Origin of the sequence: Flavobacterium sp. LAR06, assembly GCF_041946075.1 — a bacterium.
In the GTDB taxonomy this organism is placed as follows: Bacteria; Bacteroidota; Bacteroidia; order Flavobacteriales; family Flavobacteriaceae; genus Flavobacterium.
Map to the genome: position 1 here is coordinate 230687 of NZ_JAUTYT010000003.1, position 57671 is coordinate 288357.

Here is a 57671-nt window from a genome sequence, read left to right on the forward strand (position 1 = left end):
AATAAATGTTTTTAAGCACCGGTTTGTCTGCTCCCTGATAGGTTTTACTCAATTTTTGCATTGAGAAAATTACTTTCTTATCGTCTGACATTTTTTATGTTTTTTATTTTAATTATTTACTTTTTTATTTATCTAAAATATACTGCAATTAATATAATTACTTAAACTCTTCCTTTCAACGCATTAAAAACCCATGCATTAGCTAAGAAACCAACTCCAACAGCACCAAATCCCCAGCCTGAAACATCACTATATCTAAATACTCCAAGACCTATAAGCAAGAATCCCATAAGTACCATTATAAAAGTAGCCCAACCTAAAACGGTATTTTTATTCATTCCCATAATTATAATAATTATTTTTTATTGTGATTTATTTTTAGAAGTGCAAATATCGTGAATTTTCACGGCTTAATTAAATATTTTGTAAAGCATTTCTTTTAGCAGATCTGATTGTGGCAACGCATTAGCACCAACTCCTTTACTTTTAACATCTACATCACGCAAAGCACCTACAATCTGACTCACTTTTCGCATTGGGTAATTTTTCAGAGCTAAATCATATTCCTTCAAAAAATAAGGATTTACACCAATTGCGGAAGCTACATTTTTTGGATTTTTATCTTTTAGCCCGTGATATTTTAATAACTGTACAAAAAATCCAAAAACCAATCCGGTTGTCATTACTAATGGGTATTCTTTAGGATTATGAGCAAAGTTTTCTGCAATTTTATACGCTTTCAACTGATTGCGTTCTCCAATTGCTTTTCGAAGTTCAAACACATTATAATCCTTACTAAAACCAATATTTTCCTCAATATGTTGTGGCGTAATCGTGGTTCCCTGAGGCAAAATAATCTGCAGTTTTTCTAATTCATTGTTTATTTTGCTTAAATCAGTTCCTAAAAACTCGACTAACATTGCATTCGCTTTTGGGTCGATTGTGTATTTTTTTCCGGCAAGAATTCGTTTTATCCAATCGCCGACCTGATTCTCGTACAATTTTTTACTCTCGTAAACTATTCCGTTTTGTGCTAATAATTTGGTCACTTTTTTACGTTTGTCAAGTGTTTTGTATTTATAACAAAAAACCAAAACTGTTGTTTCCATTGGATTATTAACATAAGACTCAATTTTATCTATTGTCCTGGATAAATCCTGCGCTTCCTTTACAATAACAACCTGACGATCAGCCATCATAGGGTATCGTTTGGCTGTTGAAACAATATCTTCAACAGAAACATCTCTTCCATATAAAACTGTTTGATTGAATCCTTTTTCCTCTTCAGAAAGCACATTCTGCTCGATATACTCCGATAGCTTATCAATATAATAAGGCTCTTCACCCATTAAAAAATAAATCGGTTTGATATTTCCCGCTTTGATATCATTAACAATTTTTACAACTTCGTCCATTCAAATTCTTTGTTTCAGGTTTCAAGTTTCAGGTTCCGGTTTCAATAACTTGAAACTTTAAACTTGAAACCTGAAACTATTTTATATTTTTGCTTTATGTTAAAACTAAATTTTCCTTCCTATCCTTTTCGATTCAAAAATAGCGAAAATAAAGTGTCTATTTTTGATGAAATCAGAAAAAAATTTATCATTCTTACTCCAGAAGAATGGGTTCGTCAACATGTCGTTCATTATTTAATGAATGAAAAAAAATATCCTAAATCGCTAATAAACGTAGAGAAAGTTTTAACAGTCAATGGCTTAAGAAAAAGATATGATGTGGTAGTATTTAATTCCGATGGTTCTATACATATATTAGTAGAATGTAAAGCCCCCGAAGTAAAAATATCGCAGGCAACTTTTGATCAAATTGCGCGTTACAATATGACAATGCAGGCACGATTTTTGAAAGTCACAAACGGTCTGAATCATTTTTATTGTCAGATGGATTTTGAAAACGAAAAATATGAGTTTTTAAAATCACTACCCGATTACAAAGAAATTTATTAAATTATAACATCAATACTTTTGGATAAAATAGCAGTTGTCATTTTAAATTGGAACGGAATAAAATTGCTTGAACAATTTTTACCTTCAGTTATTCAATTTTCACCAGAAGCTACTATCTATGTAGCTGATAATGCTTCTACAGACGCTTCCGTAAATTTTGTCATTCAAAATTTCCCAACCATAAAAATCATCCAAAATAATGGTAATCATGGTTTTGCAAAAGGCTATAATGATGCTTTAAAAGAAGTAAATGCCGAAATATATGCTTTAGTTAATTCAGATATTGAAGTTACAGAGAATTGGTTAAAACCAATTATTGAAACTTTTGATAGCGAAAAGCAAACGGCTATAATTCAGCCTAAAATTCTTGATTTTAAAAACAAAGAATATTTTGAATATGCCGGTGCTGCAGGAGGATTTATAGATAAATATGGTTTTCCATTTTGTCGTGGGCGTATTTTCGACACCGTTGAAAAAGATAACGGACAATATGATGATACTATTGAATTGTTCTGGGCATCTGGGGCTTGTTTCTTTATCAGAAAAGAAGTGTATGATGAGTTGAAAGGCTTTGATGAAAGCTTCTTTGCACATCAGGAAGAAATAGATTTATGCTGGCGTGCTGCAAACGAAGGACACATTATTAAATACAACTCCAAATCAGTTGTATATCATGTTGGTGGCGCAACATTACAACAAGGAAATCCGAAAAAGACATTTTTGAATTTCAGAAATTCATTGTTAATGCTGGTTAAAAACCTGCCTAAAAAAGGATTGTTTTTTAGAATTTTCTTCCGAATGATTTTGGACGGAATTGCGGGCATCCGTTTTCTTACACAAGGAAAATTCAGTCATACTTTTGCAATTTTAAAAGCGCACTTCTCTTTTTATTGCATATCTTTAAAGTATCTACGAGAAAGAAAAGATTTTCAAATACAGCAATACTATAGCGTAAAAAGTATCGTTTACCTATATTACATAAAGAAATTGGTTGTTTTTAAAGAAATCTTTAACAGTAATCAAAATATTAAAAACTAAATTTGTAATCAACGTTTAATTAAATATAATACCTATGAGAAAAATAGTTATCGCACTATCAGTATTAATGGCCTTAACTTCGTGTGTATCGAAAAAGCAATATGCAGCATTAGAAGCTAAGAACAAAGAGACACAAGATTTGTTAAACTCTTGCACAGTGAAATTAAATACTTGTTTAGAAGAAAAAGCAGGATTGGCAGCTACAGCTGAAAGTTATAAAGCACATAATCAAGATTTGATCAACAGCTCAAAAGATTTAACTGTTTTAACAACAAAAGGAGCTGAAAATCTTGAAAAATCTTTAGAGAGTTTAAAAGAGAAAGATTTAAAAATCTCAAGACTTCAGGATGCTTTAACTAAAAAAGACAGTGTAACTTTAGCTTTAGTTACAAGTTTAAAAGGAGCAGTTGGAATCAACGATCCGGACATCGAAATCAATGTTGAAAAAGGAGTTGTATTTATTTCTATCGCAGATAAATTATTATTTAAAAGTGGTAGCTATGAAGTAAGTGATAAAGCAAAATCTGTTTTAGCAAAAGTGGCAAAAGTAGTTAACGACAAACCTGATTTCGAATGTATGGTTGAAGGTCATACTGATGATGTACCATACAAAAGCAATGGTATAATTCTTGACAACTGGGATTTAAGTGTTAAACGTTCTACATCTATTGTACGTGTTTTAACAAACGACCTTGGTGTTAATCCTGCAAAATTAATTGCTGCTGGTAGAAGTTCATACGTACCTTTAGTTGCAAATGATAGTGCTGAAAACAAAGCACGTAACAGAAGAACTCGTATTGTTGTTATGCCAAAAATTGATCAATTCTATGATATGATTGAAAAAGAAATGAAAAAACAAGCTAAATAATTTAGCGTTTTACATACTCTAAAAAACTAAAAAGCAGGTCTATCGACCTGCTTTTTTGTATTCTTAATTCTTCTATTTAAACAATTAAATGCAAATCAAGAACAACATTATTTTTAATTAACTAACTAAATTTTAACTGATAATAAAATTACTCAATAATTTTAAATTATTACGCAATTTCAGTATTTATTTACAAAATATCAATATCGCCTTTTCCTTCCCTTACAATTACTGGCTCGTGCTCGGATAAATCGATAATCGTAGACCCTACATTGTCACCATAACCACCATCAATTACCATATCAACAAGATTTTGCCATTTCTCAAAAATCAATTCAGGATCAGTTGTGTATTCAATTACATCATCTTCATCACGAATAGAAGTTGAAACTACTGGATTTCCTAATTGACGAACAATTTCCAAAATTATATTATTGTCAGGAACACGAATTCCGACAGTAGTTTTCTTTTTAAACTCTTTTGGCAAATTATTATTTCCAGGTAAAATGAACGTATATGGCCCTGGCAAAGCCCTTTTTAAAATCTTAAAAGTCGAAGTATCGATCTGTCTCACATAATCAGATAAATTACTTAGATCGTGGCAAATAAAAGAAAAATTTGCTTTTTCTAACTTTACCCCTTTAATCTTAGCAATTTTTTCTAAAGCACGTGAATTGGTAATATCACAACCTAAACCATAAACAGTGTCTGTCGGATAAATTACCAAACCTCCATTCTGAAGCACTTTTACCACTTTTGCGATTGCAGCTTCACTAGGTTTATCAGGATATATTTTTATGAATTCGGCCATTTATGTTTTTTGTTTAAAGTTAGTTTGTTTCAGGTTGCAAGTGTAATGTTCCTTAACCTCAAGGTTCCCAAAAATATTACGCAAAGTTCGCCATAAAAACTTTGCGAACGTAATAAAGACATTGCAAATAAAGCTAAAAATAATACTTTGCGTACTTTGCGGTAAAATTATGTTCAAAGCAGGAATCTAAACTTTTTAACCTATTATATCAAGCTTAGCAAATCTCAGCAAAAGCTTTTTAATTCCGCCAACTTCAAATTTAATTTCAGCCTTCTTATCAGGACCAAAACCTTCTAGATTAACTACTTCACCTTTCCCAAAACGTTCGTGCATTACAACATTTCCTATTGTTAATTTACTATCAAATAAATTTGGAGCTGATGAAGCAGGATTATTCCCTGCAACAGGTTTTAGTTTTCTGATATTTAAATCCGGTTTTGGCTCGTTATCCGTAATATGTTTTGGCGGCGTTCCTCCAATTGGTTTTGCCAGCCTAAGTTTTGATTTATCTACATCTCCAAAAATATCGCTATCAATCTGTGATTTATAACGATAATTACTTTCTGCAGGTGTTAAATATTCCAAATATTGCGGATCGATTTCTTCAATAAAACGCGACGGTTCACTATCTGTCAATTTTCCCCAACGGTAACGCGATTGTGCATAGGTCAAGTACGCCTGATGTTCTGCACGAGTTAAAGCTACGTAAAATAATCGACGTTCTTCTTCCAATTCACTTCTGGTACTCATACTCATAGCACTCGGGAATAAATCTTCTTCCATTCCCACCACAAAAACATGCGGGAATTCAAGCCCTTTTGCCAAGTGAATCGTCATCAAAGCCACACGATCTTCATCACTTGTATCTTTATCTAAATCCGTTGCTAGTGCCACATCTTCCATAAATTCAGAAAGTGCTCCTCTTGCACCGTCAATTTCTCTTTGCCCTTCCGTAAAATCTTTTATACCGTTTAAAAGTTCTTCGATATTCTGAATTTTAGCCATTCCCTCCGGAGTAGCATCTTTTTTCAATTCCTGAACTAAACCCGTTTTTTTTGCAACGTGATCTGTAAGATAAAAAGCATCCTGATTTTGATCAATAACCTGAAAACTCTGAATCATCGTCACAAAATCTTTCAGTTTATTCTTTGTCCCCGTATTGAGTTTTAAATCGATTTTATCAATATTTACCATCACCTCCCAAATCGAACGCTTGTAATGATTGGCTGCGATGGTTAATTTTTCTACAGTAGTATCCCCAATTCCACGTGCCGGGTAATTGATAACACGAATTAAGGCCTCTTCATCTTTTGGATTAATTACCAAACGTAAGTAGCACAAAACATCTTTAATTTCCTTACGTTGATAGAATGATAACCCACCATAAATTCGATACGGAATATCACGTTTTCTCAAAGCATCCTCCATTGCACGTGACTGCGCATTAGTACGATACAAAATTGCAAAAGCACCATTATTAAGCTGATTTTGCATTTTCTGTTCAAAAATGGTACTGGCTACAAAACGTCCTTCCTCTGCATCCGTTAAACTACGATGAACCTTAATTTTCGCACCAAAATCATTCGCCGTCCAAACTACTTTATCTAATTTGGTTTTATTATGTTCCATTACCGTATTTGCCGCTTCCACAATATTTCGGGTGGAACGGTAATTTTGTTCTAGACGAAACATTACAACACCTTCATAATCCTTCTGAAAATTCAGGATATTATTAATGTTTGCTCCACGGAAAGCATAAATACTCTGCGCATCATCTCCAACTACACAAATATTCTGAAATTTATCTGACAAAGCCCTAACGATCAAATACTGAGAGTGATTTGTATCCTGGTACTCATCAACCAAAATATAACGGAAACGATTCTGGTATTTCGCTAAAACTTCCGGGAAACGAGTCAACAACTCATTGGTTTTCAACAATAAATCATCAAAATCCATGGCACCGGCTTTAAAACAGCGATCTACATATTGCTGATAAATCTCACCTAATCTTGGTCTTTTTGCCATTGCATCGGCTTCGACCAATTCTGGATTATTGAAATAAGCTTTTACCGTAATTAAGCTGTTTTTATAACTTGAAATTCGGCCTAAAATCTGTTTTGGTTTATAAATATCACGATCCAGCTGCATTTCCTTAATAATCGAAGAAATAAGTCTGGCCGAATCTTGTGAATCGTAAATTGTAAAGTTGGAAGGATACCCCAAATGATCTGACTCTGAGCGCAGGATACGGGCAAAAATCGAGTGAAAAGTTCCCATCCACAGATTCTTAGCTTCAGTCGCTCCCACAATATCCGAAATCCTGTGTTTCATTTCGCGGGCCGCTTTATTCGTAAAAGTAAGCGACAAAATGTTGAATGCATCAACACCCTGCGCCATCAAATAAGCAATTCTAATCGTTAAAACACGGGTTTTTCCAGATCCTGCACCTGCAATAATAATCATTGGCCCATCTTTCTTTAAAACGGGTTGTCGTTGTGCTTCGTTGAGCTGGTCAATATATTTTTGCATGAATTTTTTCTCCTTATGATGCAAAAATAAGAATTATAAAATAAAGTTCCTAGGGTGCAAAAGAAAGGTTCTGAGGTTCTAAAATACTATCTCAAAGCTTCGGGACTATGTTTTTTTGAAGCACGGCAATAGACATTTTAATAAACATGGTTTCCCGCTTTCGGCTATATCTCTCCTCCCGATTGCCATCGGGATGCGAGGGTACTGCCTCTAGGTTCAAACAATTTACTTTTTTTTATACAAAGTTGCTGAGTTATTAAGTTCCTAAGACACTTAGGAAAACTTAGTATCTCAGAATCTTAGTAACTTAGAACCTTACTTAAAAAACACATCGTAAGCAAATCGGATTAAAGTACCGATCACCACAACCAAAAAGAAAATTCGAATAAAACCATTTCCTTTATTGATGGCTAGTTTAGCGCCCAACCAACCTCCAAGTCCATTGCTGACTGACATCGGAATGGCAATTGTCCATATGATTTTTCCTTTTATCATAAACAAACAAATCGAACCGAAATTAGTCGCCAGATTTACCATTTTAGCATTCGCTGAAGCATGTAAAAAATCAAAACCTAAAAGGGCGATAAAAGCCACTACGAAGAAACTTCCGGTTCCGGGACCAATAAATCCGTCGTAAAAACCAATAATTACACTGATCACAACCGCATAGATTATCTGAGTGGTAGCCGAATGATCTTTTGCAACATGTTGCCCAAAATTTTTCTTCGCGTAGGTATAAATAAACAATAAAGACAAAACTACTAATAGAAGCGGCTTCATGAAATCATTGCTGACTATTGTTAGTATAGTAGAGCCTAAAAATGCTGATGGAACGGCTAAACACATCATTATCAAAAGTAATTTCCATTGGATAACGACTTTTTTGAGGTATTGAAAAGCAGCAAAAGCAGTTCCGGTAAAGGCAGGTAATTTTAAAGTTCCAATAACGGTAGAAACGGGTAAATTGGGTAATAAGATCAAACCCATTGGAGTTTGAATTAACCCGCCACCACCAACAATGGCATCAATAAATCCTGCAGCAAAAGCAGCCAAACAAAGTAAAATTATAATATAGCTTTCCATTAATCTTGTGTTTCAGGTGGTTTTAAGAACCGTGCACAAAAGTAAACTTCCCTTTTGTTTATTACAATAGAATTAATATTGTTTTCTCAGCAAAAATTATATTTTTGTTGAAAATTTGAACCCCAATGGACTATACAAGAATTATAGAATTAGCAAGTTATACTTTACCAGCCATCGTTACCGGATTTGTGGCGTACAGCTTTTTTGAACTGCATATTAAAAACAACGATAAGAAACGTGCCTTTCTTTTAAACAGAGATTATCAAAAACAATCTTTACCAATACGTTTACAGGCTTATGAGCGTATGACGTTATATTTAGAACGTATCAACTTAACCAAATTATTGATTAGAATTGCTCCAATTTCAAACGAAAAACACGATTATGAAAACTTTGTAATCGACCAAATCGAACAAGAGTTTGAACACAACTTAACACAGCAAATTTATATGTCTGATGAATGTTGGACTATTATAACTACTGCTAAAAATTCAACGATACAAATTATTCGTAAAGCTGCCATGAGTGACAGAGTTGATAGCGCTGATAAATTAAGAGAGAAAATTTTAAATGATTTATTAGAAAAACAATCTCCTAGTAATGCTGCTTTGGGATATATTAAAAATGAAGTTTCGGAATTATGGTAAATAATTTTAGATTGTTGATTTTAGATTTTAGATTATTTGTAGCAATCTAAAATCTAAAATTACCTGTTGTCACTCATAACCTCAGATTTATTCTGAGCATATTCATAACCTTGTTCCCACCATTCTTTCATCACTTCCTTATTAAAGATTAGCGCATTATCTGTCAATTTCGTCGGGGTATAATATAAGTTAAGTTTCACATTCTTATTATTTGCTATAAGTTTTCCTATAGCAATATCGTGTTTTTCAACCTGATCCAGTGCAATTCGGAATAAATCAATCATTAGTGAAAATGGGTTTTTACCAATGACTGTTTTATCCATATTGACTTCGGTTTCTAAGATAATAACATCTATTTCTGTAGCGCCGCGATTGATCGCTTCCCGAATTGGCACCAAGCTTGAAAACCCACCATCACCATATTCGCAATTGTCTTTCTCCACCAAACTCATAAACGGAACATAGTTGCTCGAGATCCACGACCAATCACAAAACTCCTCATAGGTACAATCTTTCACTGATTTGTATTCTGATTCGTTTTTAGTAAAATTGGTTACGGTAATAACAACATCGTTATTTAGTTTTTTAAGCTTATTAAAATCGGATAGTGAAAAATTATTTCGGATGTACCTCTTCAATCCCTTACTTTCTCCAAAAGTTCTTTTTCCTCTAAAAAACTGACGCAACACATTGAAGTGATTAATCGTTACAATGTCAACTCCATCTTTATTTTTAACTACAAACGGGCAAATATTAAAAATACTTCCCATGGTAACATTCGTATAAACCGAGTGAATTTTTTTGATATGACCCAAAGCCAAATGCGGAATAAGCAAACTTCCTGTAGAAGTTCCCAAAAACAAATCGTATTCGTAATTTTTTTCTTCTATTAGATATTGCGCCACACCACCAGCAAATGCTCCTTTACTTCCTCCACCAGAAATAACCAATGCTCTCATAAATTTATTGTAGGTTTTGTTTTTTTTCAGAGAATAGAAAAAAGAATAAAGAGCAAAGATTTTCCTATCTGTATTAAATCTTTTCTCTTGCTTCTTTTCTCTATATTCTATTCTCTATATTCTATTCTCTATATTCTATTCTCTATATTCTATTCTCTATTCGCATCAATCTTTCCTCTTGCTTCTACTTCTCTATCTCTTTCAGCAAACGATTCAATTGAAACTGTTCATCGGGGGTCAAATTAGGCAAAATTCTTTCAAACGAAGCACGCATTTCTGAATTTTTTAATAAAAACCGAATTGTATCTCTTCCAAATTTTGAAAATTGCCACACATGGTGTGTTGTTGCTCCAACTAAATTACTCAAAACCTGATCGTTAATTATTTTAAATGCAATTAGCTTTTCAAGTGCATTTTGTCTAGTGGTGGCTTCATATTTTGTAGAAGAAAAGGAGATCAGTTCAGTAATCAAAGTTTCTGGATTCTTTGCATAATTCGGAGTTGACAAAGCCAATGAAAGCCACATTGTACGCAAGTTATAATCATTAAAACCAATCCAGTTTTTAGATTTTTCCAGATATTCTGAACGATGGTCCGGAAAATTTTTCCATAACCAATACAATGCAATTTCCTGCGTTTGGTAAGACTTATCATCAAGCAAAGTTTCATATTCAGCTCTAAAATCTTCAGGAATCTTACTCAAAGTTGTCGCAACATCTTGACGAACCTGAATATTATTGGTTTTTAAAGCAATTAATAAAAGTGCTTTTTTAGCCTCGTACTTTTCATTTTCCAATTGATCAACAATTGCCTGTTTTACGGAATAATAAACATCTGACTCTAGTGTTTTCTTAAAGAAAGCTTCTTTCTCTGCTAAAGGCATTTTCTTCAATTTATCAACTTCCGATCTAATCTGAATTGCTTTATTTTTACTAAGTAAAGCATTCGCAGTTGCTGTATCAAAAACAGTCGATTCTAACCATGTTTTTTGAAATTTATCTAGATCAAAATTGGAAACCTTTTTAATTTCGTCAAAGAAATTTTGCGTATTTACGGTTTGATAACCGTATTTTTTTAAATAACTTTTGATGATTTTTTTAAATGCTTTATCTCCAATCGATTCGTGCAAAACAAACAATGCCCATGCGCCTTTTTCATAAAAAGTAAGTGAACTTGCTTTAGCATTCAATACCGGAATTGTATCTGTTCTTGAGGCAAATTTGATCTGTTGTGCGGTATCGTATAATTTGAAGTAAAAATAATCGTCGCCGTAAATTTCTCTTTCAGCAAGAGCTGCATAATAAGTTGCAAAACCTTCCTGAAGCCAATGATGTTTACTACTTTCGGCTGTAATTAAATCTCCAAACCAATGATGAGCCAACTCATGCGCATCCACATTTGTATAATTTCGATCTTCAAAACCAATTGAATCTACAACATATCGCGTAGCAAAAAGCGTCGAAGTTGTATTTTCCATACCAGCGTAAAGAAAATCACGAACCGGAATTTGTCTGTAAATTTCCCAAGGATATTTCACTCCGATTTCTTTTTCCAAAAAATCAAAAATGCGCTTCGAATAACGATACGTTGGTTCAAAACGATTTACGTCTTTATTCTCCAGATAATATTCTAACGGAATTTTAGATTTAGCGGTCAATTCTTTTTTATCATATTTCCCAATTGCAAGCATTAATAAATAAGAACTCATTGGTTTTTCCATTTCGTACTGCCAATGATTCAAATTTCCGTTTGAAGATTTATCTTTCAAAATTCCATTTGAAACGACCTGATATTCTGCCTCATAATTTACTCCTAAACTGAAAATTACTTTTTCGTTAACATCATCAAAACTGGGAAACCAATTGCTAGTGTATCTTCCCTGCCCCTGTGTCCAAATTTGCACTTCTGAATTCTCAATAGTCACAAAATACAGGGCCTGTTTTGGCTTAACGACGTATTCAAAAGTTAAATGATTTTTTCCTTTTTGAAAATTGCCGATTATTTGCAATTCTTTACCTGTATTTACAGAATGAACCTCTCTATTGTCAATTTGTACTTTAGTAAATTCCATGTTTTTAGCATCGATTTTAATGGTATCAATCGGTTTCAAAACCTCAAATTGATAATCAACCGAGCCGGAAACCAATTTTTCTTTTGCATTTAAAGACAATTGTCCTGAAACGGATTTAAAATCGACAAATTTGGTTTGCTGTGCAAAAAGGAATGTGCTAAATAATAGAAGGATGTATTTCATTGAAATAAATTTGTAGGCGAAATTCCAAAGTTACAAAGGTTTCATCAACAAATCGAATGAAATTTGTAAGTTTACCACATAAAATAACAACAGCGTGTCAACACCAAAAAAAGCCTTATTCAATTGGAGCAGTGGAAAAGATTCTGCTCTTACTTTATATAAAATTCTACAAAATCCTGAATATAAAATCGAATTTTTATTGACCAGTGTCAATCAGCAATTTCAACGTATTTCAATGCATGGCGTTCGTGTTGAATTATTAGAAGCACAAGCAAAAAGCATTGGTTTACCTTTGGAAATTTTGCAAGTTCCGGAAATGCCAACTATGGAAGTCTACGAAAATGTTATGACTAAAACTTTGACAGAATTAAAGAGTCAAGGTATCACGCATTCTGTTTTTGGAGATATATTTTTGGAAGATTTACGTAAATACCGAGAAGATCAATTGGCAAAGATTGGTTTTGAAGGTGTTTTTCCGATTTGGAAAATTCCAACAAAAGAGTTGATTCAGGAATTTATTTCATTAGGATTTAAAACTATAGTAGTTTGTGTAAACGAAAGGTATTTAGATAAAAGTTTTGTTGGTCGAATAATCGATCAGGATTTTATTAATGATTTACCTGAAAATGTAGATGTTTGCGGAGAAAATGGCGAATTTCACACCTTTGCTTTTGATGGTCCAATTTTCTCAAAACCAATTGATTTTGAAATTGGAGAAATCGTTTATAGAAAATATGAAAAGCCTAAAAACGAAGATTCATCAGATACTGCTTGCGACACTAGTGCCAGCGATGCTTTTGATTATGGATTTTGGTATTGTGATTTGATTCCCAAATAAAACCAAAACCGCCACGAATTCACGAATTAAGCCTACATTTTGTGTATTAAAAATTCGTGAATTCGTGGCTTATTTTTTTTAAAAATTAATCTTCTGAATACATTTTTAAAAGATTAGTAACCGTGTTCCAATTTCGCATTGTTACTATAACATTCAGTTTTTTCTCAATGTATTTGCCTTCTAATCTTGTTTTTCCCGCGCCAACCGCATATTTAATAAAAATCCTGTTCCCGTCAATACTTGCTTCATCGGGTTTAAATTGGCTGATTTTTAAATCATTTATATTTTCCTTTTTTAGTTCCGTTGAAACAAAAGCAACATATAATTTTTTAGTGTCAATATCTTTTTCTTTTAGATACGGACTGTTTTTAAAACACAACTCCAAATCTCCCTTAGTAATTACAATCGTAGGAACTTCATGTCCAAAAACCTTGAAAATTTCCTGTTTAATCATAAAACCCACTTTCGAAGCGCTTTCTTCCTCAGAATCCACAAAAACATTTCCAGACTGCAGATAGGTTCGCACATTTGTAAAACCAATATTCTCCAGCATTGTTTTCAAAGCTTCCATTTTCATCATGTTATGGCCAGAAACGTTGATACCGCGTAAAAGTGCTAAATGTGTTGTCATTTCAAATAATTTTTATTCTTCAAAGATATTATTTTCTAAACTTCAATTTATCAGATTTTTAAATTTCCCAATTAAAATCTATCTTCGCTGTTTCAGAGATAAAAGAGTATAGAATAAAGAATATAGACAAAAATCTATTCTCTTTATTCTATACTCTATTTTCTAAAATCTAAGAAGTCTAAAAAAAATGTCTAACAATCTCCTTGAAACCCCAATAGAATACCTTAAAGGTGTTGGTCCCAGTCGTGGCCAGTTGCTTCGTAAGGAATTGGGCATTCATAAATACAGAGATTTGGTTAATTTTTTTCCGAATAGATACATTGACAGAACGCGATATTATAAGATAAACGAACTTCAAAACACAGGAGCCGAAGTTCAGATCATTGGTAAAATCATCAATATAAAAACGGTTGAATTTGCTAAAAACAAAAAGCGTTTGGTAGCCACTTTCGTGGATGATACAGGACAAATTGACCTGAATTGGTTTCAGGGACATAAATGGATCAGAGAGAGTTTAAAACTAAATGAAGTTTGTGTGATTTTCGGAAAATGTTCTGTGTACGGAAGTCAGTTTAGCATGGCGCATCCCGAAATTGAATTGTTAAGTGAGCATGAAAAAAGTTTGCGCTCTGCTATGCAGCCCGTTTATCCTTCTACCGAAACATTAGCCAATCGCGGAATTTCAAACCGAACGATTAATAAGCTAATGGAACAGCTTTTTATAGAAACACAGGCTTTATTTACTGAAACTTTTCCGCCCTATTTAATCGAAGAATTAAAGTTAATTCCAAAAAGAGCGGCTTTATTCAACATCCATTTCCCGAAAAGTGCTGATGCTTTAGCGAAAGCACAATTCCGCTTAAAATTTGAGGAATTGTTTTTTATTCAGCTTCAGTTAATCACTAAAAACCTGATTCGAAAACACAAAATAAAAGGGCATCCGTTCACCAAAGTGGGTGAACTTTTTAATGAATTTTATCAAAATCATTTACCATTTGAATTAACAAATGCTCAAAAAAGAGTAATTAAAGAGATTCGTTCAGACATGGGAAGCAATGCCCAAATGAACCGTTTATTACAGGGAGACGTTGGTTCCGGAAAAACAATTGTAGCTTTTATGAGCATGCTTTTGGCAATTGATAATGGTTTTCAGGCCTGTTTAATGGCTCCTACTGAAATTCTGGCGAATCAGCATTTTATTGGTTTATCAGAATTAGCTAAAACATTAGATCTTAATATTAAAATACTTACGGGTTCAACCAAAACTGCAGCCCGAAAAATCATTCACGAAGAGCTTGAAAATGGAACTCTGCATATTTTAATTGGTACACACGCTTTGTTAGAAGATAAAGTGCAATTCCAGAATTTAGGTTTGGCTGTAATTGACGAACAACATCGTTTTGGTGTAGAACAGCGCTCTAAATTGTGGAAGAAAAATGACATTCCGCCACACGTTTTAGTGATGACCGCTACTCCTATTCCGAGAACTTTGGCGATGAGTTTGTACGGAGATTTAGATATTTCTGTAATTGATGAATTGCCTCCTGGAAGAAAGCCAATCCAGACGGTTCATCGTTTTGACAGCAATCGTCTGAAAGTCTGGAAATTCCTTCGTGACGAAATTGCTTTAGGAAGACAAATTTATATTGTTTATCCGTTGATTCAGGAATCTGAAAAAATGGATTATAAAGATCTGATGGATGGTTACGAAAGTATTTCTCGTGATTTTCCATTGCCTCAATATTCTATTTCGATTTTACACGGAAAAATGAAACCGGCAGATAAAGATGCTGAAATGAAACGCTTTTCTGAAGGAAAAACCAATATTATGGTCGCCACAACCGTAATTGAAGTTGGTGTAAACGTGCCAAATGCCAGTGTAATGATTATCGAAAGTGCCGAACGTTTCGGCTTATCACAATTACATCAATTACGTGGACGTGTTGGCCGTGGGGCAGAACAAAGTTATTGCATTTTAATGACGAGCCACAAATTAAGCGCTGATAGCAAAACCAGAATGGAAACTATGGTTCAAACTAATGATGGTTTTGAAATTGCCGAAGTTGACTTGAAATTGCGTGGTCCTGGCGATTTAATGGGAACACAACAAAGTGGTGTTTTAAATCTACAAATTGCAGATATTGTTCGTGATCGTGATCTTTTAGGGTTAGCAAGAAATTATGCGATGAAAATTTTAAAAGAAGATGGTCCTCTTCAAAAACCTGAACATGCAGTACTAAAAGCAGTTTTTATAGAATTGACCAAAAAGAAGAATATTTGGAATTATATTTCTTAAGGCTCCAAAAGAGAGAGATTTTGAAAAAACTGAAATCTGAAAACTAAAAAAACCTCATTGTATCAGACTCAAATTATGGATTAAGTCCTAAAAACTATTCAATTGTCTTTGGTAAGGCGATTAGATTTGTTGGGGGCAAATTTTTGGTTTGAATATTTTATGCGATACAATGAAGCGTATTAATTCTATTTTATTATTTCTTTTTAGGAGCCTCTTTCTTTTCAAAAAGACCACTAAAAATACCTTTACTCACTTTATTCTTATCATCTTTTCCTGTTGCCACAAGATGATCAATATATTCCATATATGTTTTTTTGCGTTCCTCCAGAAAACCAGTCAGATATTCCTCAGATGCCGACATCCCACTAGCTTCTTCAATGTGCAGAAGTTTTTTATAAAGAGGTTCAATAAATTTTACAATAATATTCTCGGGAACAGATTTTCTTGTTCCAAAATAGCCAACGATTTCTCCATCAGAATCGGCTATAATTTTAAAATCGGTAATAACCCAATAATATCTGCCCGTTTTAGACATGTTCTTGATGATAACATGAATATTTTTACTCGCTTTTATACTATCCCATAAGAACTTAAAAATCACTTTTGGCATATCGGGATGACGGATTATATTATGAGGCTGTCCAATAAGTTCAAATTCATCATAGCCGGATACATCAATAAAATCTTCATTTGCGTATAAAATGGTTCCCTTAGTGTCTGTTTTACTTAGTAGTACTTTATTTTTATTCCAATCTACTTCTCTGTCTGATGGAGTCGGGCGGGTAATTCTGGTATCCATAAATTTTGTATTTAAATTAATAAGTAATTACATTCTGAGTATAATATTTAATTCCATATAGTATTAATTATTGATTACAAATAAGCTCAAAACTTTAGTGTCCGGGCGGTCTGCTATTTATTGACTTAACATGAATATCATTAACCATATCATCAATTTTTTTAGCGCTATCACGCATCATATCCAAATAACTGAGAAGCTGATCATTATCTGTATGTCCTTTTGAAACATCAATAAGTTTTAACACCGAACTTACCGGTAATTTAAGATCTAAAGTTGTTCTGTGTACAAAGTCATTATATTCCTTGGTAGCTGTTAAAGAACTATATTTTGCCGATGCCAATTTCATATTTTCCAATTCATATTCATCAGATATTTTAGAAATATGGTTTTGGCTATGTGTTTTAAAGTAGTACGCCCAATACCCATTCATAAAGAAGACAACAGCAGCAAGTACAATGTGTATGATAAGCGTTTCCATATCAAAATTGACTTGTGAAAAATATAACTGTATTCCTGCTGGATCATTATAAACAAAGTTTTGCATATAGGCTAAAATAACATGATGTCCTACAACCAAAAGCGTAAGCGGAATCTGTAGTTTCCAGTTTTGATAAATAATCAGGATTGTACTGGCAATGAAAACAGTAAAATGCATTTCGAACAAACCATGCATCTGATAAATATATTGTGCCATAAATATAGCCAGCACAAACGATAAAACATACTGGTAAAATTTAGAGTTCTTTAGAAGGAATTTTGCCGAATAATAGGCTAATAAATTTAATGTTCCTACCCCTGCTCCAATCTCCCAGGTATCGTATTTAAAAGCCAAAGCGATCCCAAGAAGAAAATAAATGGCAAGAACATAATTAATAATCGTATCCGATTTTTGCGTCATTGTTGACATGAAATTGTGCAGGTAATCCTGTTCGTTCAAACTAGCTTTTGCTTTCATAATTTAGGTAATATTAAGGTTAGATTTATTTAGTGCATTTTGGTAAGGAACATCCATAAGCTCGAAGAGCTAACGCATCAAATGATGGGGCATTTGTATGACTTAATAAAGAATCTATTGCTTGTTGGGCATAATTACTATCGGCATCTGTACAGTACCTTGTTTTATTATAATTGCCACGATAATATAAGTTTTGAGAAGCATCGATGAGAACCGCCTGGGGTGTCGAGAAAACACCGCAATTTTTTGCTATTTCTTCATCAAAATAAACAGGAATCTGAGCATCAAATTTGTTCTGAATTTCTTCAATTGTGAAAGTCTTTTCTTTGTTTAATACTACGATTTTAAAATTGATTTTGTCTCCATACTTTTTAATCAAGCCACTTACATGAGGCACATTAAAACGCGAACATGGACATTCAGGATTAAAAAAATGGATAAAAACCGGTCTTTGATCTGTCGCGCAGCATTTTAAATCCACTTTACTTCCCATGGCTATCTCACGATAATTTTGAGGAATTGGTGTAGGCAAACTGTATTGATATTCGTTTTGCCAAAATAAATAAGAAATGGCTGCAAGTAAAAAAGTAAACCATAATCCAAGAAGTATTTTTTTCTTCATAAATAGACGATTTTAGTTTAAAATATAAACAGTTGTTAATTTAATCATTCTTAAAAAGCAAAAAATTTAACTTAATTAAAATAAAAAACCTACACATATTAATGCTTTACGTACTAGAACATTAATATTCTCACAAAAAAATCATCATATTGTTTAACCTTATCAATGTTACAAATAAAATCGATAAAGAGCAAAAGAAATCGGACAAAATGCAATAAAAAACAATTATACATACTTTTTCTTACTTTTTAAGCAAGTAGTTTTACGCTTTTTATCAGTAAAAACTTAAGAAAAAGAATGACTCTTGAAATCGATTAATTTTTAATTCTTCTACTACTTATTATTTTTTTTCTGTCACATTAAACCTTTGTAAAATTAAATAGTCTAATACGTAATCTAATCTAAAAATTTGTACATACAAATGTTAAATAAAAGCCAACCTCTTCTGATTTCGGTTCAAAAAGTTAAATTTGTAAGCTACTAAAAACAATCCCAAAAAAACATTTACCTCAATTTTATGAAAGTAAAAAATCTAATTTATGCCCTGTTAATTATAGTACTCGGAGGGTTTATCGCCTACAGAGTTGTTTCTAACAAAAGTAAAAACGACGAGTCTAAAAAATCTGGTGATAAAGACCGCCCTATAACCGTAACAGGTATTGTGGTTAAAACTTCTACGTTTGATAACAACCTTTCATTATCTGGATCTATTGAAGCTAATGAACAAGTAGAAATTCACAGTGAAGTTTCGGGAATTGTTGAAGGCATATATTTTACTGAAGGAACCTATGTAAACAAAGGACAAGTACTTTTCAAGGTAAATGATATTGAATTAAGAGCGCAATTAAGACAAGCTCAAACAAAAGAAGGTTTAGCAGCTGAAAACGAAAGAAGAGCTAAATTATTACTTCAAAAAGAAGCTATTAGTCAGGAAGAATTTGATGTTGCAAATGCTGACTACGCTTCTATGAAAGCACAGACACAATTAATCAAGGCACAAATTGCCAAAACTTCTGTAAAAGCACCTTTTTCAGGAAAAATTGGTTTGCGTTCTATTTCACCAGGAACTTATATAACTCCTACTGTTTTAGTTGCAAAGTTAGTGAATACCGGAAAATTAAAAATTACATTCTCTATTCCTGAAAAATATGCTTCGCAAGTCACATCAGGTTCAACTATTGATTTTTCAGTATCAGGATCTGATAAAGTGTATTCAGCAAAAATATATGCTATCGAACCAGAAGTTGAAGTAGCAACCCGTACTTTACAAATTCGTGCTATTGCTGATAATATAGATGGAAAACTTTTCCCGGGAACTTTTGCTGATGTAAAATTACCCTTGAATATTATTAAAGATGCAATTGTAGTTCCGTCAGAAGCAATAGTTCCTGTACAAGATGGTAAAAAAGTATATATCGCCAATATGGGAAAAGCAAAAGAAGTTATGGTTGATGCAACAACCAGAACAGATGCTTCAATTTTAATTCTTTCAGGATTAAAAGCTGGTGATACGCTGATTACAAGTGGTGTAATGTCACTAAAAAACGAAACACCTATAAAAGTTCAAGTTAAAAAATAGTTTTGAGTTATGAATTTTGAGTGATGAGTTTTTCAAATTCATTCTCTATGTTCTATTTTCTTTATTCTAAAATCTAAAATCAAAACTCTAAAATCTAAAATCTAACATGAGTTTATCAACTACAAGTATTAGAAGACCCGTTTTAACCATTGTACTGAATCTTTTGATTATTTTATTCGGTTTCATTGGTTATACTTTTTTGGGTGTTCGAGAATTTCCATCTATTGACCCGGCGCAGGTTTCCATCAGAACAAACTATACCGGAGCCAATTCAGATATTATTGAATCACAAATTACTGAACCTTTAGAAAAAGCTGTAAATGCTATTGACGGGATTCGAAATATTACTTCGTCAAGTAATCAGGGAAGCAGTAATATTACTATCGAATTTAATTTAGATAAGAATCTTGAAGAAGCAGCGAACGATGTTCGTGATAAAGTTTCGCAAGCCATTAGAAGTTTACCACAGGATATTGATGCACCACCGGTTGTATCTAAAGCTGATGCCGATAGTGACGCTATTATTTCGATGACTGTTCAAAGTGACAGTCGTAACTCACTAGAATTGAGTGATTATGCAGAGAATGTAATTTCACAGCGTTTAGAAACAATTCCCGGCGTTAGTGGTGTTCAAATCTGGGGACAAAAACGTTATGCAATGCGTTTGTGGATTGATCCTGTAAAATTAACTGCCTACCGTTGTACCGTTGCCGATGTCCGTAATGCCCTAAATGCACAAAACGTAGAATTACCTTCTGGAAAATTAACCGGAAATAATACCGAATTAACAGTAAAAACAGTTGGTAACCTTTCTAAACCAGAAGAATTTAACAATATAATTGTTCGTACTGACGGTGATAAAATTGTTCGTTTAAGTGATGTTGGCGGAGCCGAATTAGGCCCTGAAAACATTGAAACTAAATTAAGTCAATCCGGACTACCAATGATTGGTTTAGCTATTGTTCCGATGCCTGGTGCAAATTATTTAGATATTTCAGCCGAATTTTATAAAAAATACGAGGCTTTAAAGAAAGATCTTCCAAAAGATATTAAATTAAATATTGCTCTTGACAATACTATTTTCGTAAAGAAATCGGTTTTAGAAGTTGCTGAAACCTTAGGAATTTCAATCATTCTGGTAATTATCATTATTTATTTATTTTTTAGAGACTGGGCCATTGCGTTCCGACCTTTAATTGATATTCCGGTTTCATTAATTGCTACTTTCTTTATCATGTGGCTTTTTGGATTCTCGATCAATGTATTGACCTTATTGGCAATTGTTCTGGCAACAGGTCTGGTGGTAGATGACGGAATTGTGGTTACCGAAAACATCTTTAAAAAAGTTGAGGAAGGTATGTCACCAATCGAAGCCGCAATCAAAGGTTCTAATGAAATATTTTATGCCGTAATTTCGATTTCGGTAACATTGGCCGCGGTATTCTTACCTGTAATATTTTTAGAAGGTTTCGTCGGTCGACTCTTTAGGGAATTTGGTGTTGTAATTGGTGCCGCAGTATTAATTTCTGCCTTTGTATCGCTGACTTTAACACCAATGCTGAACGCATATTTAATGAAAGGCGGTGAGCAGAAAAAATCGAAATTCTACGTAAAAACAGAACCTTTTTTCGAAAAATTAAATAGCGGTTATGCTGATTCTTTAAAACGTTTCATGGATAAAAAATGGATGAGCTTTCCAATTCTTATTGCTTGTTTTGGATTGATTTATCTGTTCTTTACCATTCTTCCTAAAGAGACCGCTCCATATGATGACCGTAGCTCTGTAACAATGCGTATGACTACTCCTGAAGGTTCATCTTATGAATATACCGATCGTTTCATGCAGGAGATTTCAAAATTGGTTGATGATTCGATTCCGGAGAAAAAGGTAAGTTTGGTTATTACCGCCCCGGGTTTTGGTGCTTCGGCAACAAATACTGGTTTTATCAGACTTTCCCTTAAAGAGCCAGATGAAAGAAAAAAATCTCAGAAAGATATTGCCGACCAATTAACAAAATGGACAAAACAATATCCGGATGCTAAAACATCTGTGATCCAACAACCTACAATTGCGGTTAACCGACGTGGAGGTTTACCAATTCAATATATTATTCAGGCCCCTAACTTTGAAAAATTAAGAGAAAAAATTCCAGTTTTTATGGAAGAAGTTGGTAAAAGTGATGTTTTCTCAACTACAGATGTGAACCTTAAATTTAATAAACCCGAAATCAATGTTAGCATCGACCGTGAGAAAGCAGAAAGTTTAGGTATTTCAATCATTGATATCGCTCAGACGTTACAACTTTCTTTAAGTGGGCAACGTTTTGGTTATTTCATTAAAAACGGAAAACAATATCAGGTAATTGGTCAGTTTGATCAAAAAGACCGTTCAAAACCTTTGGATTTGACTTCGATGTTTGTAAAAAACAAAAGTGGAGAATTGATTCAGATGGACAACGTTGTTAAGATTGAAGAACAAAGTAATCCGCCACAATTGTACCATAACAACAGATACATGTCGGCTACTGTTGCAGCAGGTTTGGCTCCAGGGAAAAGTATCAGTGATGGTATTGAGGAAATGGACAGAATTAAGGCAAAAGTTTTAGATGAAAGTTTTACCACTGATTTAAGTGGAGAATCAAGAGATTTTGTTGAAAGTAGCTCCAATACTTCTTTCGCTTTTGGATTGGCTTTATTATTAATCTTTTTAATTCTTGCCGCACAATTTGAAAGTTTTATTGATCCGTTTATCATTATTCTAACGGTTCCAATGGCAGTTGCCGGGGCATTATTCTCTTTATGGTTGTTCAATCAGACATGGAATATTTTTAGTCAGATTGGTACTGTAATGCTTATAGGACTGGTAACTAAAAACGGTATTTTGATCGTTGAGTTTGCTAACCAGTTACGAGAACAAGGGAAACCAAAATTAGAAGCTATTTTAGAAGCCTCTGAAGCACGTTTACGTCCAATTTTAATGACGAGTTTAGCAATCGCATTAGGCGCATTGCCAATTGCAATGTCACTGGGCGCAGCATCTACAAGTAGAATCGGGATGGGAGTTGTAATTGTTGGAGGAACTATTTTCTCTTTAGCATTAACACTGTTTGTAATTCCAGCGATTTATTTGATGTGGTCTAAAGCCAGAAAACATTATCCGGAATTTGATCATATTGAAGAATACGAAAAAGAAAGTAAATAATTTATTAGCCGCGAATTTGAATCAATTGAATTCATGGTAAAAGAAAACAAATATGAATACTAAAATTTTGTTCCGCAGTTTAATATTCTTCTTCTTTTGCATTACAAGTGCCAATGCTCAGGAAGTACTGACTATTGGAGACGCTATGAAAATAGCATTAGAAAATAATTTTGAAATCAAGATTGCAAAAAATAATACAAAAATAAGCGAAACTAATGTAACGATTGGAAACGCTGGAATGCTCCCTGTTGCAACTGCATCGGTTACTGATAATAATAGCATAACAAATTCATCGCAAACCCGTCAGGATGGTACTTCAACTTCTTTAGATAATGCCAAAAACAACAGTTTAAACTATGGAGTAAGTTTAGGATGGACTGTTTTTGACGGAATGAAAATGTTTGCCAGATTGGATCAGTTAAAAGAACTTCAAAAACTAGGTGACGCTCAGCTAAAACAAACCATTTTAATCAAAATTGCTCAGGTTAATTCCTCTTATTATGATTTAGTACAACAGCAGCAACAATTGTCTGCGCTAGACACTACCATCGTAATTTCGCAGCAACGTTTAAAATTGGCTCAAAACCGTTTTAGCATTGGTAAGGCTTCAAAATTGGAAGTTTTAAATGCTCAGGTAGATTTAAATTCAGATCAGGTTGCTTTACTAAGACAAAAGGAATCGTATGCAAATGCTAAAATATTACTGAATCAATATTTAGCACGTGACCCAAAAATCGACTTTAGAGTTATTGATTTGGTTACGGTTGATAATACACTGGTTTTGGCTAATTTAATGGAATTGGCACAAAAGCAAAATCCTGGTTTAGAAGCGCAGATCATTAATAAACGTATTGCTGAATTGCAATTAAAACAAGTAAAGGCAGACCGATATCCTGTCGTAAATTTAACTTCAGGCTATAACTTTTCAGAAAGTCAATCAAGTTTAGGCTTTACCAGTCAGGCTTCATCTCGAGGTTTGAATTATGGTTTTAATGCCACCCTGAATGTATTTGATGGTTTTAATCAACATCGAAATGAAAAAGTTGCAAAACTGGAAATTGAAAATTCTCAGATTGCAATTGAACAGCAAAACATGATTCTGAACACACAATTAAGCACCGCTTTTCAGACCTATTTAACCAACCTCGAATTAATTGACCTTGAAGAAGATAACGAAGCGATTGCAAGACAAAATTTAGAAATTACATTGGATAAATTCAAGATTGGAACTATAACAACACTTGATTTCAGAACGGCTCAGCTTAATTATGTTAATGCAAAAGTACGTTACAGTAACGCACAATATGTTGCTAAATTATCTGAAATTGCATTAAAAGAATTAGCTGGAAATATGAATTTTTAAGTAAATTTGTTTCAAAATTTAACTTAAATGATTGCATACAACACTAAGGAGTGGTTTACTTTTATATTTCATTTTCATAAATCGGACACTGTCCGAAAATTATTTCCGATAATGATTGCAATCGGAATTTATTCCGCAATTGTAGGCTATTTAGAGGTTGTTTATATAGGAATTGATACCAATAATTACGTCAAGAATATTCCGGTAATGCACGGAATATTAGGTTTTGTAATTTCACTCTTGTTAGTGTTCAGAACAAATACCGCATACGACCGTTGGTGGGAAGCAAGAAAACTTTGGGGCAGTTTAGTAAACAACAGCCGTAATTTTGCGATTAAACTTTCCGCTATTTTAAAAGACGAGAACGATCGTAAATTTTTCAGGAAGTTTATTCCAAGTTATGCGACTATTTTATATAAACATCTCAATAATTCTGAAACAGCAAAACAGCTTTTTGATGATGTAGATTTAGAGCTAGATCATCATAAGCATAAGCCTAATCAGGTAAAGCGAATGATGTCGCATAAAATCAATGATTTATACGAAGCTAAAAAAATAACAGGTGACCAGCTTATTATCTTAAATAATGAGTTGGTTGCTTTTACTGATATCTGCGGCGCGTGTGAGCGTATTAAAAACACTCCTATTCCCTACTCTTACAGCGCTTTTATCAAAAAATTCATTTTCTTCTACACCATGACTTTGCCTTTTGGCTATTCTTTAAGTTTGGGTTATTATGTCGTTCCTGTGGTGGTTTTTATCTTTTACGTTTTGGCCAGTTTAGAATTAATTGCCGAAGAAATTGAAGATCCTTTTGGCGATGATGAAAATGATTTACCTATCAAAAAGATCTCAGAAAACATCAAAAAACATGTTGAAGAATTGATTTAATTTAATAGAAAAAAACAACACTTAAACCCAAAAACAGCACTTAATCGCTAATATAACTCACTGAACGACAATATTTTGAAATTTAAATAATACGCATTAAAATTTGTATGCGATAGTTTAAATACAGCTTAAATATCTTTTCACTTTACGCTGCATTACAAACGGTTTACTAATTTTAATTCTTATTAAAATGAAAAAATTATTTTTATTCCTGACTTTAGCTTTTCTAATTGTAAATTGTACTACTGAGCCTGTAAGTACAGATATTCAAACTGAAGCTAAAGAAACGAAAAGTTCGTCTTTAACTGCCAAAGGAACTTATTCAGAATGTGATCCGATTTCAATTAACATCATGGCCGGGCAATTTACAAATGCCGGTACCATTTTAGTTGAAAATGATGCGACAAATCTTTATGTAACCTACCATGCACTTGAGAATTGGTTTTTTAGTGAAATGCATTTATATGTCGGCTCTTTTGCCAATGTACCTGCAAAAAACGGAAACCCGATTCCCGGACAATTTCCTTATAAAAAGTCTTTTGATCCATTAGTTCAAAACTACACTTTTACAATCCCGCTTTCCAGTATTATTCTCGATGCCAACAAATGCCTGTACATTGCAGCACATTCCAGCATGAAGAATATTGTAAACGGCACAGTTGTAAGAACTGAAACCGGTTGGGCTGGCGACATTAAGTTTCCCGGCAAAAACTGGGCAACTTATTTTAATTATTGCCTTAGAACCTGTACCAATGAGGATCCTCCGGGAGAAACCACTTGCGATACTGCTTATATGTTTGGAAACAATACCTTTAACAGTCTTGGTTTATCAGAAAAATGGGGTTGGGTAACTTATTACAACAACGTTGTAAACGGTTCTTATACTTACAATTTATATGCGGGAGCCGGACAAAATGATATTACTAAAGGATATTTAGCAGGAACTGTTACAGTTAACATTCAGGGAAGTAACATCAGTGTTACAATCAATGCAACATATCCCGGAACTGTATTTACTGAAACACATGTTTACTTAGCAGATAGTCCTCCAACAACAGCGGCGCCTGGTCAATTTGGAAACCAACACTCATTAAACAATACAGCATCAGATACTTATAATTTAACTTATAGTGGAGATGGTAGTTTCTGGTTAATTGTGCATGCGGGAGTTTGTACAACTGAATAAATTATACTTTTTTTAAAGAAATAGAAAAAGGAGAGAATTTAGGTTCTCTCCTTTTTTTTACCTATTTTCAAAAAAAAATAAAAAAACAATCTGTAAATCAGTTATTTATAACAGATCTTACTTGAATTGTTAGACTTCTTTCTGATATTTTTTCATATATTAGTAAAATATATGTTAAACATACACTTATTAATAGTAGCACTTCTATTTGTAAATTTAGGATTCAGTCAATCTGAATGCTATAATTCAGATTTTTCAACTGGAACTTTTTCCGGATGGGAAGGTTATACCGGTTTGTATCATACTCCTAACGTACGAAAAGGCATTGTAGATAACAGGCATAAAATCCTAACTGTTTCAAGCTTTGATCCCAGAACCTGCTATCAGTTAACTACAATACCTCCAGGTGAAAACTTTTCAGTAAGGCTGGGAAATGAACTAGGCGGTAGTGAAGCGGAAATGCTGGTTTATACAATGGATGTCACACCAGAGAATAGCATTTTTTTATACAAATATGCTATTGTAATTGAAGATCCCGGTCATATACCTGAGGAACAACCTGAGTTCAGTGTGCAAATAACTGATGCTACCGGAAAAACAATTGATCCATTATGTGGCGCGTATAAAGTTTATGCAGGTCAGGCAGATCAGGATTTTAATACCTGTCACTATGATAATCCTCTAACTTACAAAAAAAGTACTGTAAGATGGACTAAATGGAATACGGTTGGTATCAATTTGTCTGCTTATATTGGAACAACTGTAAAAATTGAATTTACAACAAAAGATTGTGCTTTTATACAACACTTTGGTTATGCCTATATTTCTGCTAAATGTGCAAAATTAAAAGCTGATTTAAAATTATGTGGTAATGATACTTCTTTTGAATTAAGTGCCCCTTACGGGTTTAGTAAGTATCTTTGGACTTATAAGGGTCAGCCAGTTGGCCTGGCGGAAAGAACAACATCTTTATCTCTTGCGGCTTATCCTGAAGGTGCTATTTTTGAATGTACTATGACTGCTTTTAGTAATTCTAATGTCTGTGAATCAAAAATACAAATTACGCTGACCAAACCCGCAAATATTACACCTCTGTTTGAAACAACAACTTCCTGCATTACAGAACAGATTGCATTTAATCCCATAATTTTTGAAAACAAAACAGTTATAAATTACCCAAATTTAAAATGGAACTGGGATTTTGGAGACGGTACAACTTCAAATGAAAAAGATCCAAAACATGTTTTTGTTTCTTCGGGAACTTATAGCGTTAAACTAACAGCGGAAACCGAAAGTGGTTGTTCATTTAATATAATTAAAGATATTTTCATTGACAATAATCTCATTTCAGAGCCTGTTTTAGATCCTAATCAGATATTTTGCACTCAAAATGCAACTATTAGTGCTATAAATACAAATAATCAAAATCTGAAATGGTTTAGTTCTATAACATCTTCTACTGAATTGCCAACCACAACAGCTTTGATTGATAAAACTACCTATTATGCTGCTATAAATAATGGTTGTTTAGGAAGGCGACTTGCTTTTGTTGCATCTGTTTTAAATATCCCTCCTCCCATCGGCGATGATACACAATATTTCTGTGCAATTGACAGACCAAAACTTGCGGATTTAGTTGTAAAAGGTACCGGAATAAAATGGTTTGAAAACGTAACAGATGTGAATGCTTTAAATACTTCGACACCATTAACCAATGCTACCTATTATGCCTTGCAAACTGATTTAAAAACTGGATGCGAGAGTAAAGATCGCCTTAAAGTTAATGTCGTTTTGCAGAACCCTGCAAATTTTTTAGCTTCAGGTTATAAGAAAGAATTATGTTTAGATGACGAATTAGTCATTCGGTCTTTAAGAGATGAAAACACCGAAATGATTTTTTATGATTCGGAAAATGCTATTTCTCCCCTTTCAGATAGTTCTCCCATTCGCAGTGGATCTACTTATTATGCTGCTACTTATGACCCTAAAACTAATTGCGAAAGTATAAAAAGAGCCGCTATCCTGGTTTCAACAATTAAATGTGACCTAATAGTATACAATTCTATTACAATTGATGGCAATAATATAAATAATTACTTTGTGATAAAAAATATTGAATTTTTTCCTGAAAATACGGTTGAAATTTACAATCGTTTTGGCCAACTAGTTTATAAAACAGCTAAATATGGTATAAATGAAAATTATTTTTATGGTGAAGCAAACGCTGGAGAAGTATTTCAAAAGAGTAAAAAACTGTCAACTGGTTCTTATTTTTATATCATAAACTTTAAGAAAACTGTTTCATCAGAAAATAATTTGCAAAAAGGTTTTCTTTATATCAGCAACAATGAATAGCACTTCAAAAAAAATACTTATTTTTGTTGTAGTCCTACTTTTATCTTATGTAGTTAGATCACAAAATGATGCCAAATTATCCATATTCAATTATAATTCTTTGATTTACAACCCTGCATATGCAGGTGCTGCTGATGGCCTTAATATTGCAGGAATTTATTCCACTCAATGGTATGGGTTTGACGGTGCTCCAAAAACACAATATTTGTCAGTTGATACCAAATTACCTTATGAAAAAATAGGACTCGGATTAAGTTTGTACCACGATGTTATTGGCCCAGCCAGAGAATATAATATTGAAGGAAATTTTGCGTATTATCTCGATTTAAACTACAAATACAAATTAGCTTTAGGACTAAAATCGGGATTAAACTCTTATAAAGTCGATATCAATCAGCTTGATGTATACGAACCTGGCGAAGATGTTTTTAATTCTGGTTTTGATAACCAATTATCATTAATACTTGGGGTGGGCGTAAACTTATATTCTGATAAATTTTTCATTGGCATTTCAACTCCAAATGTATTTGCTTCCAAGTATTACAATGAAAATAATGCAGCGGTTCTCTCAAAAAGAAAAAGCAATTATTATTTAAATACAGGGTATAGATTTGAATTGAGACGTGATGTTAACTTAACACCAGCAGCTTTAATTCGGGTTACAGAAGGTGCTCCAATAAGCGTTCTTACCTCCCTAAATCTAAATTGGTATGAAAAATATATCGCGAGTTTAAATTTTGATTATAACTCAAGTGTTGGGTTACTTTTTGGTGTTCGCTTATTTGATAATTTTAAAGTTGGTTATTCTTATGATCAATCCATAACCAAATTTAGCCGTTATAACAATGGTACTCATACCTTTTTGTTAACTTATACTTTACTAAACGAAAACAGTGAAAAATGCAGCTGCAAAATTTATTAATTTTCATATAAGATTAATGAATGATTCTTACTTTATAAAATTTAAAAAATCTATTCTTTAAGGTCTGGAACATCACAAAAAAATAAAATTCACTTCTGCATCTATCTTTATTATGATTAATTAATCAAAGTATTTATTTGCAAAACATCAATACCCTGCAAAAACTGGTTTACAATAATTTAAAAACCCTTCAAAAAAACCAAATAAATTGTTTCCAACTCCAACTCGCAATCCTTATATTTGTATCCTCATACAAGAATAAAATATAACATGAAAATATCTTACAACTGGTTAAAACAATTTATTAAAACAGACTGGACATCTGAACAAACTTCAGAATTACTGACAGATTTGGGTCTAGAAGTTGAAGTTGTCGAAAAATACCAGTCTATAAAAGGTGGTTTAGAAGGAGTTGTTGTAGGACATGTACTTACTTGCGAAAAACACCCTGATGCCGACAGATTAAAAGTTACAACTGTAAATATTGGTTTAGAAGCTCCTGTGCAAATCGTTTGTGGTGCTGATAATGTTGCCGCAGGACAAAAAGTTCCTGTTGCTACTATCGGAACAGTTTTATATGATAAAGAAGGAGCCGAATTCACTATCAAAAAAGGAAAAATCCGCGGACAGGAAAGTCACGGAATGATTTGTGCCGAGGATGAATTAGGTCTGGGAACAGGTCACGACGGAATTATGGTTCTTGATGATGCTTTAGAACCGGGAACACCTGCTTCTGTAGTTTTCAAGATCGCAAATGATGAAGTATTCGAGATTGGATTAACTCCAAACCGTGCTGATGCCATGAGTCATTATGGAACTGCGCGTGATTTAAGAGCCGGAATGTTGCAACGTGGTGTAAACATAGAATTGATCACACCATCTGTAAGCAACTTCAGAGTTGACATGCGTACGTTAAAAATTGACGTTAATGTTGAAGAACCTCAATTAGCACCAAGATATTGTGGAGTAACTATTTCAGGAATTACGGTTCAGGAATCTCCTGCTTGGTTACAAGATCGTTTAAAAGCTATTGGATTAACTCCAAAAAATAATATTGTCGATGTTACTAATTATGTTTTACATGAATTAGGACAACCTTTACACGCGTTTGACGCGGCAAAAATCAACGGAAAAGTAATTGTAAAAACACTTCCTGAAGGTACTAAATTCACGACTTTAGACGATGTTGAGAGAACATTGCATAAAGAAGATTTGATGATTTGCGACGAAAAAGGTCCGTTATGTATTGCTGGTGTTTTTGGCGGAAAAAAATCAGGAGTTTCAGATGGTACAACTTCTATATTCTTAGAAAGTGCTTATTTTGATGCTGTAAGTATTCGTAAAACAGCCAAAAGACACGGATTAAACACAGATGCTTCTTTTAGATTTGAAAGAGGAATTGATCCAACAATTACAGAATATGCCTTAAAACGTGCTGCCATTTTAATTTTGGAAGTTGCAGGTGGAAAACTAACTTCTGACGTTGTGGAAGTTTATCCTAAAAAAATAGAAGATTTTTCAGTTTTATTGAATTTCAGTCATGTGTCTAAAATCATTGGACAGGAAATTCCAAAAGATACGATCAAGAAAATACTAGTTTCTTTAGATATCAAAGTAAACAGTGTTTCTGATTCTGGTTTAGGATTAACAATTCCGGCATATCGTGTTGATGTACAACGCGAAATTGACGTAATCGAAGAAATCTTAAGAGTTTATGGTTACAACAATATTAATTTCTCTAAGAAATTCAATGCCACTGTTGCCAACTCACCAAGAACGGAAGATTATAAAGTTCAAAATGTAATTGCTTCTCAATTGAATTCTCAGGGTTTCCACGAAATGATGGCGAATTCTTTGACTACTGCAGCGTATGCAAAATTGTCAACTTCATTAAAAGAAGAGCACAATGTAACGATGTTGAATCCGTTGAGTAGTGACTTGTCTACAATGCGTCAGTCTTTATTGTTTTCAGGATTGGAAGCGATTTCATACAATATCAACAGAAGAAACTCTGATTTAAAACTATTTGAATTCGGAAAAACATATCATAAATATCTTAACGGATACGAAGAGCACAAACATCTTTCTTTATTGATTTCAGGAAACAGAAATAAAGAAAGCTGGACAAATCCACAAAAAACTACCGATTTCTTCTTGATGAAAGGTTATGTAAAAGGGATTTTGGCACGTTTAGGAATTGAAAAAATTTCGAATGCGCCGGTACAAACTGATATCTTTTCAGAAGGAACTGCGATTTGCTACAACAATGATACTTTAGTTGAAATGGGTGTAGTTAAGAAATCTATTTTAAAGCATTTCGGGATCAAACAAGATGTTTATTATGCCGATTTCAACTGGGATTTGATCCTTAAGATTATCACAGGTAAAATCAAATATTCTGAGATTCCTAAATATCCTGAAGTTCGTAGAGATTTAGCGTTGTTAATTGACCAAAGTACAACGTATGAAAGTATCTTTAATTTGGCTAAACAAACAGAAAAAGCACTTTTAAAAGACATTAATTTATTTGATGTTTATGAAGGTAAAAATCTTCCGGAAGGTAAAAAATCATACGCCTTGAGTTTCACTATTCAGGACAATACGAAGACGCTTACAGATAGTCAGATTGATAAAATAATGATAAAATTACAACAGACTTTTGAAACTGAACTTGGTGCAGTTTTAAGATAAAAAAGTTTAATTCATAAAAAACCCGACCTTAACAAGTCGGGTTTTTCTTTTTTAGAAATTAATGCGGGTCGACAGTCTCCTTGCTCCTACCGAATTCGGATGAATCTCATCTCTCCAATATTCAGATGAATTCAATAAACCGCGATAATATATTATTCTGCTTTGAAAACGATAACCATAATAATGGAAATGATTTTTTATTTGGCACAAAAGCGCATAAAAATGATCCAATAACCGAATGATGATATAACATCTCAAAATTTCATCCGTGATTGCTAATCGATCAAAAACAGGCTTTATCCAAGGACCTAACGGTAAACTTAGTCCGGCAACATATGGTTGAACACCCAATTTAAACAGAGGATAATCATAAGTATGCATATATATTAGAATACTCTGGTCCTAAAACATATCTTACAGCTTCAAAATAATTGTCTTCGCTGAATGATTCTCCCTGAAAAACTTCGTGATATAAACTCATAATTTTTAGTATTACTATTAATTTTTACTCTTTTAATAGGCTTTTCAGATTTCGCCTATCCATTTTGTGTACAAAAAGGAACGATGTAAAATTGATTCTTTATAAATTATTACAAAACAGCACTTTAACCCATTTTTTTAAATAAATTTACCCTTACAAAAAAGGGTATATTTCCCCTTGTCTCTTGTAAGGCTTTAAAATAATTTTGCTGAGGATATTTGTTTAAAATAGTATTTAACAAATCAATTAAACCATTAACTATTAAAGATTTAATTCTAACATTATGGAAAAAGAACTTGAAAGACCGACACAATTAATTACTAGAAAATTCGCAAAAGACCTGCATCTGAATTTCATGAAATACAGAGCCAGCATTATTGCTAAATACATTAAAAAGGAAGATGCAAATGCCGTTTGGTTTTCTGTAGAAGAACTCGAAAATTACATCGAATACATCAAATCAAAAGGTGAAAAAACCGGATATGATGTAAACGGTATCCGAATTTACTTTGGCGTATATCCTGAACAGAAAAAATATGCTGAAAAAGCAGGTTTGATGACGGTATTTTTACAAGCCACCGGCAAAAAAATCAGAACAAATACTAAAAATGAAGTACAAACTTTTGCTCTTTTACGTGAAGAAAGTAATGCTGATATTTCAAGCATTGAACCAATGAATTACGGCAGTATTGGAAGACCGCCTAGCCTAAATTACTAAAAAATTATGTTTGAGTTTTTACGATTTTATACTTTCTATTTAGCTTTGTTTTCGGGAATTATTGGATTGATTTCAATGCACAAACTTCCTAGTAATAGAGCTAAATTTTTAGTAATTTTAATTTGGTTTTCTGTAGTAATAGAAAAAGTAGGCTATTATTTTACAGAATGGACAGGCCTGTTAAATTACTACGTTTTTAATTTTTATATGCTGGTAACCTTTTCTGCCTATATAGTGCTTTTAAGGAGTTTATTATCAAAGGTAAATCATAGAATAGTAGCGAGTCTTTGCTTTATGCTGTTTATCATCTCCTTTTTCCTGAATATTTTGTATTTTAAAGAAGATGTAAACCATTCGTTTACTTATAGTTTCGCCATTGGAGTTATACTGATTATGATATTATCCTGCTTGTATTTAATTGAAATTTTTAATTCAGACAAAATATTAAATTTTAAAAGATCCGTCTTTTTCTGGTATATATTAGGAATTTTAGTTTTTCATGTACCGTTTTTGCCTTTTATGCTGGCGCTAAACTGGTTTTTAATCAAACATGACGAATCTATTTTTAGTTTAGTAGTCTTTATTTTGAATGTCCTGGCACATAGCTGTTATATTATTGGATTTTTATGGAGCGAAAAGAAATACAATTATTAGTCATTTCCTTAGGTATTGTTTTCTTAACTTTACTGATCATTCTGCTTGTGATATTCTTTTATTTTTTGAAGAAAAAGAATACCTATCTGGTTGAAAAAATGGAATCAGAGCTTTATTTTCAATCGGAATTAGTTAAAACCAGAATTGAGATTAAGGATCAGACACTGAGCGAAATCAGTAAAGAACTTCACGACAATATAGGCCAGATTATTTCGGTTGGTATCATGCAGCTTAACATGTACCTGAATAGCGGAAAACCTATTCAGCAGAATGAAATTAGTGACTTAAAAGAGATATTAGCCAAATCATTAGATGAGATAAGAATTTTATCCCGAATCATCAATAAAGACAATTTACTTCAGAGCAATTTTATCGAAGCCATACAACAGGATTTAGAGCGTATAAAAAAACTTAAGAATATTCAATACAGTTATAATCTTACCGGAGAAATACCTAAGATTAGCCAGGAACATGATTTGTTTATTTATCGAATTTTTCAGGAAGCGCTCCACAATAGTCTTAAACACTCGCACAGCGATCTTTTTGAAGTTAACATTACCACCACCGAAACTCTTTTCCGTTTAGAATTTAAAGATTTTGGAATTGGATATGACACAAGCCAAATAAACTCAGGATTAGGCTTAAGTAACATGAAATTAAGAGCCAAGTTAATTGGAGCGCAATTAATAATGGTATCTGCCCCATCAGGAACCACTGTAACATTAGAATACCCCTTAATCGAAAACCAATGAAACCAAACACTAAAAGCAAAATAATTATTGTAGATGATCACCAGCTTTTTTCTCAGTCTCTCGAACTTTTAATCAATAGTTTTAAGGATTTTGAGGTGATTAACCGATTTGAAAACGGAAAAGTTTTTCTTTCCTATTTACAGGACAATCCTGATGCCGAAATTGATCTGATTTTATTAGATGTCAATATGCCTGTTTTAGACGGCGTAAGTACCATGAAATGGATTAAGGAAAACAAACCCGATTTGAAGGTTATAGCCCTTTCTGTCAACGATGATGAAGAAATCATCATCAAAATGATAACAAATGGTGCTAAAGGTTATTTACTTAAAGACACCTCGCCAGAGATTTTTAAGGAAGCCATGATATCAGTGATTGAAAAAGGTTTTTATTTTACAGAATATGTTTCAGGGATGCTGGTCAAAAAAGCAAATGATGATTCGAAAAAAATCAGTTTAAAAGAAAAAGAAATTGTTTTCATCAAACATGCCTGCACCGAAAAAACCTATAAGGAAATCGCCTCAGAAATGTGTTTAAGCCCCAAAACAATCGACGGTTATCGAGAATGTCTTTTCGATAAACTCGAAATCAGAACCCGAATTGGATTAGTGCTCTACGCCATAAAAAATAAAATCGTTCTAGTTTAATCAATACGTAAGTGCTGCAAAAATAGGATGATCTTTAATTTTATCTCTGCCGTTTAAAAATGATAACTCCATTAAAAAATTACACTGCACAATTTCTCCTCCCAGTTTTTCTACCAATTCACAAACCGCTTTTGCAGTACCGCCCGTGGCCAAACATCATCGTGAATTAAAACACGATCTCCTTTTTGGATGGCGTCTGTATGCATTTCTAAACTATCAGAGCCGTATTCGAGTTGATATGAAGCTGAAATAACTTCATAAGGCAGTTTTTTAGGTTTCCTTACAGGAATAAAACCAGCCTTTAACTCTTGTGCCAACAACATTCCGAAGAAAAAACCACGACTCTCCGCTCCTACCACCTTGTCTATTTTTTGTCCTTTTAGAGATTCTAATAAAATTTTAAGACATTCTGTTCTTGCAATTGGATCATTTAGGAGTGGCGTAATATCTTTAAACAAAATTCCTTCTTTTGGAAATCCCTGAATATCACGTATATAATTTTTAATCTCCATTTTTTTTTATTTTTATGTTATTTTATGCTTGCATATCTCGCATTTATACCTATCTTTGCACCCGCAATAAGCAATCAACAAAGCTACGAAATATTAGCTTACTTGAAAACAAAAAGGCCTCGTGGCGCAACTGAATAGCGCACTTGATTACGGCTCAAGAGGTTACTGGTTTGAATCCAGTCGAGGTCACTCTTAAAAAAACGTTAAAACATCAGTTTTAGCGTTTTTTTTATGCCTTTTTTACAGAATTTAACCCACTTTAACTTATAAAAATGAACGGTTTGTAAATCCAGTAAGGTCAACTTGCCTTTCCCTTGATGTAAAGTTGGTTATGTATTTGGAAATGATTTGAAAAACTAAAAGCCCAAACATAAAAAATGGATTCAACTTTTAGTCCCGATTGCTTCGACAATTCGCCGGCTCGGGTGGAACGTATAGCGGCAAGAGCTCCTGAAAAACAGCATTAGCCCCCGCTCATCTCTATCGCTTTTTCGATAGCCGGAAGTTTAAAGTTCCCTGATGAGATGAGCAGTCTAAACTAAATTTAGATTAAAACAATAGTGCTATTTTAAATTATCAAGCTCATCCTGTATTTGTTTATGCCTCTCACTGCCTATTCCCGAACAATCAAAGAGAGGCCTTTGATCCATCATTAAATAAAAATCTACTATCACTTCCTTTTTATTGTGTATATCAATATAATCTGTCTCAACTGCCAGATATGGATAGACCACCGCCTGCAGATAAAATGAATTTCCCTTCATATTTCGGGTTCTAAAAGAATACTCACCTTGCTCTGTCGTAAAGAATTTAAAACAGCCATCAGTCAATTGTGCATTGCTAAGGGGTTTTCTTGTTTTCACATCAAAAACCCGCCCGCGAATAGTCACGCTTGTCCCATCCTTTATCAGAAAATCAACAGTTTCGGGTTTATTATTCAATTCCCCTTTACCCATGGTCACAGTATATCCTCCTTTATTATTGGTCGGAATCAACTTTGTTTGCGCCAGAGAACATCCACCCATAAGCAGGCAAAGAAATACTAAAGCGATAAATTTATATTTTTTCATAATACATTAAATTAGCACCCTGCTTTTTTACCTTTTTGAGCTTTTACATTATCCTGATCATCTTTGCCCCTGAGCTCAATTTCAATGGTATTGGATATTCTTTTTCTATCGGCCTCAGGCAATTTCTTAAACGCATCGGTTTCTATAAGACCACCCCAAGCCATATCCTGATAAAATTGTTTATCCAATTTATAACCTTTACTAACACCATAAACCTCAAAAGCATCTGCAAAAGATTTCACAAAACTTCTTGCAATTTCTTCGTGTTGGGCCGCATTTAAACCCCTGTTGGTGTCGGATATCCACGCTTGAAACATTACAGGATAATCTGCCATAAAACCAGGCGCATTACGTATGTAATAGGTTGTCAAATAAGCATGGATCGACTCGTGCATGATGGTTCTTGCCCAGGATAAATCGGTTGCCTGAGGATAAGACGCAACATCAAAAACTGTCTTAATGCCTGTAGCTGCAGTATAAGACCCAGGCAGTGTATGCGCCGGAACATCTGGTTTTGTTGGTCCTTGCTCCATGGTCCAATTATAATCAGAAGATAAATTTCCGGTAAATTTTGTAATCATATTACCTGGACTGGAACTGGTCTTTTTTAAATCACTTAATATATTTTTCAGGCAAGGCGGCAATTTGCTCTCATCGATCTCATCATCAATTTCTTTGGAAATTTTTTTGTTTATAGCAGCGAAATAAGCAATCCCCATGGTGGAACCATTATTCTGAGATCTAACAAATTGATAATCCATTCTGGTAGCAGCGTCATTTGTTGGAGGAAGAACGGGCTTAACATAGCCCGGTATAATAACTTCATCTAATTTTATTGGGGGATCAATGGAATTAAGCGGTGTAAAATCATATCCTACCGAAACGACCCCTTCAATAATTTTAAAACCACTAAGCACGCGGCCATCTAAATCTGTCGTATATACAGATCCCGTAAAATCATCCGGATCGATAGGATTTATTCCTCCACCTCCACCTCCCCCGCCATCAGTTATATCTACTTCTGGCACTTGATGAAATAAAACAGTCTGTAACTCTCCATCTATTTCTACTTGCAGCACCTCGGTATCAACACCTTCAAGCCTTGTAGCGGCAAGAGCTAAATTAACTTTAGCATCAGTTCCCTCTATATCAACTTGCTGCAGTGATTCCAGGTCAATTTCAAGACCAATACCATCACTATATCTTCCCGTTAGCCGGGCACTGTTTAATTTTGCAAAAAAGTCAAAGGAATTCTTTAATGGTACTGTTTTAAAGACCCCTGATTTTGAATCGTGTCCGTCAATAGAATCATTGATCCCGTTGTTCTGATCACTGCAATTGAACAGGAAAAAAACCAGTACTATAACAATACCAATTTTAAAAAATGGAGTAACTATTTCTTTCACTTCTAAAAAATTTAAAATTCGTATAAATATAACAAGTTTTTAACAAGTAGATTACACTTATTTTTACTTTTTTTTTAAAATCAGGAAATAGCAAGATTAATATAGTATAAATTCATTCAATTAAAATAACTGCAAACCCGTACAACGGATTTGGGCAATTGGCTTAATGTAAAGTTGATTTTTTATTTGGAAATTATTAGTAAAAAACTAAAAGCCCAAACATAAAAAATGGATTCAATTTTTTAGCCCCGATAGCAGTGGAAATCCTTTTGTGCCGGGTTCGGCACAAAAGATTGGAACGAATAGCGGGAAAAAGCTCCAAAAAAATAATATTAAACCTAAAAGAACATTAAATACAATTGACAATGCTGACCCCTCAAATGAGATTCCAGTACCAATTCTTAATACCCAATTAACTTAAACCTCGATGATTCCACCTCTTGTCTTTGCAGGGCTGTAAGATGCCTTTTATCGCTTATCGATGTATGCAGTATCATTAGAGTCTGAATAAAAGTACCTACAGCATTATTTGTCTTACGATATTGGTATCTACCCCCTGATTACCTGATAGCTATTTTATAAATACAGACCATTATTCTGTAAAAAAAAAATGCTGCTATCCTTTTTACATTTGACAAAGGACAAAGGACAAACCCAAACCAACACGGCCGTACCGGCAGACTTGCTGCGTACACCCCTTTAAAAAAACAACAGCAATAATTTAATTAAAAAAATAAAATGAAAAATTCAGATTCAACGAAAAATTACGACAAGGGCGACCGTAATTCTCAAAACGAAAACAAAGACCCAAAAAGCACAGGTCCAAAGGGCAACCCCTATGACTCGGAGAACCTTGACCAGGAATCAGAAAGCGATTCGAAAGACATAACCGAGAAGGACATAGAAAAGGACCTTATAGAAAATGACCCTTCCCAGGGGTTTGAAACTGATATGGATACTGAGAAGAGCGACAAGGCTGAAAGCGACTCCTTTGAGACCATAGCGCCCGAAAAGGATAATCCAGTTAACAGGGAATTCGAAATTGGGCATCTTGGCAATGAGGAGCTTAAAGAAGATGAGCTTATCAAGGACGCGCCGCGTCATGGCGCATCCCAATACTAAACCTTCCCAGCGAAAATTTTAATGTACTTAGATTGAGTTACTCCCTCCTCTTTTATTTTCCTCTCTAATAATTTTGAGCGTATAAATAACCTGCTTTCTGTGTCTTTATATTCCGGTCTTCTAAGATGTTTTTAAATAATACAATTGTATTATTTAAGAGTATTAATTGTTGAATTTTATTTTGATAATAAAACAGGACATGTTAAAAAATCTCTAAGAAAAAATAATGATTGCAAATCATTTCTTTTAGCTGTAGGTCTGCCTCTTTTTGTCAATACAAAATCAACACTATTTCCCAGGTAATCAACTGCTCCATACAGATAACACCAAATACCTGTTACTTTGATATGGGTACCATCCAATCCCTACTCTAACTTTTCTCTTTTTATTTTTTGATGGATATTAAAATTCTAAAAAATAAAGGTCATTGCCAGCTACGGCATAACCATATCTCTAAATTTTACGATAAATTACTTTTCCTGTTTTTAAAACCGAATGTACGAATGAATATTTTTCAGAACCATATTCTTCAACTTCTTCGGGTGTATAAACATGGACATCTACTTCTATTAATAATTTATTTACAATAGGTAATAGCTCCTCATTACGTTGCTTCATAGGCAAAGGAGTATCTTTTATAATAAACAAATCAAGATCACTTTTATTGGTTGCTATACCCTTTGCATAGGAACCAAACATAATGACCTTATCAGGTTCTACGCATTTCACGATTCTCTCAACTAATTTTTTTATATCGGCTTCGTTTAACATGTTATGAAATTGCGTAGTTAATGATTAAAAATAGTTCTTTAACTGCATCTGTGGCAAGTGATTTAAAATCGCCTACACCATTTTCTTTTATTTTAATGGTCCAGGAATTCAAATTAACTTCATTACCTGTCAGGTCTTTAGAACTGTTATGCAATCCCTGATATTGTGAACCAACAGCAAGGTTTAACAAATCAGTATCAGTATTTCCTAAAGGAGAAACCATCACTTTATAAGCCTTCGTGTCATCTTTTGCTAAAGCTACAACCTCAATCTTTGAGACTTTTTTAAATTTAAAATTTTGAGTAAAATACGGTAATCTTTCTTGCAAATTTTCTAAAATTAGTTGTTGTTCCCCATTAACAACAGCGGGAAATAAAAATTTATTCCACTCTGTTGAAAATTCTTTTCTAATATCATAAACTCTAAATAGTCCTTTACTATTTTCAGCCAATGCCATACTGTTAAGTTTTTTATTAAACTCTAATACTGCGGCATTTTTCAGTGCTTCACCACCTTCTCTGGCTGTGTAATTTAAATGAATAATAATATCTGAAATTGTATTTAAATCAAATTGCAAAAAGTCACTATTTAATTTAAGTTGCCAGCTGCTTATTACACCGGCACCTTCAAAAGGCAAATATCTTTCATCTCTGAAATTCAATTCAAACATTCCACTATCGTTTTGTGCACCGCTTGTAGCTATGGATTGTATGGTCGAAACCTCATCCTGAAAACGTAAATCATCAATAGCAAAATCTCTTTCGTATTTTCCGCCTAAGAGCAAACTATTCTTTCTGATGCTATTTCTATTTAAAGAAAGTGTGCAGGCAATTGTAGAATAAGGTCCCGTAATACAAGGAATCGATACACTAACCGATTTTATGCGTCTAAAATAATGCCCTGGGTAATCCATATCGAATACTGTTTCAGGAATATCAATCAGACATTCTCCATTTTGACGAAGTTTTAGCAAGGCAACAGGATCTATTTGAGAAAGCGAAATATGTTTTGTCAATTCATACTCTCGGCGATTTTGTTCATAATAGGCTGTTTCAAGACGTTTTAAATCATAAAAAAGTTTTTCTCCTGAGAGTAATCCTTTTTTCAAACTGTCCCAATAGCCAAATTGTATATAATTAGAATTACTTAAGCCGAGTTCATACCTAAAGCAGCGTTCTGCACGTTTCGCAATATCAAAAGCCAATTGATAACTTTGAAAGTAAACAGTAGAAAGCTGGTTAATCATCCAATCGTACAATTCCTGATTAGTAAACTTACTTAGCATATATTCTCTTTCTTTTTCCAAATTTTCTTTCTGGCGATCATGATTAGCAAGTTCTATATCTGCCATTTGCTTACGAATTTCTGCAGCAGCAATTTGTTTGTCTACTTGAGGCAACTCTTTTTCAGCCAGACGTTTTTGAAAATCCCAGTCATCGGCACGTCGTCCAAAGCTGGATGCTGTAGAAATCAATGAAGCACTTTTGTCCAATGCCGATGCAATTGACTGCAATGTTCTTGCGGCCATTTCTGCACCATTACCAATTTGTTGTCCTCCCATACTGGCAGAAACTTCCGGAGTACCGCCAAAACCAGCTGCTCCTGCTAAAAATGTTGGAATTAATTTAAGTCCTCCTGATAAAATGTACGCAGTTGCGACTGCTACTTCGATCGCGGCAGACCCTGTAGAAAGACCAAATGCAGTAAGTTCTCCCGCATTCCATCCATCATTAATCAATTTTGAATAATAGGCTTTTCGTTCCTCCACTATCTTTTTACCTTCTATTATGCCTTCCCAATTTTTCAATGATTCTTCAATTTGCCTCATTTTTAGACTTCGCACTGCATCCATCATCGTCAATTCATGACTTGTTCGAAGCAAATTAAAAGCTTCACCATCTTTTTTCTCTAAAGCCGACAGCATCGCAGCACCTAATGATTTAACTTCTGTACACAATTCAAAAGCTTTTTGAATCATAAAATTAAATCGATACAATGGCATTGGAGCATTCATTTCTGCAAGCACAGAACTCAAATCCAAACCACTTGCAGCGGCTTTAACCAATGCTCCGGGATCAATTGGAGGATCGAATAGTGGTAATTGCTGAACCATACCGTCAATATTCATGCAATGTCTGATTTTGAAAAGCCGATCTTCGACAAGGTCCCACATTGAAATTAATTTTTCATTATTGGGAATACAAAAATACATAACATCCAATCTTGGAAGTTCAGGACTTTCATCTCCCATAGTACTGGAAGAAGATGCTGGTGGCAGAAGATTTTCAACCTCCATTAGGGCATTTCCGAATATATCAATTCCTTCCCCTTCTAGCTGATAATACGTTTTTACGGAATTATTTACTTTTTTAGGAATACTTTTTGGACGTGGCCCCAGAACTGAATCTGCTAATACATAAAGTTGTGTGGCTTCATTAATGGTTTCAATAGTATTTTGACGAAACAGCTGATCTCCCCAGGCAATAATAGTTTGAATATATTTAATTAAAACACTTTTTTGATAAGCCACTGTACGCATTCTGGCAATAAGATGCGGATTAAAAGGATTGTCACGCCATTCATTCACCTGCGCAATAGTTTCGCTTTCTCCTTTAGCTATAGAAAGTAATAAAGTTTCGATCTTCTGTTTGTAATAGTCATTTTTTGTCGTTTCATAGAAAGGTTTGGTTATCCAGTATTTTTGTTGGGGAGAGTTAGGATCGTTAACCGCATTATCAGTATTGGTTGGATTAAAAATATAGTGAAACCATTCTAATGCTTCCTCAAAACGCTGATTTGTAGCTAATTTATTTGCAATATGAAAAGGAGCATGAAAAAACAACTCCCAGTTATAGAGTGCATAGGCCCCTTTATAAGAGAAATCTACATCTTCTACAGGATACGATTTAGTTTTATCTGGCAATTCATATGTCTTGGAAACGACAGAGGTTGGGTTATAATCTGCAAAGTTAAATAAGGCAGGGGAACCAGGTATGCTTTTAGGATTAACCTGAATTCGACGGTTCAATAAACCTTTTATACCCCAAATATTTAGCTCTTTAGTAAACAGCTCTACAAACGGATGATAATGAACAAAAAATGAAAATGATTTTGTTACCCTGGTATACAATTTTTGAGAAATGTATTCCTGTGATTTATTTATGTTATAATCGACAAAATAGGTTCTTGACGGATCCCACATGAAAAAAGATCCTGAATTAGAAAAAAATCGAGCTGTTGAATTCAGCACCGTATAAGTAGAATACGGAGTAAGTTTCTTTAAAACTTCTGTTGCATTGGTGCTATCCGTTGCAGCAGCATAGTCTCCATAAGAATCATATTGTGAAGCTGAATAGTAAAAATAAAGCTTGTTTGTATTGTATTTGGTGAGTCCATTAAAATATTGGGTTTCCGGTGCTGTTATTAAATTTTCATATTCTTCGCCGCTGCTATCCGGCTCCATCTGCCTTCCTATTTTATTGAAGTAATTATTTCCTAATGGGGCAAAGTCATATGGCCTGAAAGAATTAAATAATTTAACTTGTATATACGGCTTTAGGCGAGTTCTAAAATTAATATTTTGCGGATAATTTCCCCCCGCTTCGGTTTGATACACCTTTAAAAAGGTGTCAGATAATACTTTTGGTTTCCACTTGCCTTTTTTGAGTTCACTCCAGAACATTCTGATTTCCCAAAAGCGACTAGGTGCTGAAACATTTCCGCCCGAGTTAGCGGTTGGAATTGCAAAAGTAGTAGGTTCCGTAGCTTTTTCCAGAAACTGTGGCCAGAATAAATGTAAACGGCGATTATGAATACCGGCAACCAAATGATTTCCTGCGATTTCAAGATCTATCTTTTCCCATGCAGTCCAGCGTCCTTTATTAATGCGTTTACGGTAGAAATAGTCTGGTGAGAGGCTGCTTCGTGTACGTCCAAATACATGAAGTACTTCTTCGTTACTGCTGATTACCTCATTGTAGATTGTTCTTATCTCTAGATTAGCAACCTGATCCAGTTTTTCTAAATAATTTAAAAACGCTTCTTCAGCGGTGTCGTTGCTTATATCATTTTGCATCAATTCGTTCTCAAGTTCCTTGAAAAAAGGCGACTTTTCATCACGAAGTTCAGGTTCTATCCAGTTTTCGGGATATAGAAATACTTTTCTGTTGGCTTCCCAAACTCTATAATACTTCATCCATTTCCATTGTTTCCATTTAGAGTCTGCGAGCGTATCAGTAGAATCTGTTTTTTCTGATCTGATCGCGATATCCAATTCCAGATTCATCAGGCATCGCTGCACAAATAACTGGGCCGATGCAGCTGCTTGTTTCAAACGCGAGGTTAACATACAGGCGCTCATTTCAACATCGATCAGGAAATAACTATAGAGCGCGTTCTGATCGATCCAATTTGGATTTGTTTGAGAAGTTAGCCAGCTTACCAAAGCATCTCTCTTTTGTTCTCTAAAAACATCCTGCAAAGGCTGAATCACTTTTTGCCACTGTGGCAAATCATATTTCGCTTTAATGGTTTGCTTCATACTTTCGGCAATCTCGGCAGTAGGAATGGCTTTTGCCCAGTCAATGGCACGTTGGGCATCTATACCTAGTCTCAATAAGGACTGAATACAATTATGGAGTCGGATTAATGATTGCGATTTATGCAATTCAATTTTAGCATCCCAGCTAAAAGCCTTAACAAGAGCGTCTATATCTGATTCTTTCCATGATGAAAATTTTGAAAGTGCCGCAATATTAGGCTGTCCTACAATTGCAGGATTTAAAATGATATCCAGGTACTCAAAAGCAGTCAGTTCTGATTTTGGTAATTTATTTTTAAATTCAAAAAAATCAGACATATTATTCCAGGCCGAAAGTAAGACCATACTACCTGATTCTATCGGAAAATCTTTAGGATGAGGCCAATTCAAATCAGTTGTATGTGTTCCTGAAAGCCACCATTTTAACTCTTCCGTTTTCATTTTTAATCTATTGATAACTAAAGCATCCTTGTATAATAATTTCAATGATTTAAAACCTGATAAAAAATTAGTTTCGTCAATATCAAACTTATAAATGCCATCTGATAGTTTTTCAAGCAATTTCAAATCATTCAGATTTTCCAAAAGACTAGCCGTTGATCCTGAAACCTTTAATTGCGATAAAAGTAAGTCAGCACTCGGAACCTCAACCTGAAAGGTTTCTGCAATTTTTTGTTTTATAAAAGTTTCTTTACCTGTTTGCAATAAATAATTTTGCAATGCCGGCTGAAAGTAGTCAAGACGATCCTCTAGCGACATTCCTGTGCCTCCTGGCGGAATATCGGCAAAATTTGTTTTGGCAACTGTAAGGTCCAGCACACCCGAAAAGAATAAATCAATTAAGTCATCTCTATTTTCTGTCGCTGTATCTGTCCACGTACCATTAATAATAGCCAAAGCCTTGTCCTGATCTATGTCTTTCGCAAAGACAGGCAAAAGCCCTAACTTACTTTTAATGTAAGCCTCAGCTGTTTCTTCTGTTTTTAAAATAATATCATCCTCAACTTTTTGCAGTCCATCACGAATCTCTTTAATTATGGCAACAATTGTTTTATTTTCTAAAGCAACTCCAGAATTTATTTTATACTGATGCGCTAATAAATAATCTAATTCTGTAACAGTGAAACCAGAGTTTAAAATTTTTGTGGTCAATTCGATAAAATCTAAAGTGGCCTTTGACGATGCAAAAGGATCTATTGACCACAGTTTTTTTAATCTTATAAACTGATCAGTACTTAAACCCGATGCTTTTGCTAAAATAGTAACGCGATAAAGCTGACTTAAAACTTCCCAATTAAGAGCACTATCGACAGTTAATCCTAAATGTTCTTTTAATATGATATTTAAGTCGTCCTCGCTAATGCGAAAAGCTGCCAGAATACCCGGAACTTTATCTGGAAAATCTTCCGTGCCATTCCCTTTAATTGCTCCTGAAATTTGAGTAGGACTTTCTGGAAAAACTGCTGTAGCATCTACCAGTTTGTTTCGAAATAATCGTTGATAAAGAGTCTGAACGACCTGTGCGTCAGATTTACTTCGATCATAATAAATACTATGACCAATGGGATTAAAAAGTGCTAAAACCATTGACCAGTCCCATCCAAAATTTTCTTTGATCCGATTCATTCTGGAAATATCCTCTATAACGGCATCTGTTAATTGTTTATCAATTGGGGTTGATAGTGGATCACCAGCGGGCAATAACAGATCCAGTTCCCACATGGTACAGCCTAATTTTCTCCAAAGTCTTAAAAACCGATGCATCCTGTCAAGTGCCTCAACAGTCAAACCTGCAATTTTAAATTTAGTAGCGTCACAAATAGCCGCATTACTGTCTACATTGTCATTTATTACGATACTTTTTGTGGGATTAACATAGAGCATGTCCAGTAACTGCAATAATTCTTTATAATTAAGTCCGCTTCGATGAAGCATAACAGATACATTACTAAGAGCAGTTACCCATCCGCCCGTTATATTTGTTGTTGGATCTGTAGGTGTATCAGGATGAGGAAGATTATTTCCGTTTTGTTGTAATCCCCAAAAGTCCCATGATTTTTTTTCCGGAAGATAGGAATTTGTAATTATTTTGCCGGCAGCTTCATTAATCCCAAGCCAGGCTCTGTTAACCTGAATATCACTTGGTTCAAATGTAACATCATCGCTTAATTTTTGTTGAAATAGCTCAAATAATTTTGGCTGGGAAACCCCTAAATGATCCAGATATGTTCTCGATTGAAGAAACCAAAGATTAAAAGGTAAATTAAAGGGATAAACTTCTGTGCTTAATTTATCGTATGCTTTTGCATTCGTATATTCCGGATTTGCCCTTGCCTCTGCTGCGTTAAAGTGAGTTTGCTTAGTGGGAAGAATCTTTAATGTTCCGCTTGTTTTAAACACCTTATAAGAATGCATTTTATCACGAATAGACCAGTGTCCTCTGCTGTCCGGATTAAATAATTCGCCATCTTCATCAATTGGGATCTTTTTTGCAATCAACTCATTCTTAACTGCGGCTTTAATCCCCCCTGCTGTTAAACTTGTTTCTATTGCCGCATTTAGTACTGTTGCCTGAGGCGGTGATACCACATCTTCCAAAATTTCATTTACAAGATCAATGTAAGGTAAAGGTGTATTTGTATTTTCACAGCTTAATTCCATTTCTCCCAAATCAGCACGGCGATCCAAAAGTACGTGTTTTACTTTTTTACCGACATTTATTTCAGTTCCATTGGTATTTCTTTCACCCAGAAAGCGCATTATATCTACAAAATGTGCCGCGGGGCTATAAACGGAGCGACAATGTGTACATTCACAAAAGTCCAATGAGCCAAAAAGTGTTTGCAGATTAGGAATAGCTTTAATTTTTTCTTCTTCTTCCGCAGTAATTTTAAATGAAGGTGCTGCTGCTAATCCGGGTCCTTTTAATCTGTTGTTAAAATTGGCGTATAAATTCAACGAATAGGCATAGGTATTCTCTGCTCTATAATATAACTTTTTACTTTCTATTTTATTAATTCCAGTCTCTTTTAAGGTCGTAACAAACTGTTCTCGTCCCATAAAATAGATCTGTTGAGCAGATTCAATTTTTCTATTTAAAAGTGTCTCAACCGCCTGATAGGTAGGTTTGAGCTTAAATAAACGTTGAATTGATTTTAGCTGTTTAATAACCTCATCTTTGTTTTTAATATTTCGGAGTGCTTCCTTATTTTCACTGACGTAATGATCAATACGAAAGCGGTCCATATAAAAAAGAGGATTATTATCCAGGAAACTTACAATTTCATTTTTTGCTGTAATAGAAGTTTTTTTCGTCCTGTCAAGCTTTGCCATAAACGCAGTAGTTGCATAAGCACGTTCCAGACGGTTCTCTAAAATGGCTCCATATTCCTCATATTTTTCCTTTTCTGTTTCTCCATCAATGTTATCGGGAACTCCTACGGGTTTACCGTCAGCCCCTTTCATTTTAAAAATCTTTATCCAGCCCTTACTGTCTAATTTAGCCAATTCTCTTTTTGTACTTAATTCCTTGTTTTTAAACTGTTGATTTAATACTTCCACCAAAGGAATATGATTTCGTGTCAAAGTACCCAATTGAAAATTAAGTTTGACCTCTTTTACAACCTCAGGTTTAAATATTTTATCAGTTACTAATTTTTTCCAGAAATCATTCATTGATCCTGTATGGTCATTGAATGCTGCAATAAATTTTAGCTTTTCCTTAGCAGCCGCTGGTGTCAATTCAAGCAATTGATTGATGGTTCCTTTTCCGGCACCAATCGTATTGTCTGCTGCATAGTGTAATTTAATAATTCGTAAGGCTTCGAGAATTTTATCCAGATCAGCAATAATCCTTGTGGGAATAGTATTGTCTGTAATGCCTTTTTCTATTATTCTTTGCTGCAATTCTCTACTGATAGCAGATAATTCTCTAAGAATTTTATCTTTTAATAATTCGACCCTATCGCTATCTTGCATATCTTGAACTAAACTTTCGGACAATAAAACGGGCTGTCCCTGACGAAGAAATGCAAAAAATACAGCAGCTTCGATGGGTGTTCTCTCAATTGTTGTTTTTTCAAACAAGTGATGGCTAAAAATCCACGTACAGATCATCACCTCACTTTTTCCCGATTCTCCAGCAAGAAAAGAAATATCCTGAAATTGCTCATCTTCACGAAGTTCAAGCGGTGAAAGACCTTCAATAAGCGGATCAAAAGTTTCCGTCAATACTTCCCATTCAGATTTTCCTTTATACCCTGCATCATTAAGAGTTATATTTACTTCCAAACTATCAGGTGCGTTGTAAAAAATAACCGACTTGTATAATTCCCTTCCAGATTTATCGAGAATTTTCACTAAAATATCAGCTGCATCTTTCTCGGATTTTCTAAATTGCCCTGAATGGTAATTTACCAGATATTTACCGTCTTTTGATACATAAGTTCCTAATAATTCTTCATTACGAAGATCTCTGTCAAAAACCTGCACGGTTACATTTTTTAATAACGCTCCAAATTCATTTCGCAATTCACCATATACTTTCCGGCTATTTTTGTCAGTAGCATCCGGAATATTTTCGAACTTTGCATCAATAATTATTTCTAAAGACCTTTGACTGTTTGCAGCATTCCACAAGACTGAATTTTCAGTACTGTGAATCTGTTTATCATTGGCATAAATTTTAAAATAAATATCAGGTTTGTTATCGAGAAACAATTCTGTAAAACGCTTTTCTGTAAAGCTAATTTTAAAATTACCGTTTTTATCACTTATCGTTTCTCCCACAAAATCATCTCTGAAAAAGTCTTTATCCCACGCTTCAATACGCAGATTTGATAGGGGGTTATTGCTCTTATTACTTATTTTTCCGTTTATAATTATATTTTTGGTTATCATAGTTATTTAATTTTAAATGGTTTTCATTAGTCGTCTTGCATCATCACTAAAGTCGTTATGTTATGTATTTCTTAAGGCCTCATTAGCGGTGCCGCTTCAGAAGCCAATGTTCTTGGAATTCCGTATGTAGTTCCCCACAATAAGCTGTGAAGAAGTGGTGGCAGCGCGGGATCAAAAATTAATCCGCCTACTCCCATGTTTCTTGGCCTTATATCATTGAAAATTGTTCCTAATCTTAACGAACCTCTACCCCATCCGTTAGCAAAAACAAAACTAAAAGCTCTTGGCGCCTCACCTGCTGATCGTGTAAAAAGCATACCGTCGCGCATAAAAAATTCAACGCCCATATCTCCAAGTCTGGCAAGTCCTTGTTCCTGCGCTTCAATACCCATTGCGCCAAAATTTCTCACAAAGGCATTGCCAGGGCCAGTTCTTTTTACCCACCATTCTCCTAAATTAGCAACCTCTGCGCCAGATCCCCAACCAGAACTGCGCCAAGCTGCATCGGTTGATTCTGCCACCAGCCTGTCAGCAACTTCTATAGATAACGAGGGAGCCCGCTCTAATCCCGTAACTGTTGCTCTTGCTGCCACTGTACCTGTCTCTCTTGTTAAAAGAGTAGCTCCTGTTCTAAATAAAAGTCTTCCTCCACCCATAATAAGTGATTTTACCAAGAAGACATCAGCGACTGCCATTCCAGCCCAAAATATTCCTCGTCCATAATTACCATGTTGAAAATGATTAACAGATTCTCTCCCAGAACCCCAAACGGGTATTAAACTTTCCCAAAACCCAGGTTCCCCTACAGATCCATCATCTGAAGGTGCTGCCTCAGGTGCTGTTATAGCGGCTGGTGTTGGTGCTGCAGATGAAGGAGAAATTGATGATGGGGGCGGACTTAAAACTAAAGGTGAAACACTTGATCCACCTGAAGCTCCACATTCTGATCCTATACCCAATTGCATATAAACACCCAATGTAGGATGAATACCGGAACAGGTAATTGGTGACGAAGTACTTGAACCGCTCCATTGCGGTAAATTAATAAATGGACCAACTCTAGCGCTTCCATCAAAATTTAATGTCAAACCAAAACTCGATGTTGGTCTTTCATCAGACTGATTTCCTGTTGGATCAGTTGCCATTAAAGGATTTCCTTTACAATAAGCATAAACATTGACTCCATCACCAATTCCGATAGGATCACAATTTAGCCATCGTCCCAGCCATGGTAAATAATATCTTGCACTGTGATATTCCAATCCTGTTTCATCGTCCCTTTCCATTCCCGTAAAACGATAGCGTTTAGCCGCAGATTTAATGGCTTTATTTGTTGCCTGGTAGGCAGTTGTGCCAAAAGGATGATATTCTTCGTAAGAAATGAGTTTTGCGGCAGAAGTTCCATCCAGTTCTAATGCTGATGATCCCAAATGATTATGAAGCTGATAACGTACCAGTTGTTTCTCGGTATTATCGTCAATGTCATTTCGGGTTTCAATCATCACAAAACGATGGCCGTCATCCAGCAAACTCAAACTTTCTCTTTCTAGTCCTGCTTTCGTACCTGTATATTTTTTATAAAGTTCATAACCCGCAATATAAATACGCTCCTCTTTTTTGGTTGCTGTTCCACCAGCTGAAGCCTGATTTTCGGTTATTTTGCGAATGCGCTGTCCATTTGCATCGTATTGATAATAAGTAATAATCGGAATTTTATCAGCGGTACAATGCTGTCTTGTTGTAAGGACTACTTCTTCTTTAAAATTCCAGCTGATCTTTTCGAGATGAGGCAATTCTTCCAGAAAACCGTGTTTTACATGGTGCTTGTATTTGGTGTAATTGGCTGAGTTGCCATTGTCACCAACCTGAGTGCTTTTTATTCTATTATTTGCCGTTTCGTATTCATAACTTCTCGTCCAGTTTCCATTAGCGGCAACGTGCTTCATTTCCTTAATATTACCTACCGCATCATATTTATAGTTTTGCGTATACTTACGAACTGCTAATGGATCACCTGAACTTACCGAATGCATAAAAGGTATATCATTCCAATTATCACAGGCACCAAAATTTAATGCATCACTATTCTCTCTGCCTTTTGCTTCAACTAATCGGTAGAGCGCATCATAAGTATATTCACTAAGTGGTTCAATTATAGTATTGGCAAAAAAACTTATCGGAATTGCCTTGTCTTCGATTGCTGTAATATTTCCTATTGCATCAAAAGTATAGAAGAGGCTTTGGAGCAGGCCACCATTTTGCCTTTTGCTTTCTAATTTTGTTAATCTGAAATTTTTAGTATCATAATAAAAATGTGTAGTGACGCCATTTCCAAGAATTATTTTTTCCCGTTTTCCTTTTTCATTATACGTTATACTCTTAATATATTCAGTCGGACTAGCAGCTCCTGAATGCAGTATGCTTTCTCCATCCAGAAGACCTGTTGCATTATAAGAAGGTGTAATTATGCTTCCGTCCGGTGCTATTTGCTGGCTTATTCTCCCTAATGCATCTGTTTGGGTAACAAATGTAAAACCTGGGCCGAGTTCCAGATCATTAATTAAATTTCCGGATATCCAATTGACAGTTTCTTTATAATTTTTAGCAATTTTTCTGATGGTTGCTACAGGTTCTCCTTTAAAATTGTAACTGGATGTATCAACTAAACCTGCTGTGTCATAATGTTCTATAACCCGTCCCAGTACATTCTTATTTTGCAGTGTTAATTCATTAAATCTGTTTAGATCGGTCCGGGTTCCTGTCAACAAACTTTCACCATAAATGATCTTTTCAAAAATATGATCCAGAGGTACCGGACCATCACCGCCTATTACTTTATTAATTACAGGCCGATGAAAATCATCATAGAAATATTGAAATTCATGTTCTCTTTCATCCCATGTGCGCAGCGGATTGCCCAGAATATTCTGAAATAACCATCTCTGTCCAGAATCCATACTTTTATGATACACCAGGTTACCCAGCATATCGTATTTATTAATTATAACCAGGTTTCCTAAATTGCTGTTCTCCGAAATTTCCCTTGCATCAAAAACGGAACGAAGATTACCTTCAACATCTAACAGTATTTTGGTTCGATGAAATTCATCTCCATCTGTTATTCCATTTTTGTAATGAGCAAGCGACAGAACGGGTCTTCCTAAAGTATCAAAATGGATTACATTTGGCGTATTTGCATGTTTTGCTGCTTTTTCTGCTGCTTTTTTTTCTTTAATTGGATCCTTTTCTTCCGCAATAAGTTCCGCATCAATTAATCCGTTTATTCGGTTTTGATACCATGAAGATTCTAAAATCGTATCGTTGGCATCATATACTTTTTGCCGCCACGAATCGAATTCCACTCGTGAAAGAGTCCCATCCGGCATTTTACTTTCTATTAATCGCCCTAAAGCATCATAAAACATAATGGGTGTTACTCCCGTTTCTACCAATTCTTTATAACTTTCATATTGCCACGACAACGAAAAATAAGGTTCATATTGTTTTACAACATTCCCTTTATTATTTTTAATACTTCTTCCATTACCAATCCAGCGTAACTGTTTCGGATTCAACAAGGAAGTATCAATCGAATTTATTGAAATGGAATGATCCGGGTTAATAATAACTTTCTTAGCAACACCAGCTTCCGCCTGCGTTTTTTTCATTACAGTTTCTCCTGTGCCATTGGAATATTCAAATGCAATCTGAACGGGAGAATCTACAGCTTCTTTAGTATGTTTTTCTCTAGTAATTGAAGCTACTGCCGCGGGTTTTCCTGAAGTCGTATAATTATTAAGGTCATAAATAAATATTGAAGTGGCATGTTGCAATAAAGCCTTTCCTTTACTGATTAAATCGACTGAATCTGAAGCCTGCAAAAAATTCTGTATTTCCGCTGACTCTGTGTTATCTGTTATTTCTGATATACCGCTAAGCTCATCTGCATCATTTCCCTTACCCATAACCGCCGTCGCTTTAACAAGCCCTAGTTCATCGATAATTACTTCTGAAAAATTACCATTAATATCTCTCATTTTTTTGGGAGATAATGTGCGAAAATTAAAATTTTCTACTACGGATTTATTGTTTAAGGCATCTTCTGTTTCATTGATAAATAAAAAATATTTACCATAATATTTAACTTTAGTTAAAGCTCCGTATGAATCTGTATAAGAGACTGGACAATAGAATCTATTTTGGATATCAGCCTGATTTTCTGATGGCGTTTTAAACTGAACAATGCCCGAAGATATCCACCAATTATCATCTCCTTCACTATTTTTAAATTTGCCTTCAGTTAATAATGTTGGATTAACTTTTGATTCAAAAATATCGAATACCAATTCCGGAGTATAGGCCAATTGATAACTTTCAAAAGGAATGGCCAGCGATTCTAAATGATGCAGCAATAAAGGATCTGTCAAATTATTTTTATAATAAACAGAACGGACATGTTCAATTAATCTTTTTTGAGCCTTGCTTCCTGCTGGTTTGTCGATTTCGTGATAAAAAAGAGCTGTTGTTTTAGTATCTAAAAGGATGTCTTTAAATTCTTCTGGCGCAAAATACGTTTCAGCCTTTGGAACTTTTTTTAGTTCGTATGTTTTTGTTTCAGAAGGAAGGCGTACTCTATTTACATTTTCATCAAATACATCATTCGTAAATTGATTTTGAGTAAAAATTATGATCGTTTTATCCTGATCTTTTTGCGTGACTAACGGAAGTGAGGCATCCGGCAGTAGTCTGGGATACACTACCGACGCAGATTCTAAAACATTTCCATATTCGTCTAATTTTATATTAAGAGTATGACTAATTCTGGGATCATCAACATTACGTTCATAGCCATATGAAATTGCTTCGCTCTCTTTTACTATAAATATTGCATTCTTATTTTTGCCCTTAGGCTGCAGCATTTCGATTATGCAATTGTGTGTACTTACCGTAAAAGGGATAAGTTCTTTTTCAAGGGCATCTTGCTCATTTTCAAATTTTTCAGCATCATATGCGAATATTTCTGAACGCAGTGCCATGCCTTTGCAAGCGCGAAGTGCTTCTCTCCATTCCTGAGCAGAAAGATCGCTCAGTACTGATTGATCGATGCCTGGAGCGAGAATTATTTTAGCATCAGGAAGTGACTTTTCATTATGGACCACATTTAGATTAAGCTTCCTCTTTATTTCCCGATACCAATAATCATCTTCAAACTGATTTAACAATTTATCTTTCTCTAGCAATGCGCCCGTATGATTCCAGCTTTTAGTAATAACGGGGTCCTGATGAAGATCTTTCTCTGTAATATTTGATGCCCCACTTTTTACCCAATGCTCATATGTTTCAGAATCTATTTTTTCAACCATTCCAAAACCTCGGAATTCTCTTTCAGAATGATCAAAGTAACCGTGATGGTATTTATATTCACTTACAAATTTATATCCTGATATTTTATCTTCGGTAGTGGTTTTAGAGATGCAATGCACCGGAAAATGAAGCTTTGTATTCCATGGTTTTCCTGCCAGTTTATCTTCAATATAGAATTTCGTCGAAGGCTTATATTCAATTGAAACTTCCTTTCCCAGATTATTCAGATAATTTACCATGATATGTGGTTTTTTACTGTTCATCAGGTCAATATATTTCAAGGGAGTATTTGCATCTTTTGGTAGTGAACTCGACCATACAATGCAGGATAAACCGTTTCCGAGCAGATCTGCTACTGTTACATTAGATTGAGGGTGCACTTCGGGAAAGGCATCAATTTCAAAAGGTGTTTTGCTAAAATAGTTCCCGCTAAGATTCTTCCAGCATGTAAATTTATTTTTTCCCAAGTAAATTATATCTGCGGTTCCTGAACCATCAATATCAGTCAATTTTAGATAGGAGGGGTTAAATGAATTTTCATTATCAAAAACAGGCGGATTATCCATGGCAACTTTTGCTCCAAATTTTCCATAACCCAGATTGGGCCAGAAGCAAACTTCTCCATTTCGTATCCTAACAATGTCTGTCAATCCATCACCTGACATGTCGGCGAGATAAATAGTTTGTGTAGCGTCTGCAAAAACAATATTTGGTCCTTTTTCTTCGTCAAACGATTTCTTGGTTTTTCTCGCATCACTATAGCCATTTCTTCCCTCAGAAGCATACCAGGTAAAAACTTGTTCATCAGAAACAACAACATCTGGTTTGCCATCACCATTTAAATCCAGCAATCTTATATTTGACGCACCAAAGTCTATATTAGGCAAAGTTTTAAAGGTCTGTAATCCATGCCATTCATTAGCATCATTCAATTCAAAATATCCTTTTGGCTCATTACCAAAACTCACCAATTGTTTTCCTCCATCAGCATCAAGATCTGCAAATTGAAGTTGTTTATTTAATCCTGCAAATGAAGGTTTAAGAGCGACTACTTTTGCGGCCTCAAATTTGCCGTCACCAAGATTTTGTTTGTAATACCAGCTCCTTGCCTGCTCCGTAAGAATCCCCGGCAAACCTTCATTGAATAAATCTACAAATTGAAATAAACTTTCATCCAAACCAATTGGTGCGTGAATTAATTCACTGGGCAAAATTGTTTTTACCTCCTTATTCCAATCGAGATTTTGATAATTAAATTCTAAAGCCGGTAGCTTTTTATGAGAAAATGAGCCATCTGTTTTTTTTATATATCCAAAAGAAGTAACTTTTGTCAGGAAGGTAAAATTTTGCTCTATACTAGTATTATATTCAAAATTTAAGGATTTAATTAATGTTTTGCTATCTGATTTGTCCTGTTTTAATGCCAGTTCACTGAAAACATGAAATAATAAGACTCTTTTACATAAACGGGAAGTTCTAATCTCAAAACCATTTTTATAATTTGAAAAAGCATCAGGCCTAAAATCCCATGAATTTATTTTATCAAAAGGCTGATTAATAGTATCTGTGGTTCCATAATCAAAAACAGTTTGAAACATATAATCAGTTTCCGGAGGAAAGGCATCACCAAAATTTTTATAAGGTGTTTTATTTCCATAAAGAACTTTATCGGGATAAAGATTTGTATAGGTTATCAAACCATTTTTTAACCGATTTCGATTATGAATTAATGATTGGTCGATACCTTCCTCATCTTCTTTTTTGTAAACATACTGAGAGCAATTTCCTTTATCATCAAAAACAAATTCTGGCAGCCAGTTACAAATTTTTGATTGATCATCAGGGTCTGCAATAACAGCATTATCTGTCCATCCAAACAATGTAGTTCCGTTATCTTTATTTATAACCCGCCACTTAATTCTTCCCGTACTGTTTTCAATCCAGCGCTCAATTCGTGCAAACAGACCTTCTATTCTTGGCCTGTAATTTCTAATTACAAATAATCCATCTGGAGAATTTCGTTCATTAATTAAATAGTCTCCATTTTTCAATTGAAAGCTCCCGTCTGTTTTTTTTTTGAACTCGGGAACTAACTCCTCTGCATCAGAAAGCAAATAAACATCAGACTCAATTCCGTCTAAATATTGAGGTAATTCCTGATCTGTTTTTCTTTTGATTGATCCTAAACTTAAATCCCATCCTAATCCAAAAATACCATTACCAGATCCTGAATTATATGAGATTCC

Annotated in this window: 37 protein-coding genes, 1 tRNA gene and 1 pseudogene (2 of these 39 running past the window's edge); 20 read left to right on the plus strand and 19 right to left on the minus strand. The window is 34.3% G+C overall.

What is annotated here, in order from left to right; all coding sequences use genetic code 11:
* The 3 genes from ettA to holA all read right to left on the minus strand — a co-directional run.
* Positions 1 to 91, minus strand: the 5' end (the start) of a protein-coding gene (gene ettA / locus Q7C23_RS06095; RefSeq protein ID WP_375031669.1) for an energy-dependent translational throttle protein EttA. Its footprint begins 1601 nt before the window's first position; only the first 91 of its 1692 coding nucleotides appear in the window; its start codon is at positions 89 to 91; its stop codon lies beyond the left edge, outside the window.
* 70 nt (positions 92 to 161) lie between these two features.
* A complete protein-coding gene (locus Q7C23_RS06100; RefSeq protein ID WP_072970805.1) occupies positions 162 to 344 on the minus strand; it encodes a CAL67264 family membrane protein in 183 nt (60 codons plus the stop codon).
* Between the two features lie 66 nt (positions 345 to 410).
* Entirely contained in the window at positions 411 to 1415 is a 1005-nt protein-coding gene (gene holA, locus Q7C23_RS06105) for a DNA polymerase III subunit delta (protein ID WP_194656138.1), read from the minus strand.
* 96 nt (positions 1416 to 1511) lie between these two features.
* Here holA and Q7C23_RS06110 point away from each other — a divergent pair, with 96 nt between their 5' ends.
* From Q7C23_RS06110 to Q7C23_RS06120, 3 genes are read left to right on the plus strand one after another with little or no spacing between them, the layout of a single operon-like run.
* Positions 1512 to 1964 (plus strand): type I restriction enzyme HsdR N-terminal domain-containing protein, encoded by a 453-nt coding sequence (locus Q7C23_RS06110; RefSeq protein ID WP_056191426.1) that lies wholly within the window; start codon positions 1512 to 1514, stop codon positions 1962 to 1964.
* Positions 1965 to 1982: 18 nt separating this feature from the next.
* Entirely contained in the window at positions 1983 to 3002 is a 1020-nt protein-coding gene (locus Q7C23_RS06115) for a glycosyltransferase family 2 protein (protein WP_375031670.1), read from the plus strand.
* 34 nt (positions 3003 to 3036) lie between these two features.
* A complete protein-coding gene (locus Q7C23_RS06120; RefSeq protein ID WP_375031671.1) occupies positions 3037 to 3870 on the plus strand; it encodes a flagellar motor protein MotB in 834 nt (277 codons plus the stop codon).
* 190 nt (positions 3871 to 4060) lie between these two features.
* Here the strand turns inward: Q7C23_RS06120 and Q7C23_RS06125 are convergent, their stop codons facing one another.
* The 3 genes from Q7C23_RS06125 to Q7C23_RS06135 all read right to left on the minus strand — a co-directional run bounded on the left by Q7C23_RS06125 (position 4061) and on the right by Q7C23_RS06135 (position 8296).
* Positions 4061 to 4681: an L-threonylcarbamoyladenylate synthase gene (locus Q7C23_RS06125; RefSeq protein ID WP_072970810.1), complete on the minus strand. Its 621-nt coding sequence runs from the start codon at positions 4679 to 4681 to the stop codon at positions 4061 to 4063.
* Positions 4682 to 4876: 195 nt separating this feature from the next.
* Positions 4877 to 7213 (minus strand): ATP-dependent helicase, encoded by a 2337-nt coding sequence (locus tag Q7C23_RS06130; protein WP_375031672.1) that lies wholly within the window; start codon positions 7211 to 7213, stop codon positions 4877 to 4879.
* 315 nt (positions 7214 to 7528) lie between these two features.
* Entirely contained in the window at positions 7529 to 8296 is a 768-nt protein-coding gene (locus tag Q7C23_RS06135; RefSeq protein ID WP_375031673.1) for a sulfite exporter TauE/SafE family protein, read from the minus strand.
* A gap of 125 nt (positions 8297 to 8421) precedes the next feature.
* Here Q7C23_RS06135 and Q7C23_RS06140 point away from each other — a divergent pair, with 125 nt between their 5' ends.
* The gene (locus Q7C23_RS06140) at positions 8422 to 8943 is read left to right on the plus strand and encodes a hypothetical protein (RefSeq protein ID WP_375031674.1); all 522 of its coding nucleotides are present in this window, start codon (positions 8422 to 8424) and stop codon (positions 8941 to 8943) included.
* Positions 8944 to 9002: 59 nt separating this feature from the next.
* Here Q7C23_RS06140 and Q7C23_RS06145 read toward each other — a convergent pair whose 3' ends face one another.
* Together Q7C23_RS06145 and Q7C23_RS06150 are read right to left on the minus strand one after the other, a co-directional pair.
* Entirely contained in the window at positions 9003 to 9902 is a 900-nt protein-coding gene (locus Q7C23_RS06145) for a patatin family protein (RefSeq protein ID WP_375031675.1), read from the minus strand.
* A 184-nt stretch (positions 9903 to 10086) separates the two neighbouring features.
* Positions 10087 to 12156, minus strand: a complete 2070-nt coding sequence (locus tag Q7C23_RS06150) for a M1 family metallopeptidase (protein ID WP_375031676.1) — start codon at positions 12154 to 12156, stop codon at positions 10087 to 10089.
* 94 nt (positions 12157 to 12250) lie between these two features.
* On the opposite strand from Q7C23_RS06150, the gene Q7C23_RS06155 reads away from it, so the two are divergent.
* A complete protein-coding gene (locus tag Q7C23_RS06155; protein WP_375031677.1) occupies positions 12251 to 12994 on the plus strand; it encodes a diphthine--ammonia ligase in 744 nt (247 codons plus the stop codon).
* A gap of 85 nt (positions 12995 to 13079) precedes the next feature.
* Here the strand turns inward: Q7C23_RS06155 and Q7C23_RS06160 are convergent, their stop codons facing one another.
* Positions 13080 to 13625: a DUF1697 domain-containing protein gene (locus Q7C23_RS06160; RefSeq protein ID WP_375031678.1), complete on the minus strand. Its 546-nt coding sequence runs from the start codon at positions 13623 to 13625 to the stop codon at positions 13080 to 13082.
* Positions 13626 to 13812: 187 nt separating this feature from the next.
* Here Q7C23_RS06160 and recG point away from each other — a divergent pair, with 187 nt between their 5' ends.
* Complete coding sequence (gene recG / locus Q7C23_RS06165; protein WP_375031679.1) at positions 13813 to 15921, plus strand: ATP-dependent DNA helicase RecG; 2109 nt, start codon at positions 13813 to 13815, stop codon at positions 15919 to 15921.
* 193 nt (positions 15922 to 16114) lie between these two features.
* On the opposite strand, the gene Q7C23_RS06170 is transcribed toward recG, so the two are convergent.
* The 3 genes from Q7C23_RS06170 to Q7C23_RS06180 form a co-directional block, all read right to left on the minus strand.
* On the minus strand, positions 16115 to 16720 hold the full coding sequence (locus tag Q7C23_RS06170; RefSeq protein WP_375031680.1) for a PAS domain-containing protein: 606 nt from the start codon (positions 16718 to 16720) through the stop codon (positions 16115 to 16117).
* Positions 16721 to 16814: 94 nt separating this feature from the next.
* Positions 16815 to 17678 carry a hypothetical protein gene (locus Q7C23_RS06175; protein ID WP_375031681.1) on the minus strand — a complete coding sequence of 288 codons (864 nt, stop codon included), beginning with the start codon at positions 17676 to 17678 and terminating at the stop codon, positions 16815 to 16817.
* 25 nt (positions 17679 to 17703) lie between these two features.
* Positions 17704 to 18300 (minus strand): AhpC/TSA family protein, encoded by a 597-nt coding sequence (locus tag Q7C23_RS06180; protein ID WP_375031682.1) that lies wholly within the window; start codon positions 18298 to 18300, stop codon positions 17704 to 17706.
* A 517-nt stretch (positions 18301 to 18817) separates the two neighbouring features.
* Between Q7C23_RS06180 and Q7C23_RS06185 the strand changes: the two genes are divergently transcribed.
* From Q7C23_RS06185 to Q7C23_RS06240, 12 genes are all read left to right on the plus strand, one after another.
* Positions 18818 to 19879 (plus strand): efflux RND transporter periplasmic adaptor subunit, encoded by a 1062-nt coding sequence (locus Q7C23_RS06185; RefSeq protein WP_375031683.1) that lies wholly within the window; start codon positions 18818 to 18820, stop codon positions 19877 to 19879.
* Between the two features lie 106 nt (positions 19880 to 19985).
* A complete protein-coding gene (locus Q7C23_RS06190; protein WP_375031684.1) occupies positions 19986 to 23081 on the plus strand; it encodes an efflux RND transporter permease subunit in 3096 nt (1031 codons plus the stop codon).
* Between the two features lie 52 nt (positions 23082 to 23133).
* On the plus strand, positions 23134 to 24444 hold the full coding sequence (locus tag Q7C23_RS06195) for a TolC family protein (RefSeq protein ID WP_375031685.1): 1311 nt from the start codon (positions 23134 to 23136) through the stop codon (positions 24442 to 24444).
* A gap of 27 nt (positions 24445 to 24471) precedes the next feature.
* Entirely contained in the window at positions 24472 to 25335 is an 864-nt protein-coding gene (locus Q7C23_RS06200; protein WP_375031686.1) for a bestrophin family protein, read from the plus strand.
* Between the two features lie 190 nt (positions 25336 to 25525).
* Complete coding sequence (locus tag Q7C23_RS06205; RefSeq protein ID WP_375031688.1) at positions 25526 to 26521, plus strand: hypothetical protein; 996 nt, start codon at positions 25526 to 25528, stop codon at positions 26519 to 26521.
* Positions 26522 to 26692: 171 nt separating this feature from the next.
* Entirely contained in the window at positions 26693 to 28876 is a 2184-nt protein-coding gene (locus tag Q7C23_RS06210; RefSeq protein ID WP_375031689.1) for a gliding motility-associated C-terminal domain-containing protein, read from the plus strand.
* The gene (locus tag Q7C23_RS06215) at positions 28869 to 29798 is read left to right on the plus strand and encodes a type IX secretion system membrane protein PorP/SprF (protein WP_375031690.1); all 930 of its coding nucleotides are present in this window, start codon (positions 28869 to 28871) and stop codon (positions 29796 to 29798) included. Before Q7C23_RS06210 ends, Q7C23_RS06215 begins: the two co-directional genes overlap by 8 nt.
* Before the next feature lie 270 nt (positions 29799 to 30068).
* Entirely contained in the window at positions 30069 to 32489 is a 2421-nt protein-coding gene (gene pheT, locus Q7C23_RS06220) for a phenylalanine--tRNA ligase subunit beta (protein ID WP_375031691.1), read from the plus strand.
* A 764-nt stretch (positions 32490 to 33253) separates the two neighbouring features.
* The gene (locus Q7C23_RS06225; RefSeq protein WP_375031692.1) at positions 33254 to 33688 is read left to right on the plus strand and encodes a hypothetical protein; all 435 of its coding nucleotides are present in this window, start codon (positions 33254 to 33256) and stop codon (positions 33686 to 33688) included.
* A 6-nt stretch (positions 33689 to 33694) separates the two neighbouring features.
* Complete coding sequence (locus Q7C23_RS06230) at positions 33695 to 34342, plus strand: hypothetical protein (RefSeq protein WP_375031693.1); 648 nt, start codon at positions 33695 to 33697, stop codon at positions 34340 to 34342.
* 98 nt (positions 34343 to 34440) lie between these two features.
* The gene (locus Q7C23_RS06235) at positions 34441 to 35094 is read left to right on the plus strand and encodes a sensor histidine kinase (RefSeq protein WP_375031694.1); all 654 of its coding nucleotides are present in this window, start codon (positions 34441 to 34443) and stop codon (positions 35092 to 35094) included.
* Complete coding sequence (locus Q7C23_RS06240) at positions 35091 to 35741, plus strand: response regulator (protein ID WP_375031695.1); 651 nt, start codon at positions 35091 to 35093, stop codon at positions 35739 to 35741. The genes Q7C23_RS06235 and Q7C23_RS06240 overlap by 4 nt, the downstream gene beginning before the upstream one ends.
* Here Q7C23_RS06240 and Q7C23_RS06245 read toward each other — a convergent pair.
* Positions 35742 to 36253, minus strand: a pseudogene (locus Q7C23_RS06245) (adenine phosphoribosyltransferase). It lies immediately after the preceding gene.
* 115 nt (positions 36254 to 36368) lie between these two features.
* Here Q7C23_RS06245 and Q7C23_RS06250 point away from each other — a divergent pair.
* Positions 36369 to 36442 (plus strand) — tRNA-Arg (locus tag Q7C23_RS06250).
* A gap of 374 nt (positions 36443 to 36816) precedes the next feature.
* Here Q7C23_RS06250 and Q7C23_RS06255 read toward each other — a convergent pair.
* A complete protein-coding gene (locus Q7C23_RS06255) occupies positions 36817 to 37323 on the minus strand; it encodes a hypothetical protein (RefSeq protein WP_375031696.1) in 507 nt (168 codons plus the stop codon).
* 11 nt (positions 37324 to 37334) lie between these two features.
* Positions 37335 to 38729 carry a hypothetical protein gene (locus Q7C23_RS06260; protein WP_375031697.1) on the minus strand — a complete coding sequence of 465 codons (1395 nt, stop codon included), beginning with the start codon at positions 38727 to 38729 and terminating at the stop codon, positions 37335 to 37337.
* 738 nt (positions 38730 to 39467) lie between these two features.
* Here Q7C23_RS06260 and Q7C23_RS06265 point away from each other — a divergent pair.
* Positions 39468 to 39851: a hypothetical protein gene (locus Q7C23_RS06265; protein WP_375031698.1), complete on the plus strand. Its 384-nt coding sequence runs from the start codon at positions 39468 to 39470 to the stop codon at positions 39849 to 39851.
* A gap of 176 nt (positions 39852 to 40027) precedes the next feature.
* Here the strand turns inward: Q7C23_RS06265 and Q7C23_RS06270 are convergent, their stop codons facing one another.
* The 4 genes from Q7C23_RS06270 to Q7C23_RS06285 form a co-directional block, all read right to left on the minus strand.
* The gene (locus Q7C23_RS06270) at positions 40028 to 40213 is read right to left on the minus strand and encodes a DDE-type integrase/transposase/recombinase (RefSeq protein WP_375031699.1); all 186 of its coding nucleotides are present in this window, start codon (positions 40211 to 40213) and stop codon (positions 40028 to 40030) included.
* 91 nt (positions 40214 to 40304) lie between these two features.
* Entirely contained in the window at positions 40305 to 40622 is a 318-nt protein-coding gene (locus Q7C23_RS06275; protein WP_375031700.1) for a nucleotidyltransferase domain-containing protein, read from the minus strand.
* A gap of 1 nt (position 40623) precedes the next feature.
* Positions 40624 to 50061, minus strand: coding sequence for a neuraminidase-like domain-containing protein (locus Q7C23_RS06280; protein ID WP_375031701.1), 9438 nt, complete (start codon positions 50059 to 50061; stop codon positions 40624 to 40626).
* A 71-nt stretch (positions 50062 to 50132) separates the two neighbouring features.
* A protein-coding gene (locus Q7C23_RS06285; RefSeq protein WP_375031702.1) for a SpvB/TcaC N-terminal domain-containing protein crosses the window boundary here: on the minus strand, positions 50133 to 57671 show its 3' portion. It continues 222 nt past the right edge of the window; the window shows 7539 of its 7761 coding nt (coding positions 223-7761); the start codon falls outside the window, past its right edge — the gene reads right to left on this strand; it ends in the stop codon at positions 50133 to 50135.

Bases quoted from the DNA above. Each gene is read 5' to 3' on its own strand.
- Q7C23_RS06100 (WP_072970805.1), bottom strand. From the start codon at position 344: ATGGGAATGAATAAAAATACCGTTTTAGGTTGGGCTACTTTTATAATG.
- holA (WP_194656138.1), bottom strand. From the start codon at position 1,415: ATGGACGAAGTTGTAAAAATTGTTAATGATATCAAAGCGGGAAATATC.
- Q7C23_RS06110 (WP_056191426.1), top strand. From the start codon at position 1,512: ATGTTAAAACTAAATTTTCCTTCCTATCCTTTTCGATTCAAAAATAGC.
- Q7C23_RS06120 (WP_375031671.1), top strand. From the start codon at position 3,037: ATGAGAAAAATAGTTATCGCACTATCAGTATTAATGGCCTTAACTTCG.
- Q7C23_RS06125 (WP_072970810.1), bottom strand. From the start codon at position 4,681: ATGGCCGAATTCATAAAAATATATCCTGATAAACCTAGTGAAGCTGCA.
- Q7C23_RS06130 (WP_375031672.1), bottom strand. From the start codon at position 7,213: ATGCAAAAATATATTGACCAGCTCAACGAAGCACAACGACAACCCGTT.
- Q7C23_RS06135 (WP_375031673.1), bottom strand. From the start codon at position 8,296: ATGGAAAGCTATATTATAATTTTACTTTGTTTGGCTGCTTTTGCTGCA.
- Q7C23_RS06140 (WP_375031674.1), top strand. From the start codon at position 8,422: ATGGACTATACAAGAATTATAGAATTAGCAAGTTATACTTTACCAGCC.
- Q7C23_RS06145 (WP_375031675.1), bottom strand. From the start codon at position 9,902: ATGAGAGCATTGGTTATTTCTGGTGGAGGAAGTAAAGGAGCATTTGCT.
- Q7C23_RS06150 (WP_375031676.1), bottom strand. From the start codon at position 12,156: ATGAAATACATCCTTCTATTATTTAGCACATTCCTTTTTGCACAGCAA.
- Q7C23_RS06160 (WP_375031678.1), bottom strand. From the start codon at position 13,625: ATGACAACACATTTAGCACTTTTACGCGGTATCAACGTTTCTGGCCAT.
- recG (WP_375031679.1), top strand. From the start codon at position 13,813: ATGTCTAACAATCTCCTTGAAACCCCAATAGAATACCTTAAAGGTGTT.
- Q7C23_RS06170 (WP_375031680.1), bottom strand. From the start codon at position 16,720: ATGGATACCAGAATTACCCGCCCGACTCCATCAGACAGAGAAGTAGAT.
- Q7C23_RS06175 (WP_375031681.1), bottom strand. From the start codon at position 17,678: ATGAAAGCAAAAGCTAGTTTGAACGAACAGGATTACCTGCACAATTTC.
- Q7C23_RS06180 (WP_375031682.1), bottom strand. From the start codon at position 18,300: ATGAAGAAAAAAATACTTCTTGGATTATGGTTTACTTTTTTACTTGCA.
- Q7C23_RS06185 (WP_375031683.1), top strand. From the start codon at position 18,818: ATGAAAGTAAAAAATCTAATTTATGCCCTGTTAATTATAGTACTCGGA.
- Q7C23_RS06190 (WP_375031684.1), top strand. From the start codon at position 19,986: ATGAGTTTATCAACTACAAGTATTAGAAGACCCGTTTTAACCATTGTA.
- Q7C23_RS06195 (WP_375031685.1), top strand. From the start codon at position 23,134: ATGAATACTAAAATTTTGTTCCGCAGTTTAATATTCTTCTTCTTTTGC.
- Q7C23_RS06200 (WP_375031686.1), top strand. From the start codon at position 24,472: ATGATTGCATACAACACTAAGGAGTGGTTTACTTTTATATTTCATTTT.
- Q7C23_RS06205 (WP_375031688.1), top strand. From the start codon at position 25,526: ATGAAAAAATTATTTTTATTCCTGACTTTAGCTTTTCTAATTGTAAAT.
- Q7C23_RS06210 (WP_375031689.1), top strand. From the start codon at position 26,693: ATGTTAAACATACACTTATTAATAGTAGCACTTCTATTTGTAAATTTA.
- Q7C23_RS06215 (WP_375031690.1), top strand. From the start codon at position 28,869: ATGAATAGCACTTCAAAAAAAATACTTATTTTTGTTGTAGTCCTACTT.
- pheT (WP_375031691.1), top strand. From the start codon at position 30,069: ATGAAAATATCTTACAACTGGTTAAAACAATTTATTAAAACAGACTGG.
- Q7C23_RS06225 (WP_375031692.1), top strand. From the start codon at position 33,254: ATGGAAAAAGAACTTGAAAGACCGACACAATTAATTACTAGAAAATTC.
- Q7C23_RS06230 (WP_375031693.1), top strand. From the start codon at position 33,695: ATGTTTGAGTTTTTACGATTTTATACTTTCTATTTAGCTTTGTTTTCG.
- Q7C23_RS06235 (WP_375031694.1), top strand. From the start codon at position 34,441: ATGGAATCAGAGCTTTATTTTCAATCGGAATTAGTTAAAACCAGAATT.
- Q7C23_RS06240 (WP_375031695.1), top strand. From the start codon at position 35,091: ATGAAACCAAACACTAAAAGCAAAATAATTATTGTAGATGATCACCAG.
- Q7C23_RS06255 (WP_375031696.1), bottom strand. From the start codon at position 37,323: ATGAAAAAATATAAATTTATCGCTTTAGTATTTCTTTGCCTGCTTATG.
- Q7C23_RS06265 (WP_375031698.1), top strand. From the start codon at position 39,468: ATGAAAAATTCAGATTCAACGAAAAATTACGACAAGGGCGACCGTAAT.
- Q7C23_RS06275 (WP_375031700.1), bottom strand. From the start codon at position 40,622: ATGTTAAACGAAGCCGATATAAAAAAATTAGTTGAGAGAATCGTGAAA.
- Q7C23_RS06280 (WP_375031701.1), bottom strand. From the start codon at position 50,061: ATGATAACCAAAAATATAATTATAAACGGAAAAATAAGTAATAAGAGC.